Here is a 56,438-nt window from a genome sequence, read left to right as displayed (position 1 = left end):
AGGCCAGCCTCGGCTTCCTTCAAGATGCCGATGATTTGCTCTTCGGTGAATCGCTTTTTCATTGCCGTTCCTCTCTGGAACGGACTCTACACCGTCACCGTACTAAACGCCGGGAGCAGGTCAGCCGAAGTCGAATGGACCGAGGCAACTTCCCACGACCGAAGATATCCGCGTTCTTAGAATTCCGACTCGACAGACCGTTATTCCGGTTCGCCCGATTCGGGGCTGAGAACGCGATAGTCCTTCGCGACGACGCCGCGCTCGCTGCCTGGGTTTACGACGGCTGGCCGCACCCAGGTCACCCGGTCTTCCAGTCGTCGGATATGACCGCGCCGAAGGTGCATGCGCGGCGCCGCATGTGAACCTGTGCCTTTTCCGCCGCTTGCTGGCTTGGCCGCCGCGACCTGCAGAACCTTGTACGTAAAAAATGGCGGCCGTCGCGTGGCCAGCCGTCGCGCGTTCATTGCGGGCTTCGGGTGAATGTCGAAGGTTCCGACGTTTGCGCAATTCAACACCGCGCAGGCTTGAATCGCCATATGCACTTCGTCATTCGCGTCATAGGTCAAGCGGGCAAACGCGGCATCGACGTCGCCATGGCTTTGCGCCACAACGACGTCGAACATTTCCTGAAGAAGAACAAATGGCTCCGCGAAATGCTCCACCGCGTTGCGATGAAGTCGCCCCGTGCTCTCCTTCACGTCACGCATTATCTGGGTCATCCGAGTAGGCGTGTGTCCCTCGGGTATTCGAAATTCCCTCGGCACGAATGTTCCGCCAGCACCCGGATTCCATGTTTTCAGGTCGTCGGAGTAGTAGATGGGATAGACGAAAACACCACCTTCCGGATAGTGTTTCCGGAAGAGCGGTATTTCCGTGAGCCCCCGAACGGGGGTGTGATCCTCGGTCATCTCCCAACACAGCGCAATCCGGCGTGTAGACAGGCTTTCTTTCACACCTGCCACAGTCGCCGCTGGCATGGTGTCGTCCTTGCGCCATGGTGCCTCGAACACCGTCACCGGGTAGGGTAGACGCAACAGTTCGAGGTGCGTTTCCCGAACATGCTCAGTGTCGATCAGCTCGGCGCAGTTTGGCAGCAAAAACTTCGGTGCCGTCGATAACATCTGGATCACTGTTTCGAGGCGTGCGGCGGTGACGGTCAGACCGTTTATTCGGGCGCCCCGGGCGCTTTCCTTCAGATCCTCGATCGCATGAGTGCAGTAGTTAACCGGCGTGATGTCATCCAACATGATGAAGGGAGTAGTGAGTGAAAAAGCAACTTTGCTAGATACCTAAAATCTAGGCATCTTTGGGCGAATTGGCACACGCCCGGAAAGTTCCTTCTGGCGGCGTTAGTCCAACGCCGGTCGAATTAGCCGCGCCCTGACGTGGGCATGGACGAGATCAGTACGGCGCCGCACGAAGTCTTATGGCCGTCGAACGACGCAAAACTTCCCTCTACATTGAAGTCCGAATCACCTTCCACGATCACGCACTCGCCGTGTATCGGGCAAATGCAGCGATCGCCGATCCGTGCGACCGCGCGCCCCATGACCTCACTGTTCGCGGCGCCTGACTCAACGCGGCCGCCGTGACTGTGTACATCACCTACCCGAATAATGCCACGCATGGAAGTTTCCGCTCTTGATTCATCGTCGACACAAAATCACACTGACTTCCGGATGTCTAAACAGTGCGCGCCGTGCAGCTACATCGCCTCAAGAACGCTCTTTGAATCGCTTGACGAGCCCTACGCCGATCAGAATGAGCCCCACGAACGCCATAAGAATGGGCACGGAAAAATAAAACAGCACCTGACCTTCGCTTTTAATATGCCACTGGTCGAATGCGCCAATGGCGAGAAACACGATAAGGACAGGCAGAAGCCCAACGCCTACGACAACCAGCCCAGCTCCCCACCCGAAAAAATATCGATAGCGAGAGGGTCTATAAGCTCCCGGTTCCACAACAGATCCTCCCTACCAAACAAGCTATGCGCTTATCGATGAATCACGCCCGACGAGCGCTCTCTCGCATCATTGGCATGTTCAAAAACTATAACCTTGCCCGTACCGGCTGTAATCGATGTCGTGGCGCTTTCCCCACCACGGTAGGTAGGCATTGCCTTCGCCGGCCGCGCGGAACCATGGTTTCTTCGGATCGACGGGATTCAGCTTCGCCGGCGGCACCACGACAACCGCAGTAGGGTGTTCCGCGTCTGTGGTACCGACCACGAGTGTGTTGCCACCGAGATGATTTGCGCGACCGATTGCCAAGGCTACGTCCGTCAGCGCGGTGCCGGCACCCATCTCGCCGAGGAGTGCCGGGGTGTTGAACGTCTGCGTCTTGTAGTCAAATTCCGGCAGCACCTCGGTCAACGTCTGCGACAAGGCGCCAAGGCGAGCGGATGCTGCATCGCTTCCCTTGCCCGCGTCGTGGACCACATAGTGCAGGTCCGTCGTCACCACACCAGCATTGTGCGCGGCCTGCTCGATGGTCGATTTCCAGGCCTGGACCGCGCGGGTCGTGCCGGACTTCTTTTCGAAGTCGTTCAAATTGCCGACGGCGGCTCGTCCAATCCAGGCAAGCGGTTCTCGTCCCGTCTCAAAGTCCGGGCCCGTCAGAACGAGCAGCACCATGTTTTCGTTCATCTGGTTGTCCTTCGGCGGGAAGCTCGGCGCGTCCCAGTTCATCACCCATACGCTTTGATCGGGATGCGTTTGCAGGTAGTCGAGCGCGCGATTCAGCGAAGTAAAGCCTGCGTTCGGGCCGCCCGGCGTGATATGGACATCAGGCGGGGTGTCTTTACTCCAAAGCGTAGGTGCGTCCGCGTTTCCAATCTCGAACGCGGACGTAAAGTCTTTCACTAGGAATTTTCGTGATGCTTCCGGATCGAGGCGTTTCTCAGGAATTGCGAACTCGATATGCATGCCTGCGAGTTCTCGCCAATTCTTCCGGTCCTTAGAATGCACGTTGTAGAAGTAGGATGGATTCGTGACGTAAGTCTCGCCGAACAAAACGAGCAGCTGTTCAACATATTTCTCGTAGAAGCCATCGAACGTCTCACGGCCATCATTACCGTACGCGATACCAGCAACCGGTTGAACGGTGGTGAAGCTCTTCGGATCCTCTTTGACCATGTCGTCGTGCTCGTTGGGCTTGGCAATGCCCATCGTCCAAAGCAACTGCCATTCGGTTGGATAGTCGCGCCGCTGGAGCGGGTTTAGCCACGCCAGTCCGACGACTTGTGCACGGAACGGTCGATCAGGGACGGCAGCTGCCGCTGCAACACTTGTCGCAGTGGCCGTCGTTGTCGCCGCAGCCTTTTCTATGCCGGATTTCCGAAGCCCCGCCCAGAGCGCCAATACGGCGACCACAACCAGAAGCGGCAACACAATCAATCGTTTCATCCATTCCTCAACCGAGAGCGGCTGCGTCGCAGCTTGCTGAGCATAATACGTCCACGTGGCCGTTACTGCGACAGATACGAGCAGAACGGCGAGCGCGACGCCAACGCGTCGCGGCCAAGTCGAGAGAAGGGTATTCATAGGGCGTGCGTCGCACTGAGGATCATCCCGCCATCTCGCTCGTCAACGATCTTCTTCGGCATGTGTGCTTCGGGGTCCGATTTCACCCAGCGTGATAGGAATTGCCCGTTCATTCTTCCCCAAACGAAATACTCCGCATACTTCTGGTGCGGATTGCTCTTGTCGAGTCCCTTAACGAAGCGCCAGTCCGCCTCAATACGCAAATCCTTCCAGTCTTCCGGCGTCAGTTTGCACACGCCGATTGCGACGTCGTAGGCGAGAGCGTGCTCCGCGTGCATCGCGTTCGTCATGATCGTCGAATGGTTCGTCGGATTGTTCTTCTCCGTCGCACCAAGGTAGGCTGTCACTGTGGATGACGAATACTGCCTCGCCTTGCCGTCAGCATTGGAACCGGGTTGCTCCGAGGTGACGTTACCACTCGGGTCAATGAGCGAACCATTTCCTTGCTCACGTTGGCGGACGGTCTGTCGCACGACCGCGTGCAATTCATACCGCATATCTGCTTCGCTATCCTCGTTTCCGAGAGGCGTAGCGCCCTTGTAGTTGTCGATCGCGTCTCCAGGCTCTTTGTCAGCAGCAGCCTTGTTTTTATCTCGGGCGGCCGCCACTGGGTCATTGCCCTCATTAAAGACGCTGGTCGCGGCCGGGCCGTCATGGACTGGTGCGATCGGATTTCCAAATTTCATTGCAACAGGGGTGAACGGATGATCCAGCTTTGGCGCGTCAATTGGAATCGCCCACCAGTCTGGTGGCGTCGCATTGACCGCCGGTCGTGCGAGGTTGACGAGCGAGCCGATACCTCGCATCTGCCAGATCCCCCACATGTCGTGAAGAGTCGTACGGTTCTGCAACGACTTGACGATCGAAAATCGCGCCTCGGGCGATGGGGGATACCAGAAGCCTTTCGTCTTTCCCTTCTTGTAGCGCCAGTCATTCTTCGTGTAATCGTAATACTCGCCGGGTTTCTGGCCTACAAGGTAGCCCGAGGCGAAGACCCGCTGCGTGAAGCAATCAGCACCACCCGTGACTTCGATTTCGTAAGCGGTCAAACCCCGCCAGCCTATCCCCTGGACGGTTGTTGCCGAGATCACTTGATCATGGGGGCAGCAGTAGAGCGTGACGCGGCCATATGTGCGGTACGTGTTTCCGTAGCCCGTCGGCCCCATTGACGTCTTACCCCAAACCTGAAGGCCATGGGCCTCGCGATCCGCAGCGGCCGTGTACGGCTTGCCCTTCGACGACGTGCATGCGTTTGACATCTCTGGATCGATATCGCCCGGAGTAGGTTCGAGGGCTGCGCGCGCACGGATGATGTCGAAGAAGTTCGAGAGGGTATGGACCCGGGCCTCCCACGTCTCTCGCCCGCGTCGACCCTCTGAATCCTTTGCACGGCGTTGAGTCCAGGAATCGGGTACGTTGCTGTCAACCAAGCTGTACGGTGCGTTTGCCAATACATAGGCGTCGGCGACGCAACGTCCAGTTTTCCCCTCGCCATCCTTCACATCCGGCAATTGATCGCCCAGAAACGCTGCTGTGAGCCCGACCATGTTGCCTTGACTATGACAAACCACGGTGATTGGACAATCAGCTTGTTTCTTCCTGATCGACTCGATCAGTTTCGCGAGACGCAGCGCAGCCATCACGCCGTATTGACGGTTTGGTGTCGAGTACACCATGCGAGCGTCAACGGGATTCAGATCCTGGACCGATAGCCAGAGGAACAGTCGGTCGTTGACCCCGACGTTCCACAAGTCCGGGAGACTCGAGCAGCCATTTGCAAATGGCCCACCACCCCAGTAGTTTTGTTCATTCAGAAAGATGTTGCCGCCAAACTCCTGCAGTTCTTCCTTATTCGCCTTGTGTCCCCACCGGAAATGGATAACTGGCGACCACGACGGGTCCGGCTGCACGTAGGTTTGCGGCGTCATCTTCGGATTGATAAAGCCGTCCTTCGTGAGGAACTTGATGTACTTGGTCGGCGTGAGTTGTCCGCCTTCCGGTCCTTTGAACATCATCTGGTCGTCGAGCCGCCCTAGGCGCCGGTTCAATCCGCGGCAGAGACCCTCTTCGGCTGGACCGAACCACTCGCCCTCGGAGTTGACGCCGTGGACAAAAATCACGACGCCAGGTAGAGGCATGGGTTTGACCGCGATGAGTTCCTTCTTCTTGTTCGGCAGCACCGTACCCTTGGCGGTTGCTGCTGGAGTGCGTTGTGTTGTCGACATACCCCGTGCCCTGTCTCTCAGTTATGCGTCTTTCTTGAAGAACTTCACGACCACCTGTTCGAACTGGTTGTGGTCGATCGGAGCCATCGTGCCCGCGCTGTCTGTCTGGCCATTCACGATCTCGCCCGACGATTTGTGAACCTCGCCGACGTACCCTTCGATTGGGTTGCCGTCGGAGGCTCGCACCAGCTTCGGCACGCGTCCGAGCGGCGCATGATCGAACTTCGGCATGTCCGTGCTCATGCTGGCCGGTCCCTGCCATGAATGGCCGGCCGACTTCACGGTGAAGTTGCCCGGGCAACCGAGCTCTATGTCGCTGCCGTGCAGTTTCAGATAGGCACCGCCAGACGTCGTGAAGACCACCTGGTCGTTCGCCATACCGGTGATCTTCCCGTCAGCGGCCGTGAACTGGATGTTCTTCGCTGAATCGATCTGCGTGTCGTCGTTCTGGCTCTGCAGCGTGACCTTGCCCTGGTTCGCGATCGCCGACACCCCGTCGCTGTGAGCAAACATTGCGACACCGCGACCGCCATGGAGGTTGATCCTCTGGCCGCTGGTCAGTTGGACGTGCTGCTGCGCGACCTGATCGATGTTTTCGCCCGCATACGTGACGTGCGTCTTCGGAGTGATCGCGACTGAACCAGCCTGTGCGCCGAACGCCAGCAGCGCCTGCGCCCCAGCCGCGGCACCCGTACCGGTGTCCGACGCGCTGCTACTGGGCGTCCAGCCCTTGAACGCTTCGGCAACTGCCTGCTGACCAGCAGTATCGGTTGCTTGCCCGCCGTGCTGCCCGGCATAGTCGCCCAACGACTTGAACAGCTCGGTGCACTCCCCGAGCAGCCGCAGCAGCTCATCGCGATCGAGCTGACCGCCGCTCGCCTGCGAGCGTGCGTAGGTCGTTAGCAGAATCCCCTGCGCGGCCCGCAGCGCGGCCGCCGCGTCGGTGCGCAATTCAGCGCCCTCGCCACGATCCTGGCCGTGGCCGTCCTGACGCGGCTGGGTCAAATACCCGAGATTCAGCTGCGAATGCGCATGCTCGCTGGCCAGTTGGCTTGAAATTTGGCCAGGCGTATCGTCGAGACGCAGTTGGTTATACCGGCGTCCCTTGATTTCCTTGGTCTTGATGCCCGACACGTATCGATTGCCGGGAAGGGTGCCGACGTGGGTGAACGTCGCTGGAGGGTTCGCGCCGTTGCTGAGGACGTTGATGATGACCAGACGGTCAGGATCACCGCCGAGACAGCCGATCAAGACCTCCATACCGACGCGCGGCAGGAAGAGGGCGCCGAAACTCCCGCCCGCCAAGCTCGCCCCGACACGGATCGGCGCGCTGTCGCCGGCGTTGTCGTTCGTGCCAGCACCCTGGGCATGCGCGTGGTCGGCCGGATCGAGGCCGTGGATGCGCACCCGCACCCGTCCGTCTGCATCGCAGAATACTTCCTCGCCCTCCTGGCCGACGATGGTGCCGGTCAACAGGTGCGTCGGCGGCAGGTCGATACGCGGATCGTATGCCGGCGTAAGAGGCACACCGCGGCGGACACAGGTGAAGCGGTTCTCGTAGCGCGTATCGGGTTCTTCGGCGGCCGCCGGCGGCTGGAGCGGCGAAGGGTAGGCGAGATGCTGGCTCGCGGCGAAAAGCGCCTGTGCGCGCGCGGTCAGCCCCTTCGGAAGGTTGTTCCAGACGTCATGCTCGATCGCCGTGATCACGAACTGCCTCTTGTCCGTGGTTTGCATGTCCAATTCCGGGTCGCCGGTCAGTGTGATCCATGCACCAACGGCCAGGTCGCGTACGCTGCTAACGCCATCGTAGCGTTCGGCCTCGAATTGATGCGCGAGTATGCGCGCACGGGTGAGGCGCTCGTGATCGTTCCACGAGTCGCCCGCATGCGGAATGTCGATCGCAACGTCCGTCAGGAGCTGCGCCAGATCGTTGCCGGCGTCGCCTTGATCGAGACTGGCGGACACCACCGACTCGTCGATCCTTGCCTTTTTGTAGTCCCACGAGGGCCGCCCTGCCTTGCCGGGCGTGAGCCGCTGGTGCAGGGCAAACAGCGTAACCGTGTCTCGCTCTTCGGTGGCGGCGTCGCGCGGATGCAAGCGGACGGAGCCCGCCGGCGCTTCTGGCAGCGAAGCAGGGTCGTCGCAGCACACGAGCGTGTGAACAGGTGTCTCATCGTGACCGTTCCGCGTTGTGTTAGCTGCCCCAGCTCTGGCAAACACCGTTATCCCTTCGCGCCGCAGCAGCCGCCGCACGAACTTCGCGTCCGATTCGTTGATCTGGCGGGTGAGCTCGCGCGCCGGGTAGCGGTCGCGGTGAAGCCCGGAAAGGTCGAATTCGAAAGCAGCGGCCAGCGCAGGGCTACGTTGACGCCATTCATTGAACAGCGTCCCGAGGATGTCGACGACGCTCAGCTGGCGGAACACGCGGGAGTTGGTGCGCTTGTCCATCAGCGACAGCGCGTCACAGACCGTCAGCTGGTAGACGCACAATTCGCCGTCGCTTTGGCCGATCTGGACGTCCCGAACGATTGCGTTGACGAAGTGCAGCTGGCCACGGTCGGTAACGAGTCGCATCGAGATCGGCACGCCGAGAAATAGCTGCGGCGGCAGGTTATGCCGCGTCGACACGCAGGTTAGATGGCCCTGGATGCCGGTCATCAATCCCTCGCGCACGTGGGCATGCTGCAGCGCGAGCAGGTGTCCCAACGCACCTTGTGCCTTGCCAAAATTCAATGCTACCGGCCGGCGGTTCCAGTCGACCGCCCCAGATGCGAAGCTGCTGAGTGTTTCGCTGATACTCACTTCGGCCCTCAGATTTTTGTTTGAATCTTCCGAATTTCAACGTTTGCGCGACAGGTCAAACAATCGATCCACGCGGCACGAAGTGCCAGCATCCCGCTTCCGGGTCATACAGCGCCAATTGTTCAGCGCGGTCGGCCGGCACCACGATTGGCTCGATCGACCCGAGTGCCGCGACCGCCCGGTGTAGCGCGGCTTCCGCAGCCGCCGGCGTGCCCAACCAACGGCGCGAGATCTCCAGCGTATCGCGCCAGGCGAACAGGCCCGCGTATTCATGCAGCCGGTCGAGTACCGCCCAAGTTCCGCTCTCGATCGACATCGTTTCCGGGATGCGGCGCCTCACCCGCCATTGTCCGGATTGCTCCCGCGCTATCCGGATCAATCGGCCGTCGTCTGCCGCCACCAATCGTTGCCCATGTGCGAGCCACGCCACGTGCAGCACGAGCGGCCGCTGCCGAAGCCAACTCGAATAAAAAATCTCCGCTGGCAACCGGTTCGAACGCACAACGGCCTCGATCACGTTCGGATCGAGCCTCCGCAAGAACAGCATGTCCAACAATGCATCGAACGGAGAGAGGAAGCAGCGTACCGCCGGACCCCACTGGGTAGCGTCGGCCACAACCGACGCGGTATCCTCGCGCGTCGGCGTGGTCAGGGCGAATACAGGTTGCGCCTGCTCTCGCGCCAGCGACTCGGCGAAAGGATCGACCGCGGAAGTCATCGGGATATTGCTGAATTCGTCTATTAGATCATATGACGATTAGGTTAACCCATTCTAGGCGGCCGCCTCGAGACAGAACGTCAATGATTGTTACGCCGTAGAGTCGGGCCGCCGATACTTGTGCCGCGGCGCATTCCTGCATCGAGGTTTTGTCGAACCTATCCCAAGAGGCGGGGGGCAGGGAGGCATATCGAGATGCCGTAGGTGGATTCGGCAAGTTTGCGCGCAAATCAAATATTGCGATCCGATAGGGTGCTTTTATTGCAGTAAGCGAGCATCGACTGTGATTCTCAAGCTGCGCTGGGAGCGAATCGGATTCGCGGCCGACGGAGAATGGCCTCTCCCCGCGTTCATTGTCGCCTCGCAGGTGTGGGCGGCTCGCGAATGGTCTCAGGTATATTCAGGGGGTTCTTGTCCGCACGGTATCCGTTCAATGGAATCAAGACGCAAGACAGTGGGCGTAGTCGCGCCCGCAGGTGTGCCCGATCCGCAAGGCATCGAGCGTGGCATCGCGCTGGTCGAGAGCTGGGGCTTCAAGGTCACGACAGGCGCGCATCTCGGCAGCCGGTACCGCTATTTCGCCGGTACCGCCGAAGAGCGAGCGGACGATCTGCGGCGCATGCTGATGGACCCGTCGATCGACATCGTCTGGCTCGCGCGGGGAGGATTCGGTTGCGCACACCTGCTAGAGCACCTGCCCGATGAGATCGCAACGCCGAAGACGATCATCGGTTTTTCCGACGCGACGTCGCTGTTCTGTGCGCTCGCCGACCGGCCCGGCGTGCGATTGTTGCATGGTCCGACATTTCACAGCCTGGCGACCAAGGTCGACGACGCGACGCGTGCCGACATGCTCGCCGTGCTGACCGGTGGTAAACGCGCCCCGCTGAGCCTACGGCTTTTGTCCGGCACCCCTGGTGCGGTGCGGGGACGTCTGTGCGGCGGCAACGTGACAGTGCTTGCGAGCGTCGCGGGTACACGCTGGTCGCTTCGCTCACGCGACGCGATCGTACTACTGGAGGACGTGACGGAATTCGGCTACCGGCTCGACCGCAGCCTGACGCAACTGCGTCTGAGCGGCGCGTTCGACGGGGCCCGCGCGTTCGTGCTCGGGCAATTCACGCGCTGTCCGATCCCGGACGGCGCGGATTTCACGCTCGAGCAGATGCTTGTCGACGTGCTGGGCCGCTTCGGCCAGCCGATCTACTCGGGTCTGCCGATCGGACATGAACACCGCAACATCACTTGGCAATACGGCAACCAGGCTGCCATCGAGAACAGCGCGATCCGGTTCGTCGCGTAGCGTCGAATCTAGAAAGACAGGAACGCGTATTCAAAGGTGGCTCTCCCGGGCACAGGCACAAGGTCCGGTGTCCGGTCGAATACCGGTAGAGTCTCCGAATTGCGGCATATACCAGTACCGTCTACGGAACTCAGTGGTGCGCCGAAATGGTCGATCCACGGCTTAGGACGCAACACATTCCAAATATACATACCAGTGTCATACCCGGATTCAGATGTCCACCAGTCACGACGTTAGTATCTGTTATGTTAAATCATCCGGAGTGCTACCAAATAAGGTCGACCAACATGGACTTCTTCCTATTGCTGTCCTCGCAGCGCGATCGCATGCGGGCGGATGCGTTGCGTGCTCAGCATTGGTCCGCACGTGTCGAACTGTAGGGTGCACCCCACGCTCATCGACCCAGCCCGAGTGACAGTTTCTCGATCAGCTGTTGGAGGTTCACCGGCTTTGGCAGGTGGTCGTCAAATCCTGCTGCGATTGCGGCGTCTCGATCCTGTAACGAAGCGAGGCCCGTGAGGGCAAGCGCGTAGATACGGCGTCGATCGCCTTCACGCGAGCGAACGCTGCGCAACAGTGCATAGCCGTCTGTGCCAGGCATAGCCAAGTCACTTATCAGAATGTCGAACGAGCCGGCCGCGAGGCGGGCGAGGGCTTCCTCCGCGCTGTTGGCAGTCTGGACATGTGCGCCCAGACCGCGCAGCAAGTGCGCCAGTGCCTCCTGTGCCGGCGTGTCGTCGTCGGCCAGTAGAACCGATAAACCATTCATGCGCGCCGAGCTGCCTGACGCAGGTACAACGATGTCCTGTTCGACGGTGGACTCGTGCATCATCGGCAGGCGCACCGTCAATCGGGTGCCGCGCCCTACGCCTTCGCTGCTGGCCGTCACCGTACCTGCGTGGGCTAAGACTAGATGCTTGACGATTGACAGACCCAGGCCCAGGCCCCCGTAATTCCGCGTGCGTGTGGTGTCCGACTGCATGAAGCGATCAAACAGGTGTGGTAGCTGCTCGGCCTTCACCCCGATACCGTTGTCTGTGACCGAGAGTTCGGCCAACGTGCCGAGTTGCGTCAACGCGACCTCCACTCGGCCGCCATCCGGCGTGAACTTCAGCGCGTTGCCGATCAGGTTGGACGCTACCTGTTGGAGACGACGGGCGTCGCCGCTCACGATGGCGCGCCCTTGCAGACCGGCGCTGACCAGAGTGATCTGTTTTTTTTCCGCGGCAGGCCGATTGCTTTCCACGACCGTACGGACGGCCGCGGCAAAGTCGACCGGTTTGGTGTCGAGCGAAAAACGACCCGAGGAGATACGCGAGACATCCAAGAGGTCGTCGATCAATTCGGCCTGCAACTGGCAGTGACGCAGGATGGTCGTCACCGCGCGCCGGCTCATTTCCTCGTCCGTCGACACACCGCGCTCGCTTGCCGTCATCAGGACCGCTGCCCAACCCGAAATCACATTCAGTGGCGAGCGTAGTTCGTGCGACACGAGGGCGAGGAAGTCGTCTTTGGCCGTATTGGCTCGCTGGGCCTCGTCCCTGGCGGACTGTGCGGTCCCGAGCGCGCGCTTTAGCGCATCGATGTCCTGGAAAGCGAGCACGGCGCCGTCGATGCGATCGTCGGCGGTCCGGTATGCGCGCACATTGACGAGCCACCAGCGACCTTCGCTGTCTTGGTACTCGTGCTCCACGTCGGCCAATCCTTGAACGGCAGACTGTACGACTCGTTCGAGATCGGCTGCGGAGAATAGGCTATTTTGCGTTGCCATCGGCTGACCGACACTTTCATCGGACAACGCGAATAGTGTTTGGGCTTGGGGTGAAAAATGCCGCAGGCGCAACTGCCTGTCGAGTACCACCACGGGCAGCGGGATGCCTTCGACGAGGTTGCTCAAGTCGTCGTTGGCTCGATCCAATTGCTGGTTACGTGAATTCAGTTCGTCGTTCAGCGAAGCCAGCTCCTGGTTGGTCGACTCAAGTTCTTGCTTGGCCAACATCAATTCCTCGTTGGCGCTTTGCAGTTCCTCGTTGGTGCTGAGCATTTCTTCGTTGGCGGTACGCAACTCCTCATTGGCGGATTCAAATTCGGCAACGACAGCTTTCAGCTGCGCCTGCGTCGCTTCGAGCTCGTCCGACAGTGTGGTCACCGTGCGCTCCAGCTCTTGCACTCTGCGGCCGTTCGCGCCTGAACTCGCGCTATATTGCGCAGGCGCATCGTCCGGCAAGCGCTTCATCGTGACCAGGAAATGCGGCACCAGATCGTCGGCAGTGAGCGGCACGACTTCAAGCGCAAAGTACTGGTCGCCAAGGCCCACCCGTTCCCGTCGCACGGGCTGGTTCGTTCGCTTCGCTTCGATCAGCGCAGTGCGCACCGTCACGTTCAGCTCTGGCTGCAACAGGCGTGGCAGAGCGAGTGACGCTTCGCCGCTTGCAGGCGCGACGAAGCTCGACACGTCGCCCCGGAAGTGCACAACGTCGCCCTTGTCGTTGACGACGAAGCCGGGCGGCGAATAGCGCTCCAGCGCGGCGCGATTGGCCGCTTCCAACACCGGGTCTGGCTGCTGCGCGCGGCGTACCGAGGGCACGGTGGCCTGGCTGGCCCACGGTCGCAATGCATCGATCGGAAAAGCGCCTTGTTGGCGCTTGGCGGCCGGCACCTTGCGGTACAGGTGCGGAGCGCCGGCGTGTTCGAATCCGTCCGCGCCCGACACTGCTTCGGCGCGACCGAGCAGCATAAAGCCATTCGGTCGGCATGCGTAGTGCAGCACCTCCAGCACGTGTTGCTGCGCTTCCTTGCGCAGATAGATCAGCAGGTTTCGGCAGCTGATCAGGTCCATGCCGGAGAATGGCGCGTGCGTCAGCACGTTGTGCCGCGCGAACACGCACATGTCGCGTATCGATTTGCGCACGACGTAGCCGCCTGAGGTTGCGACAAAGGTGCTCTCGCGGAACGCCTCCGGGACGTCCTCGATCGACATCAGGCTGTAGCGGCCGGCTCGTGCGATCTCGATCGACGCTTCATTGATGTCGGTGCCAAATATCTGTACGCGACGGTGCGGTGCGTCGCGGTCGAGCTCCTCCCTCAACAGGATGGCGATCGTGTAGACCTCTTCGCCCGTCGAGCATGCCGGCACCCAGACGCGAATCGGATCGCGTTTCAGCTCCAGAAGCGCCGGAATGACGGATTGGCGCAGTACGTTGACGAACTCCGCGTCGCGGAAGAAGGCTGTCACGCCGATGAGAATGTCGTCCCGCAGCGCTTCGGCTTCACGCGCGTCGCTACGGAGCAGTTGCAGGTAGCCCTCCAGGTCCCGGTCTTTCTGCAATAGCACGCGGCGCTGAAACCGGCGGCGCAGGTTGACGTCCTTGACGTAGCTGAGATTGATACCCGTCCTTTGCTGGACGATGGAAATTGCGGTAGCGAGCGCGTCGTTGTCGGATGCCTGCGCGTCGTTTGTCTCATCGCTGCTGGATTGGTCACCGAAGCGACGCGTCAGACACGCGGCGATATCTTCCGGCGGGAGCACCTCGTCGACCAGACCGGTATCGATTGCGGCCGTGGGCATGCCCTGGTGACTGGCTGTCTGCGGCTGTTGCGCAATTGCAAAACCACCGGAGGCTTTCAAATCAACCAGCCCGGCCGCTCCGTCCTGCCCGGTGCCGGAAAGAATCACCACCGCGCCGTTCACGTCCGGATCTTGCGCGAGAGATGCCAGGCACGTATCGATCGGCAGATTCAGCCCCGCCTGCCGGCGTGTGAGCCGGAAATGGCCGTCCAGGGCTATCACGCCGGCGTTCTCGGGTAGTACATATACGCGGTCGTGTTCGATCTTCCGGAGGTGGATGAGTTTTTCGACCGGCATGCGCGCATCCGTCTGCAGGATATCGGCCAGTCGGCTTTCCTCGCCCGGATGCAGGTGTGTAATCACAAGTACGGCGAATCCGGGGGTGCTGGACAGCGTTCCGACGATCGTGCGCAGTGAGTCCAGGCTACCGGCTGAGCCACTTAGTACGACCACCCGCAGCTGCTCTGATGAAATCGACCCCACGGCCGCCCTCCTGTTTGTGCTGGTAAAGTGGGACGGAGTCTATCGCCGCGACCTTCACTTCAACAACGTAAGCGGCGCTTCGTGTATGACAAGGCAGCATAGCGCGATTCGCCTGCGACTACCGTCGAGGTACAGACCGACGCAGCAAAATCTCTAACGACCGCGCTTCGAAACTCGCGAACCGATGCACGTGCTCGCGATGCAACTACGAACATCCAGGTGGGCCGGCGCGATTCAAAGAAATAGGGCCAGCCAGATCAAAATAGTTCCCTTAGCGGGGCGTGGGAAAAAAGTTGAGTCAGTGCCGCTCATAGCCAGCGGCGCCAGCACATCCGACGTCGCCATCGATACCGTGTGGATGCATAGTAGCGGTCCGATAGCAGCGTCCGATTAGTGATCTGCCAGCTGCTCGAGCTCGTCGCCTTCAGCGAAAAAATCTTGCTGTCCGGGAAGCGGCGCCGGCGGCCGGCGCACTGCGCGCGGCCGCGGATGGCCGGACCGCTTCAGCGTCCGTGCGATCGCCTGCAGCTGCGTCCATACACGGTCCGCCTCGACGGCCGACATGGTGTCGGCCGCGACTTCGAGTGCACTGGCGAGCGACTCCAGCTGCGCGGGTGCCGAGGCCAGCATCGCACGCGCCTCCGTGCGCGCCTGGCCTTCCCGATAGACCGAGAGCCAGCGCGCAAGCGCTTCGCGTTCGTCGGGAGTTAGTGCCGCGAGCAGCTCGGGCGGTATCGGCTCGTTGGCGCGAAACGTGCCCAGCACGTATTCGCGCCGACGTCCCCTTGCACGCGGTTGCTTGGGAGGCTCGACGCGCAGCACCTTGATGAGGTTTCCCTGTTCCCGAATGAGCATCGACTCGTCTCTGATTTCACACGATCACGCCGAAGCATAGCGCAACCGCGTGTCGCGAACGACCGCGACACGCGGCACAAGCCTGTCCAGTCTTGCGGCCAGGGCCGCAAGAAATGGCGCTCGCCGCGCGGCGAGCCGGTGCTGTCTCAGCTTTGCGCATACCGCCAGTCCCCTAAGCTCGCCGTCCCAAACGCGACCGTAGCCCACCGTCGTTCGCATTCAAGGGTGCGCTTCGCCGGCCGCGGCACCCGTTCGGTGCTCGCCCTTCGGGCTGCGCTCCGCATGCGGCTTTGCGACCGCCCTTGAACACGCCCGCCGGCGGGCTCCTCTAGTCGCGGGACGACGAACTCAGGGGACTGGCGGCAGCGGGTCTGCCGAAGTCAAGCCGTCACCGGCCCGAACCCCTACGAGGGGAGCGCCGAATCTTGGGGCCCGGGCGGCCAGCAATGCAAACCACTCTCGAACGGAGGTCACGATGAAATCGACTCGGCTTATTAATTGAATAGTAGTCCTGAGATGTGCAGCGTAATTACCGACGAATTCCTGATTGACTCGCATCGAAGCTGAATCTTAAACGGAGAGAACCATGAAACTCGCAACAAAGTTTGGCAGTAACGCCCCGATCCTTCGCTCGAACACGCCGCTCGCCGATGAGCAGATTCGTCAGGTCGCGCCGTCGATTTTCGCCGCCGACAAGCACGACTCTCGGTCGGACCGCTACACCTACATTCCGACCATCGAGATCCTCACGAAGCTGCGCGCAGAAGGGTTCCAGCCCTTCATGGTTTGCCAGACCCGCGTGCGCCTCGACGCGAAGCGCGAGCATACGAAGCACATGCTCCGGCTGCGTCACGCGTCGCAGGTCGCGTCGCCGGAAACCCCGGAAATCATCCTCCTCAACAGCCACGATGGGTCGAGCAGCTACCAGATGCTGGCCGGTTACTTCCGATTCGTCTGCCAGAACGGTCTCGTATTCGGCGACACGACGCACGACATCCGGGTGCCGCACAAGGGCGACGTCGTCGACCACGTCGTCGACGGCGCGCACGAGGTGCTCGACGGGTTCGACCTGATCCGCGAATGCAAGAGCGAGATGGAAGCCGTGCAGCTTGATGAAGGCGAGCAACAGGCGTTCGCGCGGTCGGTGCTGGCGCTCCGGTACGACGTGACCGAAGCGCCCGCGCCGATCACCGAGGATCAGCTGCTTCGCGCGCGTCGTACCGAAGACAACCGCCCCGACCTCTGGACTACGTTCCAGCGCGTGCAGGAGAACGTGATCAAGGGCGGACTGCGCGGTCGCTCGGCCACTGGCCGCCGGATGTCAACACGCGGTGTGGCCGGCATCGATCAGGATCTCCGCCTGAATCGTGCCATGTGGGTGCTCGCCGAAGAGATGCGCAAGCTGAAGGCCTAACCCTAACGCGCCGGCGGCCGCCGCCGGCGTCCTCGCCTCACGTTGTCCCGTACACCATCATTCGATGGTTCAACATGTTCCCTCACATTGCAGATCGCCGTACCCAAAATTCCGAGTCCGTCCGCGCGCGGGGCAGCCGGGATTCCGCCACCGCGCCCGCGGTGCTGGCCGACGTGCTGACGCTTGTCGAGACCGCGCAGTTGGTGCAGACCGTGTTGCGCGAAGGCTTCCCCGCGACGTCGTTCGCGGTGGGCGTCGCGAAGAACGAACACGGCACGCAGCTGACCACCGACTGGACCGATGGTCCGCGAGACGTCCAGGTCGCGCGCCTTGTGATGCCGCTGCAGGCCACCCGTCTGGCCGACGGCGGCAGGCGTGAGCGGGTCGAACACTTCATGTTGACGTCCAGCGGCCGGCAGACGGTCCGCCTCGCCGCAGATCGGATCGCGCTGTCGCGACAGTTCAGCGATCGCGCGGTTGAGCGTGTGCTCGTGCGGCTCGCGTCGCGCTACGGCGATCGGTTGGCGCCGGACGTGCGCGCCTCGATGACAGTCGACGGATATCGCGCGGGCAGCCTGCAGCTGCTCGAGGTGATCGGCGTGCATCGGGCGGGCAGCGTTCGATCGGGATCTAACGTGCAGATGGACGTCGCCGCAATGCTTGCCGAGACGTCCGACGTGCATGGCTTTCCCCGTTCGGCCACGGCCGCGCGTCTATTCGTGCGCCGCGATGTCCACTGATCGGAGTGACCGAGGAGCGAAACATGACAGCGATCGAAACTGCCGCAATTGAAGCCGCCCGCGCGTATGGCCTTCACCTGCGCACCGTACCGGATTGGAACGACGAGGATGGGAGCGAGTGGGCTCGTGCGCGCAAGGCTGGGCGCGAGCAGCTTCTGACGGCCCTGGCCGCCCTGAGTGACGCAGATGTTTTGCGCGTCATTCTGGAGAACCCTGGTGTCGAGCCTGACGGCGAGACCCCGTTCGAGCTCGTGAAGGTTCACGAGGTGCAGGCGTGGCGGGAGCGTCCCGACAGTTCCCGATGAGCGGACGCCGATCATCGCGCACATGGTGATGATGGATGGTGCGCGATCTCACATTTTGCGCGCAGCCAGCCGTCGTGGTTCGGCTACCCCGAGCACGACCAGGACACCCGAATGAATCAGCTTTTCCTGAAGATGCCCAATCTGCATCGCGTCATCGACCGGGCGCACGCCGACCTGATCGCGCGCGGCGCGGCGATCGCCGCCGAATGTGGTCTAGTGCCTTGCGGGCCAGTGGGATGGACCAACGGTCGGCGCGATGCCGGTCGTATCGCTCTGGTCGTATACCGGCCAAGGCACGGCGGCGGAGAAAGGTATGGCGTGACACGATTCTTTGACGGCCAGTACGCGTCGGCCGACTGCGTGCTGCCGGAGCATGCCACGCGTGCCCTTTTGGCCGCTACGCGTGCGGAATTCGAGCGTATTGGTGCGGCCGACGCCGCGCGAGGGGCGCACATTCCGCTCGACGCGTGCGTTGAAGACCCGGATGGTGCATCGATCGAGCTGCTCGCGAGCGACGTCGACGTGCAGCGTCGAGATGCGCGCCTCGAGGCGCAGCAGCTGGCGCTGTTCTGACGCTGCAGTACCTCAACCCGCTCGGCCGTCGTGTGGGCAAATTTGCGCGGCGGCCGCTCTCGCGGCCGCGCTGATGGAATCGCGATCGCGCCGCGCGATCGGGGATCGCTGCGGCGCTCATGACCAGGACGCAGCACCGTCGGTCCGCTGCGTCTTGCAGGTCCATCCCCCTCCGCCGGCACGCCGCTGCCGTCGACCTTTCAACCCGGAGCCCACGTTCGCCCGCCGTGTCCTGGCGGACGGACCGTTGCGCCGTGCGCGACGAATGTCGCACGGCGCCCCGCTCCTGCAAGGGGCTTTCGCGGCATATCCTCGCGCGCTTCGCGCACTCCGGTATTCCACGGTCCCCTTGCCCGCCATTCCCCTGCGGGCGCTCGCCAGCTCCGGGTAGCACGGTTTGCGAGCCGCATCGCTCCGGCTGCCCCTATCTCAACTCTATGGAGCTGACCGTGAGCTATTTGTACAACGGCGACTGCCTGGTCGCCATGCCCAAACTCGCCCCCGAATCTGTCGACTGCATCGTGACGGACCCGCCTTACCTCGTGAATTTTTGCGATCGCAGCGGCCGCTCGATCGCGAACGACGTGAACGGCGACTGGCTGGCGCCGGCGTTCGCCGAAATGTTCCGCGTCCTGAAACGCGATGCCGTGTGCATTTCGTTCTACGGCTGGAACAAGGTCGACCTGTTTTTCGACGCCTGGAAAGCCGCCGGCTTTCGCGTGGCCGGCCACTTCGTCTTCACGAAGTCCTACGCGTCCAAGGCCGGCCTCGTGAAGTACCAGCACGAATCGGCTTACCTGCTCGCCAAGGGGCGGCCCGCGGCGCCGGCGGCGCCGATCGCCGACGTCATGCCGTTTCCGTACAGCGGCAATCGCCACCATCCGACCGAAAAGCCGGTCGCCGCGCTGCGCACACTCATTTCCGCCTTTACGCAGCCCGGCGACGTCGTACTGGATCCGTTCGCCGGCTCCGGCTCGACGTGCGTCGCCGCCCGCGAGCTCGGGCGCCGGTATATCGGCATCGAACTGGACGCGACGTACTTTGCGGCCGCCAAGGCGCGCCTGACGGCGCCCGTCGCCGGCGCCGCTTTGGCCGCCGCCTAAGACCCGAACAGAGGACATTCACCATGCGACTGATCGTTTCAGCCTATTCCGGTCTCGAGCAGCTCGACCATCCCCGCACGAATGAGAACGGCGACCCTGTCGACGTGTTTTGCGTCCGCCTCGACGCCGCGGTGCGGTTCCCGCACCGCGCCAGCGACCTGGACATGGCGCGTATCTATCGGTACCGGAATTCGTTCGAATCATTGGGGCAATCGACGCCGATTGCGATCACCTGTTCGCCGTGCTGTACCGAAATTGGTATTTCGCCTTCTGCCTGGCCGAGAACTGCGGCGCTGTGCAGCTTTCTTGACCACACGAGCGCCGGCCGCGCGCCGCGGCCGGCACACCTGGAGAACAGCATGCCTCGATATTTGATTGATGCAATTTTGGCCGCGATCGCAGCCAACGCCTTCGGCCCGGAGATCTCGTACGTATGGGATTCCGACTCGGAAATCGAAGTCCTGCCGGCGTCGTTGCGTTACGCGATGCTGGAAGCGTTCCAGGCCGGCCAGTGCGCGCGGCGATGAATTTACCTGCCTGCCCCGGCTTTGCCCGGGGCAGGCCTTTCCAGAGACTCCCATGAACAAAGGCGAATTCGAAATGTTGCTGTTTGCGATCGCGCGTATCCATCTGAACATCGACACGCTTGAAACGTGTTACAGCGACCGGCTGGATTTCCACGATTGTGCCGTCTGGTGTATCCGTGCTGCATTGACCGCGGCGTACGACGCTGGCGTTATTGAAGGGCGCCGAAACGCTTCGAAGTGAGGCGCGGCCGCCAGCGCGCGCCTGGCGCCGGCGGCGTTCGCCGCTAGACCATGTTCCATCGCCGGCGTGGGCCCGCGGGCCCGGCCGGCGCCTGGAACGCGGAAGGCCGATTCCGTACCACGAGATGTTCCACTGATCCGGGGCGGCCCACCCCGTCCGCATCGAGCGGCCGGCGCGGGCGGGGACTGCTTGCCCCAGCTGGCCGCGGTGGATCTTCACCGTTCCCAATATCCAGCCGGCGCGCGGCACCTTGCGCGCCCGGCTACGCCAGGCACGCAAGCCGCACGCACCCGCGCGCCAGAGAAACGGGCTGTCCGCTCCTGGGGCTCGGCCGCCACCGGCGTCCGGCCCCGGCGCTGGCCGCCCCGTCAGCCGCGCGGCGAGCCGCGCGGAGTTCGCGCTCGGGCCGCGCGTGCGGCCCGGCGCCGGCGATGTCCGGGCCTCGGCAGCCGTCCCCGCGTTCCAGCCTCCCCCGTCGGCGCATCAGCTGCCATCGGGCCGCCTCATCCCGACGCATAGTGCGGCCCGCCGTCACCGCAAGGGTGCGCGTTGCCGCGCGCGGCGCCCGGTCGCCGGGCCTGACGGCCGCGGCGCTGCGGCCTTGCTCGCGCCCTTGCAGTGCCTGCGCGTCCGCACTCCCCATGCGTCGAGGCGGCTCCGAATGGCAGCTTTTTCCACCCCGACGTAAAGGAGGCTTTTATGAACGCAGTGACCACCGAGATCCCGGCCCTCGCCCACGATGCGGGCGTTCCCCCCGCACCCCCCGAGGCTCACCGAACGGCAGACGAGCTGCGCGACATTCCGCTTAAACGGCTCGTCGCGTCCCCCTACAACGTGCGGCGCGTGCCGCCGACCGGCATCAAGGAACTCGCCCTCAATATCTGGAAAGTCGGTCTGCTCCAGAACCTGATCGTCCATCCAATGACGGTCGGCGCGCGGAAGGCGCAGACGTTCGGCGCGGCCGCTGGCGAACGTCGCCGCCTCGCGCTCATCTACCTGCTCGAACACGACTACATCCCCGCCGACCACCCGGTGCGCTGCCGGGTCGTGCCGGTCGGGGACGCCGTGCTGTTGTCGGCAACCGAGAACGAAATGCGCGAGCCGATGCACCCGGCCGACGCCTGCGACGCTTTCCGGATTCTGGTCGAATCCGGTCGGTCGATCGAGGAAATCGCGGACCTGTACGGCGTGCATCCGAAAACCGTCCAGCGCCGCCTCAAGCTCGCGCGAGTGTCTCCGAAGCTGGTCGACCTGTTCCGCACGGGCGAGATAAAGATCGACCAGATGCAGGCGCTTGCGCTGTCGGACAGTCACGCCGAGCAAGAGGCCGCGTGGTTCGAAGCCGAGCCGTACAACCGCGACGCGCACGCGATCCGCCGCCGCTTCGTGCGCGACGAACAGTCGTTCGTGAGCAACCGCGTCGCGAAATTCGTCGGCGTCGAGGCGTTCGAAGCGGCTGGCGGTGCCGTGCGACGCGACCTGTTCTCCGCAGCCGAGGATGCGTGGTATCGCGATCATGCGCTGATGCTGTGCCTCGCGACCGAGCAACTGGAAGCACTCGGCGCGTCGGTGCTGGCCGAAGGCTGGGCGTGGGTGAAAGCTATGCCGGAGCGCGACCATGCCACGCGGTCGCAGTTTCGCTCGGTGCTGCCGCGTCGAACGGAACCCAACGATGAGGTGGCGAAAGAACTGGCGGCGATCGATCAGCGGCTGGCCGAGATCGCGGCACAGTGGGAAGCCGACGACACGGACGACGAAGCCGCCGAGCGGCTGGAACTGGAAGAAGGCGCGTTGAGCATGCGTCGTGACGAAATCGAAGAGTCGTTGCTCGTCTACCATCCCGACGACATGGCGCATGCTGGCGCGCTTCTCTCGCTCGATGCGAACGGCGAGCCCGTGATCGAGCGCGGACTCGTTGCGCGTGAGCCGGTTGCCGCCGCGACGACCGAAAGTGACGAGAATGGTGACGACGATGACGACGACTCGTCAGATGGTCAGCCGGCGCGCGTCGCCGCGCCGGCCGTGAAGCCCGCGAAGGGGCCGCACTCCGAAAGGCTGACGCTGCGCCTGAACGCGCATCGCACGGCGGCCGTTGCCGCCGCCCTCGCGCAGCAGCCGCACGTCGCGCTCGCCGCGCTCGTGCACCGGCTGCTGGCGGGCGAGTACGGTCACAGTACCGAAGGGAGCGCACTGGACGTGACGTTCCGCGACCACTCCCACACCCTGACGAAGCATGCGCCGGAACTGGACGACGACCTTGCGTTCACGATGCGGCGAGAGCAACGCCGGGTTTGGGGAGGTGTGATCCCGAACGACAGCGACGCGCTGCTGCGCTGGCTGATCGAGCAGACCGATGAGCGCCTGCTGCAGATCCTCGCGCAGTACGTCGCGGCGAGCGTGGACAGCGTGTGCCCGGATGAGCGGCCGCACGCGATCAACGCGCTAATCCCGGCGCTCGGGCTAAATCTCGCGGATGCGTGGCAACCGACGAAGGCGGGCTACTTCGACCACGTTTCGAAAGATCGGATCGTGGACGTCGTGAGCGCGGCCGTGTCGCCTTCCGATGCGATGCGCGTGGCGAAGCTCAAGAAGGGGGACGCGGCGACGGAGGCCGAACGGTTGATCGCGGGGCGCGGTTGGTTGCCCGAGCATTTCGCGAAGGCCGAAGTCGTGCGGATGAAGCTGTGGGACATTCCGGCGAAGGCGTCGGATGCCGAGGCGAGCGCCGATGAAGCGGAGGCGGACGAGCCTGCACTGGTTGCGTCGGCCGACGAGGTGCGCGACGCCGCTGCCGTAGCGGAGGGCGAAGGCATGCCGGCGCGTGATTGACCTGATCGATGCCAGCGGGTGCGCCGCGCCCGCTGGTGCGGCGTGCCGGTCAGTGTCCTTCGGCGGGCCGTACACAGCATGATGATCTACTCCCGAAAGTTCTCTCTTTCCGATTCTCTGCCGCTCCCGTAAAGGATCACCTTTCCGATGCCGTGCATGCGCTCGTCGCTGTGGCGCATGCACTGGGGGCATTTCCCTGACTTGCTGCTCGGGCGTCTCCCTCCGCTTCGCTCCGGGCCGGGCTTTCGCGCTGCGCGTCGAGCCTCGCTGCGCGAGTCTCGCCCCTACGGGCTTCGATCCCTGACGTCTGCGCGCCGTGCCGGCGCTGCGCGCTTCGCTTGCTCGTGGAGTACGCGCCCGCTACGCGCGGGCGGACAGCAGGTCTAGCGGCCGGCTACGCCGGCCGAGGGGGCGCGGGGCCGGCTGCCCCGCGCCGTGTGCGCGATCCGGTCGGGGAAACCGCGTGGTTGCGCTCCATCCTTTTGCGCCGGGTTAAGCGCGTGGATCTGCCATTGGGAGCCGCCCCTTTTCGACGCATAGCGCGGGCGGGCACGGGCGCAAGGGTAAAGGCTGCGCTTCGCTCCGCCCACGTCCTCACCCGTTCGGTGCTCGGCTACGCCTGCGCTCCGCATGCGGCCTCCGGGCGCGCCCTTGCACCCGCGCCCGCCCGCGCTAAACCCGCGTCGAGGCGGCTCCCAATGGCAGATCCACAACCCGACACAAAAGGACGAAATCGTGAGCACAACCACCCCCGACCGAATCACGCACACACGCGCGGGCGTTCCCCCCGCACCCCCCGAGGCTCACCGCCAGGCAGGCATTCGACACACGAAAAATCGCCTGCGCGCGACCGCCGCGCACTGGCTCGGCTGCCCGGTCGATGCCCCCATTCGCGTTTTGTACCGCTGGACCCGCCCTGATGACGACGCGCGCGCTGTGCGACTCGAAACGAGGACCGACGGTTGCGCTCGGCGCATCACCCTGTTTCGCCTTTCGTCCGGCGCGTGGTCGCCGGTTTGGCAATGACCCGGAGATTCACGATGAGCTACGAGACTGACGAACTGATGATCGAAGGTATCACGGAAGGTTTTTTCGCGATTGCGCGCTCCGAAAGTGCTGCGCCCTCCATCGCGGTACATCATGGCGACGACGGCGAACTGGCATTTTCGCTGCCCACGATCGACTGGACAGCGTGGCAAATCAATGTCGCGATCAAGGTCTACGAAAAGGCGTACGCACGGGGCGAGCGCTACGGCGCTGCGAGCACTCAACGCGTCATCCGTGAAGCACTCGGCGTTTTTCGCTAATTGAAATCATGTCCTGTAATGCTTCGACTAACAACGTCTCCCGCTACAGGAGAACACACGATGAACACCGCAACGATTCTGAGCATCGAGCAGCTTGAGCGAGCGATCAACATTTGGCGCTCGCGTCGGCCGAGCAGAGACGGCGACCCGATCCTGTGTCGCGAAGCACGCATTCTGGCCGACCCGTACGCATTGATGATCTTCAACGGCGCGACGCAAATCGACGCGTCGAATCTCACCGACGACCAGCGCGCTGCGTATAGCGGTGCGTTTTCGCAATAACGCGTCATTCCGGGAGGAAGAAAAAATGCAGGCGCAGTGGGCGATCACCTACAAATCGGAAACCGGATTCGACGTGGAAATCATCAAGGCAGACAGTTCGGGCGAGGCTTGGACCCGTGCGGAATCGCTGTTTGGCTCGCAGCTTGTAGAGGTCGAGCGCGTCGCATGAAAACCGCGCCCGCTTCGACTCGCACTGATCGCGTCGCCGGTCGTCCGGCCGGTAGCCAGAATGCACCTTGAACTTGTGTATCCTATGGGATACTATATAGGCTATGAGAATCGAGCAGACAGACGACTTCGCGAAATGGCTGCGCGGCCAGTACGGGGACGTGAAGTCGGTTGGTGCCGGGGTGAGCGAAATGCGCGTGCACGTCGGCCCCGGCTATCGCGTCTACTTTGTCCAACGAGGCTCAACGCTCGTCGTCCTGCTATGCGGTGGCGACAAGTCAACGCAGCAGCGCGACATTGAGCGCGCTATCGCGCTTTCGGCGCAATTGGGAGATTGACATGGGTATCAAGACAACGCCGTTTGACGCGGCCGAATACCTCGACACGCCCGAGGCGCAGGCCGAATATCTGCGGGTTTCGTTCGAGACTGGCGATTCTGCCGACATTCAGGAAGCCATCGGCACTGTGGCGCGCGCGCGCGGCATGACGCAGATTGCGCGCGACGCGGGCGTTGGCCGCGAAAGCCTCTACAAGGCGCTGGACGAGCACGGCAACCCGGAATTCGCGACGATCCTGCGTGTGGTGCGCGCGCTCGGCCTCACTTTGACCGTAACGACGCCTGTACACGAGCACGCCTGAGCCGGGATTTTTGCGCGGCGTCGCGGGCTGGCGGGCGCTCGCCGCTACGCCGCGACCACCCGCCAGCCCGCGACCAATGCGTTAGCCAGTTTGCGCGCTGCGCAAACGAATCGGGGCAATCCCGCTCCGCGCACACTTCGCGCGTCGCCGGATTGCCCCAACGATCACACCGACGCGCCGTCGGCGACAGCGGCTGGCGGCACGCCCTGGGCGGGTTTCGCTGGCACCGGGGTCTCGCCCGGTTTCGCGAGTGCGACTTTTACCGCCTCGAGCCGCTCTTTCCACTGTTCCGCCGGGATCTCGTCCAGCCCTTCCGCGCGCAGCAGCTCGAGCACCGCCTTATGATTCCGTTCGCGATCCTTGCGGATCATCTCGCGCTGTTGGTCCTGCAGCTTTTTCAGCTTCGCCGCCGCCCTCGCGATCTCGTCTTCGATCGATCGCGGCTTGCGCGGTGTCTTCCCTGCATCTGCCGCCATGGCCTCTATCACTCCATCTTGCCCCTCCCCCTTGCCGCGAAGTGTAACGGAATTCGGCCGCGCAACGTAAAGCATTGGCGCCTGATACCGCGCTGTCGCACCGCTGCGCCGCGCCTCATCCGTCGCGGCGCAATTGCCCGCTGCGCAACTCGCGCGTAGCGGCCGGCACCGTCGCGGCCGCCAGCCCGACCAACCCGCTCGCCGAGCCCCCGGCCCCGCGACTTTCATGCTGTCGCCGCGCCGGGCGTCGCCCGCGCCATTCCGCGGCCGCCGCCCGGCGCGGACCATCCACCCAGACGCAATGCACGCATTGCGTAGCTCGAGCACGGCGGCCGCCACCGTCGCGGCCGCCGACATGACCAAGCCAGCGCGTCGAGCACCCGTCCCGCGCTTTTTTTCGCACAGTCGCCGCGCGGGGCGTCGCCCGCGCCGTTGCGCAGCCGTCGCCCCGCGCGGACCACCCATCCAGTGCGTAATCCTGAATTGCGCACACCGTGATCGGCGGCCGCCAAGTCGCGCCCGCCGATTACTGCCACACCGTCTGTGCTCACAGCGTTTTCTCTCTGGTCGTTGCCCCGAACCCCGTCTATCCGCGACCGAAATCCGCGCACGCCGGCAGGTTTCCCACATATCCACCGGTCCCCGCGCTTCTCCCGTTTCCCACAACCAACACCGTTGTGGAAAACGGCGCGCGGCCGACGCTCTTGCGATGTTGATGCATCGCGACGTCGGTCCGGACCCGTGGATATGTGGAAAACCTGCGTGGCATAACCACCCTCGTCGCTCCGAATTTCTCCCTGTCCGCGTCCCGCCTCCGCTCGACCTCCCTTTTCCGTTTTTTCCCTGTGAGGAACGGATCGACGCTCGCCTCATTTTTCTCTCTTTCGTGTCGGTACTTCAATCTCCCGCTTTCTCCAAAATTTTCGCTGTGCCCCACCCAGGCGAACGCCTCAACGGAACGAAATCCTCGCTCTTGCTGGCTGCGATGCCGATCGCGACGCCTGATGAAAAACCGGCGATACCCGGACCCGTCCGGGCATCACCATCCAGATACCGTCCGTCCGGGGGCGACCCGTGGGGCAGGCCCCACCCCCCGACCAGACGGTCACACACCACGCAACTTCGTTGCGGGTGTGTAGAGCCTTGCGCAGCAAGGCTCTACACTGGCAGACACCGAAACGCATACGCGCCGACACCGAAGCGTATCTCAAATCGCGCTATGCCTTTCTGCATAAAGCTGGACCATGGCAGCCAAACGTCGCATGCCCGCGAACATCTTGCCAGAGCCGCATCGAAAAGGTGTCTAAACGGCGTGCATTTCAGAAACATCGGAGTCCGAATTGGCAGACACCGAAGCGCTATCGATCGAATAAGTCGATGAATATAAAAGGGGAATCGCTATCAATCGCACACCGCATCCTGATGCATGCACGGCAGACACCGAAAACCATTTACATCCACTATAATGACGTAACTATTTGATTAGCCGACCTCTTTAGAAGGTCGGTCGGGGAAAAATGGGGCGATGTGTATGCTGAGGCGCACATGCCACGTTCTAGTCATGCCAGCAAGGGCAAATCCGAGCGTATCACCCTTCGTTTCGATAGACCCACCAACGAGTTCTATCGCAGAAAGGCAAACGAGGCGGGAATTCCAGTAGCGGAGTTTTGTCGTCAAATCCTTGTTCGCGGGATCGTGAACGATAACGTCGAACAGATCGAAAAGCGCCTGAACGCTCTGCTCGCCGCTATCCCGAATTCTGCCCAAGCGACGAATGGGCAAGCCGTACATTCCGGCGTGAATTCTTCCGGTCTGCTCCCAGCCGATCTTGTTCGAGCGATCTATCTCTGTCGCGAAGTGCTGACGACTATCGTCAGCGATAGGAACATCCAGTTCCTTCACCAGGCACAGGATCGCGCCGAGGCCGCTACCAAGAAACTGCTGGGAGAGAGCAATGGCTGATCAACGCTCGCCCAGCGGTATAGCGACCTTTTCACGAGGAACCGCCCTCTGGTGGCAACAGGCAAAGCTCCTCACCAGTGCGATCGTGGCGGTTGTCATCGCCGCCATTCTCGTCGGAGCGCTGGCCGGCGGCGCATACCTGTATCTCGTCACTTCGGCCGAAACGCGCTATTTGACGGTCAAGCATATCGAGGCTGAAATCCTCACCGTCGTGCCCATGGCCAATCCGAATGTCTCGTTCCATCTCGGCAACGACGACACGGAACTGCCGCCAACAGCGGCGCTGTCGTTTACCGAAGACGCCGCCGAAGAGTTTTTCGTCTATGCGCGCAATGCCGCCCTGTACGCTGTTCTTACTGCTATTGCTGTGACGTTCCTTTCCGTCCTGTTTTGGATGGAGTACGGGCGCGGAAAACTGACCGACAAGCAGGTGCGCGGCGCGAAGCTCGTCAAGGCTAAAGAACTCGTCAAGGAACTGCAGGCGCGAGACGACGCCAGCCCCTATCGCATCGCCGGCGTGCCGATGCGAAAGAAGGCTGAAGTGCTCGGCACACTCTTTTCTGGTGCCCAAGGCAGTGGCAAGTCCCAGCAGTTTTTCGCGCTGATGGATCAGGTGCGCGCCCGCAAAAAACGCGCGATCGTCTATGACCCATCAGGTGAGTTCACCGCTGCGTATTACCGCGAAGGGAAGGACGTCATCCTGAATCCGCTCGACGCGCGGAGCCCGAACTGGAATGCCTGGCGCGAAATCCAAAGCGAGATCCATTACGACGGGCTGGCTGAGGGGCTCATCCCGATTCCGCCGAATGTCGCGGACCCATTCTTCGCGATTGCGGGGCGCATGGTTTTCAAGGGAGCGATTCGTGCGCTTGGCGGCGACAACAAACGAACCAACGCAGCGCTGTACAAGGCCATCGCCCATAGCAATCTCGAGGAATTGCACGCGATCCTAGCGAACGAGTCCGCGGCGACCTACGTCGATCCAGTCACTGAGCGTACGGGCATGAGCCTCAAGATGACCGTGCAGAACCAGCTCGATTGCTTTCGTTACCTGCACGACGATGGCGAGCCATTTTCGATCCGAGAATGGATCCAGAATGAGGATGAAGACGATGATTCCTGGCTGTTCATTACGGTCAACGAGGAGCAGAAAACCGCCCTGCTTCCGCTGATCAGCCTCTGGTGTGATATCGCGATCCGCTCCCTGCTGACACTCAAGCCGATTCATCGCGAACGTCTCTGGTACTTCTACGACGAGCTCCCCACTCTGCAAAAGCTCGAGATCATGAAGCTCGCCGTTACCAACATTCGGAAGTACGGCGGTTGCTTCGTGCTCGGCATCCAGGACTTTTCCCAACTCTTCCAGATCTACGGCGAGCACCTGGCGCGCACGATTATCTCCGGATGCCAGACCAAGCTCCTGCTTCGCGTGACAGATGGTGATGCGGCCAAGGCGTTGGCCAACGCGATCGGTCAGGCCGACTTGGACGAAAAGGAAGAAAGCCTGAATCTCGGCATCGACGAGCGGCGCGACGGCATGAGCGTTTTTGCGCGACGCAATCTCCGCGATCTCGTCCTCTCATCCGAAATCCTGCACCTGCCCGACATGCAGGGCTATCTGGTCACACCGAGCGACTATCCGGTTGCCCGGGTCAAGTACGAGTACGTCCCCCATCCCCAAACGGTGACGCCGTTCATCCCGCGCCAAACGTACGATCTCTGGCTTCCGGCAAGCGCTGCGGCTGACCGTCCGGCAGCGTCGGAGCGACAATCGACTGCGCTTCCTTCCCAGCCCAGCCCGACGGCGAGGCCTGGCACTGCCCCCTCCCCGTCCCACCCTCCGTCACCCAATCCTGCTGATCCTCCGACTGCGGCCGCCGAGCATTCGCCGACCAACCCAGCTTCGGCCGGCCCGGCTGTTGGCGCGCCCGCGCCCATGACCGCCGGTTCCGTAGCACAGTCTTCCAATGTGATCTCACTGTCGACCGGCGAAATCGTCGACGGTGACACCGGCGAGGTTCGCGGTACGTCGGCTCCCCGCGGACCAGCTGCCGGCGAACGGCCCACCGGCCGCGCCGGTCTCGGTGACTTGTTGGGGTGACGCGCGATGATGAGCATGCACAATGTCGGCAGCGCCGGCCAGGCGCTCCACTATTTTTCGAAAGATAACTACTACACCACCGACCAGGGACTCGAACATTCCGCCTGGTTCGGCAAGGGGGCGGCCACTCTCGGTCTGAACGGGCAAGTCGATCGCAACGTGTTTTTCAACCTGCTGTCTGGGCAGGTCGGCGATCAGCAGCTCGGTCGAGTCGTCCTGGACGAGAATGGCGAGCCCGAGGTTGTGCATCGGCCCGGCATCGATTTGACCTTTTCGGCGCCGAAGAGCGTCAGTATTGCCGCCGAGGCTTTCGAAGATCGCGAGGTCCGCCTCGCCCATGAGGCGGCAGTCAAAGAGGCGCTCGAGTACATCGAGGCGTATGTAGCACAGGCGCGAAAAACGGTCGATGGCGAGACGCTTGTCGAGCCGACCGGCAACATAGTAGCCGCCCTCTTTCGGCACAACACGAGCCGAGATCTCGACCCCGATACGCATACTCACGCCCTCGTCATGAACGCGACCCAACGCACGGACGGCGAATGGCGGTCGCTCACCAATGACGCGTTGTACGTACAGCAGAAGGTGATCGGGGCAATCTACACGTCCTCGCTCGCGCGAGGGCTGCAGAAGCGCGGCTATGCCATCACGGCACCCGACAAGAACGGGAATTTCGAGCTGGTCGGTGTCTCTCGGGAGCAGATCGAACACTTCAGCCAGCGCTCGGCAGCGCGCGATCGATGGCTGCGCGCCAACGGAATCGATCCTGCAAACGCGACGGCCGCCGAAAAGGAGCGTGCCGTGCTCGCGACCCGCGAACGCAAGGTTGGCGTCGACCATGATGCCTTGTCGGTTCAATGGCGCGAGCGCGCACAGGCAGTCGACCTCGACTACAGCGTCATCCAGCAGAAGGCACGCGAGGCGCGGGAAGCGGGAACGGACGCACGGGTCGTCAAGATGTCCGGTATCGAGGCATTGCGGTTCGCAGCGTCCCACCTCGGTGAGCGCGAAATTGTGCTGAACCAATATGACCTCGTCCAGACCGCGCTAGAGCACGCGGTCGGCCGAACGTCTCCGAATCAGATTCTCGATGCCTACAAAAAGCTGGTCGACCAGGGCAAGATCGTCGACCTTCCGGACGGCAACATCACCACCGAGAAGATGCTCAACACGGAGCGCTGGACGGTCGAAAACGCGCTTGCACAGCGAGACGCGACGCCGGCGATCGCGCCTCCCGAACTGGTCCGGTCCCGAATCGAACAGGCCATCGCCACCGCGCGCGCGGAGCGGAACGATCCTACCTTTGACTATACTCCCGGCCAGCGAGGCGCGATCGAGCATGCGCTGACGAGCAGAGACCGGATCGTCGCGGTGCAGGGCCTCGCCGGCGTAGGCAAAACCACGATGGTCAAGGGAACAGTCCAGGTCGCACACGAGCAGGGGTGGCTTGTTCGAGGGATGGCCGCAACCGGCCAGGCCGCCAAGCAGCTCGAGAACGATTCGGGTATCCATGCCGATACGGTTACGATGTTCGAGATCCATGAGCAGCGGCGCCAGGAGGATCTGAAGCTGCTGCGCGAGTATGTACCGGATCTATCGCGGGAGCGCGAGCTCTGGCTAGTCGACGAATCGTCATTCCTCGCCCAACGGCAAATGGCCCGCCTATTCAAGATGGCGGAACGAGCGGATGCGAAGGTCATTCTCCTGGGCGACCGGCTCCAGCTGCAGGCCATCGAGGCAGGCAAGCCGTTTGAGATCCTGCAGGACGAAGGCGTGGCCACTGCACAGATGACCCAGATCCAGCGCCAGAAGAATCCCGAGTTGCAGCAGGCTGTCGCGATCACCGTGGGCACCGCCGACCTTGCGGCAGATGAGCCCCTCACCGACCTGAACCTCGCTCGCAACGCTCGCGCCTTTGACTTCCTCGAGCAAGCTGGGCGCGTGACAGAACACGACAATCCGCAAGACCTGATCGACCTGATGGCGCGCCAGTACGTCGACCGGGGACCGCGAAGAAATCAGACCATCATCATCACGCCGTTTAACGAAGATCGCGTCGAGATCAACAATGCGGTTCGGGCTGAACTGCAGGCGCGCGGCGAGCTGGATGCCAACGACTCGGCGCACGCCATCCTCCGGTCCGACGGAGACATGACCCGGGCCAAGCAGAAGGAGGCGCAGTATTACACTAGGGATATGACCGTGCGGTTTGGTCGGGACTATCAGAAAATACTCGCGTCCCGCGGCGAATACATGCGCGTTGAGGGCACTCGACCTGACGAGGGTATCGTCGTTCTCCGGAAGTCCGACGGCTCTCTAATGGAGTGGGAGCCGAAGAAGTACAACCGGGTGGAGGTGTATCTCTCGGAAACGAGGAATCTCGCGGCGCGTGACGTCATCCGCTTCACCCGCGGCGACGAACTCGTCAAGAATGGTCACGAGGCGACCGTCGTTTCTGTCCACGAGAACCAGGCGGTTCTACGGCTCGCAGATGGCAAGGAAATTTCCTGGGATCTCGACGCGCAGCGTCATTGGGATCACGCCTATGCTGCCACGGTGCACGCGGGCCAGGGCGCGACTCGCGAGCAAGCCATACTGCATATCCCTTCACACAAAATGGAGCGTGATCCGGAAGATGCTCGGCGCCAGTCAGACGTCGCGATGACGGTGCGTAGGATCTTCGGCGACCGGAGCTTCTATGTCGGCCTCACCCGGGCGGTCGAGGATCTCCAGATTTTCACGACCGACGCAACTCTTGCTCGAGCGGCCGTCTCACGCCACCAGGACAAGTCAAGCGCCATCGAGACGCTGCGTGAGCATGAGTTGGCCGAGCAGGCGAATACCCAGCCGCAGCGTCGACGGCGTCAACAAGCTGCGCAACAGGTGCAGATCGAGCCGGACTGAGGTTGCGGCGCGCCCGCGACGCACTCTGTTCCTTTCCCTAGCCGCTCCGGTTATAGGGACGTTGCTCGGCTGCCGGCGCGCTGCGCATTCAGATCAAATCAAATCGAAAGAATACCGATAGAGTCTCGAATATACCTTTCGATTTGTTGACATCTGTTCGGCGCGGGAACCTCCGTAATACAAAGCGGTAAAGAATTTCAAATCGATGTCGATATCATCGTGTAGGATCAGCAGCGGTACTATTCCCCCGTGCACCTGCTGTCTCGCGATGTTGTAGAAATTTCAACTAAGACCACATCGTATGTTTGCGAAAAAAAATGAATTTACGACTAGAGGGCCGAAGGCGGTGATTCCACGAGTCACCCTCGTTTCAATTTTTGTAACAGTTTTCATGATATCTGCAGGAAATGTTATGTCAAAGGCAAATAGCAGCAGACCGCAGGAATCCGCGGAATTCTGGATGGAGAAACTACGTCTGGAGCCTCATCCGGAAGGAGGTTATTATAGATATGCGTTTGGTTCTGACGTTTTCCGAAAAACGTCGAGCGGTGTAGAAAGGAAAAACTATAGCGGAATCTATTTCATGGTGACCCATGATAGCCCGTCGCACTTCCATCAGATGATATCCGATGAAATATGGTACTACCACTCTGGCGATCCGTTGACCATGCATGTCATCGATGAAATGGGAACGTATCGGACGGTTCGCCTCGGCCCTAACTTGGAACATGGAGAGGTACTTTCTGTAGTCATGCGTGGGGGATGGATCTTCGGGGCGTCGGTCGACTCAGGTGATTACACTTTGGTCAGTTGCGCCGTAGTGCCAGGCTTTGATGACGCTGATTATAGAATTCTTACTCAGTCTGAGTTGCTAGGAAAGTATCCGCAGTATCGAGATATCATTTTGAAAATGGCATATCAGAATCTGCCCAAGTGACGTGACTGTTCGAGTTGCGAGGGTAGGATCGAGGTTCTTTCGTTTGTTTGGCGGATCGATTTTGAACAGGCTCAGATATGGTAACGGCAAATAGTATCCCGAGATGCCAAGTGGAGGCGATTCTTCCGAAGGATGGCGAAAAGCGATTTTCGGTCGCTAGGGTACGCGTGAATGATACGGGTGTTTCGATGAAACTGCCCGTCGGTGAGTTGTTAGAGGCGGATTGGATCGGTAAATTTTCTGCCAATGACGTTGCATTGCTCGCAACGGTAAATGCCAACGACGTCAATATCAAGAACATCACCGAACGGGTGCCTCACTTCCCCTACGGGATTATTTATCTTACTGCCCTCTTCAGTGTTATGTTGGTAACTACCAATTTAATCGGGGATAGTATCACCACTATCAATCTGCCATTCCTGCATGGGTACAGTGTTCTCTTTCCCACCGCGCTTGTTGTATTTCCGTTGACCTACTGCTTTGGCGCTTGCATAACGGAGACGTATGGATTTGTCGCAAGCAGACATGTGATATGGGGTGCATTTCTAGTCAACATTCCGGTTATCCTGATTATTCTATCGCTCGAGAAGGCGGGGTGGCTAGGAGGCAGCGTTCTGGGAGTTTCCCATCAAATGATGAGGGCCTTGGGCGCGTCGGCAGTTGGTTACTTCGCAGGCGAATTGTCTAATTCGCTAGTTGTATCTAGGTTGAAGATCGCACTAAAAGGCCGCGCCCTGATTCTTCGGTTTCTCGCGGCGAATGCCGTCGGGGCGGTCGTCGATAGCGTTTTATTTGGAACGCTTTTGTTTTACGGTGTTGTGCCGTCGATGGTGCTTCTCAAGATAGTGCTTGCGCAAATTACGATAAAGATGTTGTACGAAATGGCGTTCTCTGTCTTGTTTTCCAGGATCGTTCTCTGGATAAAGTCGCGTGACGGTGTTGATCATTACGACTATAAGGTCAATTTTATTCGGAGCTAGCGGCCCATTATGATTTCCACAACTTTTCCGACGATTGCTTGCTTATTTATCACTATGGGACGGTGCTTTGACGTTGATTCGATGTCGTATCCGATGAGTTTCTCGCTATCCGTCAATTTGACGAAGGTGTAAGTCTGTTCGTCTACTTCGACAAGCGCCAGATCGCCCGAATCAAGCGAGGCGTAATCTCCTACAACAAGGGTGGCATTGCGTGGCAGCGGCTCAGTGCGGCTTTTGGGGGCGAGTGCAATCGCAAATCGGCTCGAATTTGCATTCGATACCCTGATCCACAGCTGATCGTGGCGCGACGTCGCGGATACCTTTAGAGCGTCGCGCAGACTCCGTTGCTCATAGACAGGCACGAACCCTCTACTGTCTTCGCCGAAGAGGGACGACATCGGAACGGCGAAGAACCTGGCGATTGCCGAGATCGTGCTCAGTCTCGGATCGATCGTTTCACCCGATAACAGGCGGCTGAGCGTCCCCCGGTCAAGATCGATTGCGCGCGAGAGCTCCGAGTCGTTGACCCCGGCTTCCTGCTGCAAGTGTTTGACTGTTGCCACAAAAGTGGCAGCTAGGCTTGCAAGTTCTTCCTTTTTCTTCACGCGCTTTGCCCGACCCTAATTTTTGTTCAACGAAGGAGTTGAAAATTTTCAACATCCTGTTACAGTTGGTAACGTCGTTTGCTGGTCGACTGATCGGCGCTGGTCAAGGTGGGAGGACAAGACCGTAGGCCTCCCGCTGCGCCTTGCAAAATATGTTGTTTTGCAATGCAACTCATGTTCTAATGCAGTGCAATATAGGTAATGTTGGTAGAAATTGAATCGAACCATCCGAATCGGTAGCTATCGCTTTACTATCCTCCAGTTGAGCACATTGGAGGGTAGGTTGAGCAAGATTACTGAGGCGGAATTTCGGGATGCCGCGAAGAACAACGCTATCAAGCACGCATCGGTTTTGCGCACGGATAGGGGCTATCTCTTCGTCGTCGAACTGTCTTGGAAAGAGGGCTTGCACACGTTGTATACGTTCCGCAATGAACCGAGGACATGGGCAAGCCTGGATAGCATGATGAAGTACTTTGAAAAGCACGAGCTGAATGTTAACGCCATCACCCTGCAGTGGAATCCGAAGGGATGAGCGGTACAAACCAGCTAGACCCAGATAGAGGCAGTCGGCGCCAGGTTTACCAACACGAACTCGACCGGGCCGCTGAGCCGCTCGCGCGAAAGCGTAGTGAGTTCTGAACGCTGCCCACGTATGACTAGCTGTTCTGTGCGCGATCTTGGTCAATTGACCGCCGTGGGTTTTGAAGTGGACAAGAAAACATGTGCGGCGCTGCGAATATCGTCATGCCGCAGATTCGGAAAGTCTCCGAACATTTATGTCTATGTTGTGCAGTTGTAGTTAATTAAGACGGACATACAGGGTGCGCCAACACCCCATATGTCCTGACCACAAGCAAATAGCTAGGAAAGCTGAGAGAGACCACTCGTGGCTACAGATATTGTACGTCAATCCTTCGGGCTTGACGCGTTCGATGCGTCCCTTTTTAAGGCGACGGCGATACGCCTTGTGCCCCGCTCTGCAATATCACGCGCGCACAGGGCATTCGTTCGCTGTTCCGCGTCAAACCTCCGCCGCAGCCGCATGTCTTACGCTACGGGTTCGGTGTCACGCATCTATTCGGATATACGCCCTTTTTGCTCCATGTTGCTCTTTCGGTACGAGCAGCTTTCGCTCGTATCCCGCCTGTCGCGTTCTTCTCTCAGTGCCTCGACTGCAGGCGGTCTCGTAGTGAACCGGGTTCACCCGGTTCGCTACGTTTTTTATTCTGTTCGGCGGCACTCGTCGTGCGCGATGCGCACCTTCTGTGTGGCAGTTGCTGCCACGATCGCCCAGCTCGCAGCTCCGCCTGCGGCCGCGGACGTTTGCAAGGGCAATATCTTCAATGAGGCTGCAGCCCTCTATCACCTGGATCCCGATCTCCTGCGGGCGATAACCTGGGTCGAATCCCGTGGCATGCCCGGCGCCGTTGGGCCGCGCTTGCCGGACGGCCACAGGGCATGGGGGGCAGCGCAAATCAACGATGTTCATCTTCCCGAGCTCGTCAGCTACGGTGTCACGCAGCGCGACCTCCTGAATCCCTGTGTGAACCTCAAGCTTAGCGCATGGGTGCTCGCCAACTGCATTCAGGCCAAGGGCGCGACTTGGGCCGCCGTCGGTTGCTACAACACCGGGCCAGGTTCAACGAACACCGCCGCTCAGGCGCGCTATGTCCGGCTGGTGCAGCGCGCATATGCGGGCTATCGCGCCCAGTCGGCGCTCGGCAAGGTCGCCGAAGGAGGCGCGCGATGATGCGCCTCGCCCCTCTTCTTGGCCTGATTGTCGGAACCCTTACGCAAGCCTGCTTTGCGTCTTCCCGTCTTCCGGACTACGACGTCACGCAGATCGGCGAACCCGGCTCCGGCCGCTACGTGTTCTGTTCCGGCGACTCGTGCCCTGAACCGACGATCAAGCACCTCGCGGCGCCGGCGCCTGTCGTTCAAGAGAATCTATCGCTCCCTGTATCGGCCGCAGAAATCCGGCCCATTCAAGCGCTTTCCACGCCGATCGCCAAGCGCCACCGATCCCTGCACGCGCGAATCCGACATGTCCACCGAGTCGCGAAGGTGGCGAATCGAACGCTTTGCACCGCGGGCGCCACGGTCGGGACGGAGTCGAAGCACCTGGCGGGCCGTTAGTCCGCGCAGCTCACCGATTCACCACTCGACCAAGGAGGAAACACAATAGTAAGTAATCCGTAATGAAAGTTCGATTGTCCGTTTAACTACTTTCCCCCTGAATTGTGCTCGCGCTGCATGTAGCGGCGCGAGCACCCCCCCCCCGGCACGCGCTGCTGGCTAGCTACCACATGAGGACTAGATGAATACCGCTCAATTCAACCAGCTCGAGATGCTCGAATATCGAGCCGCGAGCGCCCTCGTTGCTTTCGAGGATCGCGCGAAGGCGCTTCTGCAGAAATCTGAAGTGCGTGAAACCCTGAACTTCATCGCTGCCGTGATGCTCGCGGTCACGCTGATGATGGTCGCGCGCTATGCGTTCGGAACGGACGGCGCGGAGTTCCAGCAAGGGGCAACCACCCTTGAGGGGTGGGCCAAAGGCAATCCCGGCAAATCCTGCGCAATCGCTGGTTTGCTGTTCGGGAGCGTACGTGCGATGTTCGTGAAGGATTACGGTGCTTTCGTTGTCCCGTCGGGAATCGGCATCCTGACCGGCGTGATCGTTAGCATCATCGACGCCAGCTACACCGCGACGATCTGACCGGGGGCGGCGATGTCGGATGATCTCAGTCACTACGTACCCAGTCGCCTCGACGACCCGGAGAAGTTTCTGTTCTTTCGCAAGGATGTAGCAGCGATCGGGCTCACTGGCACGATCGGCGGTGTGCTGCTTAACCACACCCTGCTCGGTCTGGTCGTGGGCGTCGCGGCCGCGGCGCTTTGGCAGAAGTTCAGCTCGGGCCAGCATCCCGGTATGTCGGCTCACGTCATGTACTGGGTATTGGGTCAGCCGGCGCCGAAGAAGTTTCCGCCGTCTGATCTTCGCGAACTGAATGGGTGATTCGATGACACCCGGTAAAGCCGCCCAATCGCGCGAACAGCTGCAGGCCGAGAACCGCTTTCTGAAGAAAGTGCTGCTCGGAAACGGCACCACCAGTGTGGTCATAGCCCTCACCTGCGCATGGCTGGTCATCACGCAGCGCGTCATCATCATGCCGCCAGCAGTTCGCGGCACCTACGTCATCGGGGCCCGGTATGCGAACGACCAGTACCTCGCCGATCAGGCCGCGTACGTGCTCTCCCTTTCCAAAAGTGTCACGCCGACCACCGTCGACAACAACGTACGGATTCTCCTGTCCATGGTCGACGACGATCGGCGCGCCGCGCTCAAGACCGAATGGGAGGCCGACGCGCTGCAGATCAAGCACGACGGCGTGACGAACGTCTTCGAGCCGATGGGGGTAGGTGAGGTGGACTTCCGCAACAAGGCCGTGAAGGTCACCGGCACCTTGACCACCTACATCTCCGGCAAACGCACGAGCTCGGAACAAAAGACCTACGAGGTCTATTTCGGAATCACCGTCTTCGGCCGCTTGGTCCTCCTCGACATCCGAGAAGCCACGCGCGGCAAACAAGGCGTCGAGCCGCTGGTCACAACGGAGACTCCTGCATCATGAAATTTGCCTTCAATCGACAGTCGCCGAAATTGTGCACGGCCTTCAGGCCGCGCCTCATGTTTGCCGCCGTGATGTTCCTTATTACCGCTAGTGCGCATGCGATCCAGGTCGTCAAGGGAGCGGATCGGCAAGCGCAGCAGGTGTCGATCTCCGCGGCCGAATACAACGTTCTGTCAATGTCCGGCGGGCGCAGCTTTTCGAAGATCGTGCCAGCTGTACCAGGCTCTATCTCGTGGACGCAAGACGGCGGAAAGCTCTGGCTCATGCCCGCGAATCCCACCGCGCTGAATGAGTCAATCACGGTGTTCGTGATCGATGACGCCGGCACCACCTACCGTTTGTTGCTCGTACCTGGTCCGCGACCGGCTGAAGATGTCCGTATCGAACCGCCTGCAGCGCGCTCGACCCAAGCGCTCCACGCATCGGCCTTTCAACGACGGGTGAAACTCATGATGCTGGCGATGGCCGGTGGTCGGGGGGCACCACAACTGTCGTACACGTCGGTCGATACTGTCGTGCCGCTCTGGAAGGAGGCTGTATTGACGCTGGTCCGTCAGTACGGCGACGGCGATTTCATTGGCGAGACCTACACGCTCTCGAATACCTCGCACAGCGACATGGCCATCGACGAGCGCGAACTGTACGCCCCGGGCGTGCTCGCCATCGCAATCGAAAACGCCAACCTGCCGGCCGGCGCCAGCACGATCGTCTATGTCGTTCGTGAGCGGGGCGACCATGAGTGATGTCAATCAGGCAACCAAGCGCCGCCAGCGGATCCTGACCGTGGCCGGTTTCGCCGTCCTCGCTGGCCTCTTCGCCGTTGGTATGTTCTTCACGCAAAGCGGGCCGGCCAATCGTCAGTTCACCACGAAGGTGCCGTTCACGAGCCTCGGCGATCAGAACGATCGCAATGCCTGGCGGGCTCACTCCGAGGCGCAACTCGCTGAGCTTACCCGCAGGATGTCGAGTATAGATTCGCGCGCCGACGATGCGATGTCGCAGATGAAAGCCTTGTCGAAAGCGCAGGACGAGCTCGCCAAGCGGATCGACGCGATGAAGAGCACGCCGGCAAGCGCCCCCGCGCCCGCGTCCGGAGCAACGGCAGACCGCGCGGCGCTGGACAAGCCGATTCCCCTCAACGGGGCCCCGGCAAAGACAGGTGCAATCCTGAATCCGCCATTCGGAAAATCCGGCAAGCCGGGTGTCGATATGGCCGCAGCCACTACGAAGCTCGACATCATTCAATTCAATACACCGACCGGAAACGGAGCCGACTGCGTCGATCCACGCTACTCCTCGTTGCCTTTGGATCAGGTAACACGCGCGCAGCAGGACTGCCTGAAAGCCAATGGCAGGAAGAAAGTCAGCTTTATCCCGGGCTCCTCATTTGTTCGCGTATTCATGATGAACGGTGTCGACGCGCCAACGGGAGGTGAAGCCCAGCACGACCCGCTTCCGGTGTTCCTCCAGGTATTGGACCCAGCCAATCTGCCGAACAGCCGCAAGCTCGACATCACTGAGTGCCGGATTCTGACGCAGGCATATGGCGATGTGTCCAGCGAGCGCACTCACATGCGCGGCGAAACGCTCGACTGCATCCTGAAGAACGGCCGAACCGTGGAAATGCCGATCAAGGGCAACGTGATGGGCGAGGACGGCAAGGAGGGTGTGCGAGGTCGGCTCGTCTCGAAGGCGGGATCGGCATTGGCCATGTCGGTGTTCGCCGGTATCTCGTCCGGTATTGGGCAAGCGTTCAATCAGTCCGCCAACACCCTCAGTAATACCGCCCTTGGGTCGACCTCCATTATCAATCCGAGCCAGGTCGGCCGTGCTGCTATCGGCAGTGGCGTCTCTGGCGGTGCCGACGCTCTTAAGCAGTACTACATCCGCACGGCTGAGAAGCTTTTCCCCGTGATCGAAACGGACGGTGGTCGCATTGTCGAGTTCGCCGTGACAAAGGGAGCCGAATACGACGGCGCCCTCTCCGATATCAGCAACATCAACGATGGCTTGGCCAACGATGGCCGTGCTAACGATGGGGGCTACACCGATGATTGATGAAACGAAGAGCGTGACCATCGCAGCGTTCGAGGCCGCAATGCAGCGGCGTGCGGACGAAGCGGACCAGGAAGCGTCGTTCACGCAGGACGGAGACGGCAACTACCACCAACCGGAAATGCGCCGGGCGCTGGCCGGTTGGCTCGGAGCGGCTTCGCTCATCGCCGAGCACGTGCGCGGATTCGCGGATATCGGGGCCGATCGATTTCGAGGCGATCCCGCGTTTCAATCGGGCTTCCTGGAATTTCTTAAGCAAGCTGCGGATCTGCTCGACCTCTCCTGCAACGAGTTAGGTTCGTTAGTCGTTACCGGCGTCACCGACGCGAATCCGCTGACAAGTGCGGCAGCGTTCGACGATGCGGCTCTCGACGGGTTCACCAGCGAGTTGAAGGCAAAGATGGCGGTAGGTAGAGCCCAGGGGCGTGCCGGCTGGTGGAGCGCGCAACGGGATGACCTGTCGACGATGTTGCGCTCGCACGTCGACAAGGGCGACCCCATCGATATCGGCCTGCTCGCCATGATGCACTGGTACAAGGGCGAGGCCGTCGCGCCCGCCCCTGCGTCGCCCGACGAGATCGTTGCCGCCGGCGAGCTCACGAAGATTTCCAGCAGTCCGGTCATCGGCGGCCAACTCGACATCAGGACGTCGGCCGGTGCCATTGGCATTACCGGCTTTCCGAACGAACTTGCGCGCGACTGCAAGCCCTTGCTGTGGGAACGGGTGGAGATTGTGATCCGCTCCGCAAATGCAGCGCGACCCGCTGCAGCCGTCTGCCACGATACTGCCGCTGTTGCCTCGGAGCATAAAGCGTGAGCCGACTCTCCAAAGCGCAGCGCGATCAGCTCCGGCGCAAATTCGACGGACGCTGCGCGTACTGCGGAATGCCGTTGCCAGATCGGTGGCACGGCGACCATCTAGACCCTGTTGTGCGCGCGGTCGAGACCAAGCGAACCGCGGATGGCCGATGGAAGCTTGTGAGTGGCCCGTCCAGGCATCCGGAGCGTGATGTCGAGTCGAATTACATGCCGTCCTGTCCTCCTTGCAACATCAGCAAGGGGCAGATGTCGCTCGAGCAGTGGCGCCAATCGCTCGTGAAGCATGTCGCCTCCCTCAACGCGTATCACCCGATCTATCGCCTGGCGAAGTGCTACGGGTTGATCGAGGAAACCGGGGCGCCTGTCGTCTTCTATTTCGAGCGCGTCGCTGCGCGCGCGGCCGTCTCTGGAGAACTTCAATGAACTCTCCCCGAGATCATCAACTTGTCCCGTGTCCGTACTGCGACGTAGACCCGGTCATGCGTGTCTCCGAGGCGATGTTCGGTGGGAGTTGCGTCGATCACGCCTGCCCCGGTCATCAGATGGTGCTGCTCTTCAACGACGCCGCTGCCGCTGCAGCCGCCTGGAACCGACGCGCTGGCTCAGTGCATCCGGACGATGTCGCCGTCGACCTCTTCGCTGCGCGGATGAAACGCAAGCTCGCCAAGAAGCGTGGAGAAGGCCGCCGCGGATGGAGCGACCCGGCGACCGTCTCGGCGATGACGCTGGCGCGGGAGCTTATCGAGCTCGTCGCGAAGGGCGATCCCGTGGATGTTGGCAACGTCGCGATGATGCTCGACCAGCGAGGCGCAGACGCGCGGTTCTTGCCGGCCGCGCTGTGGGACTTCGTGCAACGCCGCAAGCCCGTGGAGGATTGACTATGCCGCGCGCCAAATATATGCCGACTGCCAACGATGTACTTGCTGCCATGCGCCCACGTGTCGCCTATGCAGCCTACGCGTTGGCAAGCGAGTTTCACCTGAGCGCAGCACGGATCCGCCCGCTGCTCGAGGCGATGGTCGCGCAGGGCACGCTCTCGATTGCGCATGTTCCGAATTCGCGGGGCTACAACGTCTGCATTGCTGGAGATAAGCGGACTCTGGATTTCCCTGTTGAAGAGTATGTCGGAGTGCCGGCCGCACCGCGCACGCATGTTGTTTTGACCGGCGACTTGACCGTATACGCGGCTGAGATCAAGCGCCGGGCGGACCTTTGCATGATGGTGCGGCGATGACTGAGATCAGCAAGATCGAGTGGTGCGACCGCACGTGGTCGCCGTGGGAAGGCTGCCAGAAAGTTGGCCCTGGTTGCGACCATTGCTACGCCGAGGGGATGAACCGCTGGCTGCGCCGCGGCGAGAACTGGGGACCAGGCGCGCCGCGGCGCACCTATGGTCCCACTCATTGGCAAAAACCGCTTCGCTGGAATGCGCAGGCGCTGGCGGCTTGCCAGCAGCTCAAGGTATTTCCGAGCGTGTGCGACCCATTCGACAATGCGGCCCCAGTTGGGGCGCGCGTTGCGTTCGGCCGACTCATTCTCGCAACTCCCTCGCTCGTCTGGCTGCTGTTGACGAAGCGGATCGGCAACGCGCGGGCGATGCTGGACGAGATGTTTCTTGGTGGCGCTCCGGCCAACGTCTGGCTCGGCGCTACCGTCGTGAACCAGCTTGAGGCAGACCGGGATATCCCGAAACTCCTCACCACACCGGCATCGTTGCGATTTTTGTCGTTGGAGCCGCTGCTCGGCCCCGTCGACCTCGAGTCCGTCGCGTGGCCCGGGATCGAGGGCCACCGCGTCGACGTGTTGCGCGGCGGGTACTGGAATCAAGCGCCGTACATCGCCGGCGCGCCGTCGGCAGCATTGAATGCCCCGAAGGGCGGCTTCACGAACCACTCCGACTTTCCGAGCACGATCGACTGGGTGATCACCGGCGGCGAAAGCGGTCGCGGCGCGAGGATCTCTCATCCCGTATGGACCCGTCAGCTTCGCGATCAATGTGATCGCGCGGGCGTTCCGTTCTTCTTCAAGCAGTGGGGGCAATGGATGCCGGGCGTCGAGGCGACCAATGCCCAGCTCGACGCAGCCCGGTCCGGAGCGTGGGTCAAACGAACCGGCCATGTTCACGATGGCACCGATCCGACTGCCTTCGACGAAGGCGACGCCCACATGCTGAGCGTCGGTAAGAAGCTCGCCGGTCGCGTGATCCATGGGGTCAAGCATCACGCTTTCCCGAATCCATCTCGCCAAATGACCGTCCCTCCAGCGTCGGCGCCTACGTTCGCCGCCGGCACGTCGTCCTCAACATGTTCAACAATCAAATGAAACAGGCCAAACTCACATTCGCTCTTCTGATGACGACGTGCATCGCGTGGAGCTGCACTACCCAGGGTACCTCAACGGTTCCGGCGCGCGTCGCCGGGCCAAGCTCTGAAGTCGGTGTCCCGGCGTCCGTCGGTCCGGCTGCCACGTCGCAGATCAACCCGGCCGACCCGAACCTTGATCCCGGCGTAGCTGCGCTCAAGGCGGCGCTCCATGCACGCTACCCGGCTACCCCGTTTCGCGAGGTCGCCGCCACGCCGTCGACCGGCATCTATGAGGTCGTGATGGGTAACAAGGTTGCCTATACGGACGTCACCGGGCGGTACTTCCTGTTTGGCCACCTCTTCGACATGGTGACGCAACAGGATCTGACCGTGCCGCTCGAGCAAGCACTGCAGAAGGTACGGTTTCCAGCCGATCGGCTTCAGGACGCGTTCGTCGAGGTTCATGGCACCGGCCGCCGCAAGCTCGCGATCTTCGACGATCCCGATTGTCCCTACTGCTTGGTCTTGGAGGATGACCTCTCCAAGCTCAAGGACGTCACGATTTACCGCTTCATGTACCCGCTCGAATCGATTCATCCGCGTGCTCGCGCGCATTCCATAGCGATCTGGTGCGCCGACGACAGGCTTGCCACCTGGCATGCGTGGATGCCCCTCGCATTGTCGCGCTGGATGCGCGACCAAGGATCGACTCCGGCTGGGGGCGGTGCTGCCAAGACACCTGCCCCGCCACGCGTCGAGCCGAAGCTCGTGTCGTGCGCAAATCCCATCGACGCGAACGAAGCCCTGGCCGCAAGCATGGGAATTTCCGGCACGCCAGCGCTCGTGAGCGAGGACGGGAGGGTGCTGCCGGGCGCCGCCAGCGCCGAAGCAATCGATCAATGGCTTGGAGCGAAGTGACTATGAAAAACAAGATCATGCTCGCCACGTCTGCGGCTCTTCTCGGCCTGACCGGCTGCAGCTTCAGCGGCTACGACGCAAGCTCGCAATTCGCCTGTAAGGCGCCTGAAGGCGTGCTCTGCAGCAGCATGTCCGGCATCTATGCCAACGCGATGGCGCATAACCTGCCCGACCAGCGCGTGCATACGAGCGCCGGCGCGACGACGAATATCGCGCTCGGCAGCTATGCCGGAGATCCTGCCTCGGCGTCGAGTGCATCGGGTGCTGCGGTCGGCAGCAATTCTCGCGTCGGCGCCGCCGGAATTCTCCCCAAAGCGCTCGACAGCGGCGCTCCGGTTCACACGGCTTCTCGCGAGATGCGGATCTGGTTCGCGCCGTGGCAGGACGCGGACTCCGACTTGCACGATCAGGAATACGTCTATCTGATCGTCGATCCTGGCCACTGGTCTATCGCGCACAACCAGCAGCGCATCCAGGCCGCGTTCCGGCCGGTGATGCCGCCGGCACCTGCGCCGGATGCTGGCAGTAGCGGCAGCAAGGCAGCTACCTCAAGCCCGAACACCGACTCGACGTCAGGGTCGATCTCGAGTGCCGATCGGGTCATGCAGGGAATTCTCACGCCTGCCGGCGCAGTCGACCGTGCAGCGGCTGCGATGCCCGCAGCGACTGACCACTGATCCAGGAGCCATCGATGAGCACCTTGCAGGCCTGGATCGATGACGCGAGATCGCTCGCGCGAACAGCGATCAGCGAAGCAATTCTCGGCACCGAGGAAGATCTCGGACCGCCTGCCCCCGTTGCCGCGGACCAGCGACGCATCGAGACAGTCGGACTTCATAACCTGCTGCCGTATGACCAGTACGACCCCGCCACCGAGCTCTACTACAACACGGATTCGGTTGGCTTCGTGCTTGCAGTTGCACCGCAGACTGGCGCTGACGCGGAGTTGACCCGCAGTCTCCACGGCCTATACGACTCGGTTCCTGCTGGCTATGGGCTCCAATGGATGTTGCTGGGCGACCCCATCATCGAGGAGTCATTGAACGCCTACGTCGACCTTCGGCGCGAGTACGCCGAGGCGGGACGTGCACCCTCGTTCTATCTGGAGCAGGCCGAGCGCCGCGCCACATTCATCCGCGGCAAACTCGGCCAGCCGCTGTTTCTGGGCCAGAACTACTCGATCACCGACAAGCGGCTGTTGCTCTCGATCGTGCGCAAGGGCTCGCTCGACGATCTGAAGCTGATCGAAGAAATCCAGAATATTCGCGACGTCGTCGGCGCGACGTTGAGTTCCGCAAGCCTGGCAAGCCGTACCGCCGAGCCCAACGATCTGCTTCGCTTTCTCTGGCCGATCCTCAACCCCAATGCGTTCTTTGGCGATGGGCCCGAAACGATCGATCAGACGTACAGCGACGACAGGCCCATTCGTGACCAGCTGACGGCTTTCGGTCACCACATGCGTGTGAAGGCGAAGCATTTGCTCTATGGCGTGCCGCCTGAGGAGGCGGACGAGCCCGACGCGCGCATCGCCGTGCGTAGCTTTGGCGTGCACCAGTATCCGAAGAGCAAAGAACTGTGGGAGATGAACAACATCGTAGGCTCGCTCTTCAACGATGTCCATCAATACCCCTGCCCGTACCTGATCACGCTCGGCGTCCTGATTCTCGATCAGACCGCCGTCGAGACACGGGCCGCTCTGCGTGGTGCTCGCGCGACACAGAACGCCGAGTCGAAGATCGCGAAGCTACAGCCGGAACTCGCCCTGCAGAACCAGGACTGGAAGGCCGTCTCGATGCAGCTCACGCAAGGCGGCTCGATGTGTGAGCTCTATCACACGCTGACGCTCTTCGCCCCGCGCAAGAAGATGGAGCAGTGTGTGGCGGCCGCCAAGGGGATCTGGCGCTCGGAGCGCTTCAAGCTGTTCCCGATGCTAACCCAGCAGCTCACAACATTCTTGTCGGCGCTGCCCATGATGCTGACAAGCGACATGCGGGACGACCTCAAGAAGTTTCGGTTGATTACGACCAAGACCACCGTGAATGCGACCGACATGGCGCCGGTGCTTGGCGAGTGGTCGGGTACCAGTGGACGAGCCAACCTGCTGTTTTTTGGGCGCCGCGGTACACCCGCGCTCGTAGACATCTATTCGAGCGGAACGAACTACAACGGCTTTGTGGATGGTACTTCCGGCGCCGGTAAATCGGTGCTCCTGAACGAAATTATCGGAGCGTTTCGCTCGGTCGGCGGAATCGTCCGGATCTGCGATGTGGGCTACTCGTATGAAAAGCAGATCGACATGGGCGACGGCCAGTACATCGACTTCAAGCCTGGGTCGCGAATCGTCATCAATGCGTTTTCCACTGCGGGCGTCGATACCGAAAATGGCCTCGATAGCGAGGTGAAATTCATCAGGCCGATCATCGCGCGCATGGTATCGCCGACTGCTCCTATCACTCCGTTCGAGGGCGCATTGCTCGATGTCGCAGTGCGCATCGTATGGAAGGACTACGGCCAGGAAGGTAGTCCCACGTTAGTGCGGGACGCCCTGCTGAGCCTGAAGGACCAGAACGGGCAACCCGAGCGCATCGCGTACGAGCTTGCCGTGCGTCTCGAACCGTTCTGCAAAGGGGGCGTTTACGGCGATTACGTCAACGGGCGTACCAGCGTACGGCTCGACAACGAAGTGGTGGGACTTGAGCTCGAGCACCTCAACAGCGATCCCCAACTGCGCACGGTGATCATGCTCGGCCTGACCAATCAGGTCACCAACGAAATGTACCGCTTTGACCGGTCGCGGCCGAAGCTGTTCCTGCAGGACGAGGGCTGGCAGATCGTCGGTGACGATCAAGAATCGGCCGACTTCATGGAGGAAGGCTATCGGCGTGCGCGCAAATACGAAGGCAGCTTCTTTTTCGCGACGCAGGGGATCACCGATGCTGGGATGAACAAGGCTACGCAGGCCGCCTTCGACAACTCCGCATGGAAGTTCCACCTCAAGCAAAGCGACGACACGCTCAAGAAGATTGAGAAGGGCGATGTGATGGATCTCTCACCGGGATTGAAGCGCATGTTGAAGTCGCTGCGCCCGGTACCCGGTCGCTATAGCGAGTTCGTCCTTGTCGACCCGAACGGGGGCAATCACCTGCTGCGCCATATCCCCGACGAATTCACTCTGGCCATGGCAACCACCAAGGGGCCGGACTACGAATTCATGGAGCGGTTGCGTACCAGCGGTACGTCGACCGAAGACGCCATCCGCGCGCTGATTCAAGCCAAACGGAAATGAACATGCGACACGACCTCGTACTCACTGGTCTTATCTCCATCGGCGCCTCGTTGGTGCTGGGATCCCCGCTTGTCTACTTTTGGACGCAACGAGAAAAAGTTGCGCCTGTCGTCGTGGTCGACGTGCAGAAGCTCATTAGCGATGAGCAAGAAACGCTGCTGAAGACCTTCAATAACGGCGATCTCGTCCATATGACGGACGACGCGAAGAACAAGGCGACCCAACACGCCGGCGATTACGCGAAACGTCTGTCGGTCGCGCTAGACCAGCTCGGCGCGCAGTGCGGCTGCGTGGTGATCAACAAAGCCGCCGTGCTCGCAGGTGATGCGCCCGATCTCACGGACCTGATTGCCAAGAGGATCGCGAAATGACTCTTCTCCGATCGACGGCGCTGCGCCGGTTCTCTGCGCGCACGCTTGTAACAGAAACGGCGCGCGAACGATTTGCACCGACCGACATTGGCGATTATCTGGCCGCCTCGACCAGTACCTGTGCGGCGGCGCTTGCAAACGTAACGACGCATATCGTCTTGCGTCGATCGGCGTGCGCGAATGTTGCAAGAACCGACCTTCGCGGAGATGAGCAGTGATCGCGGTCGTCGCCTACTCCAGCGGCCTGGCTCGCTATCGACGGTTTGTTCGCACCGTGGGCGCCCTGACGGTGGTGGCGGCTGTCGCATGGGGCCTCACGCCTTGGTATGGGCTGACGTTCAACATGTCGACGAGTCTGCCGGGGACGCTCTACTTCATCCGCAAGGGCACATTTCGGCCACGCCTCGGCGACACCATCGCATTTCGGTGGCACGGTGGGGCGACCTACCCCGCGGGACTGACTTTCATCAAACACGTGGCGGGCCAGCCTGGTGATGTCGTGCACGTCCTTGGTCGCAACGTCTGGGTGAATCAGACCTATATCGGCTACGCCAAGCCGCTCTCGCTTGCAGGGATGGCGCTGTTTCCAACCGAAGACGGCGTGATTCCCCCCGGACACTACTTTGTAGCCACGCCGAACCCGAACAGCCTCGATTCGCGGTACTCGATCGCCGGCACCGTTCCTCAAACCGCAATCGTCGGGGAGGCCTATGAAATTTTTTAACCGCTGCCGTGCCCTCATCCCGCCGGCCGACCCTTCGAATGGAGGCTCAGATTCCAATGCTGGAACTTGTCTGCTTGTTGATTTCCCTCGTGTTGATTTGCGTCGGATTCGTCACCGGGAATATGCATTTCGTGCTGGCCGTCGTGACCGTAGTCTGGCTTGGTGTGATGCTCGTGGGCGCCTGGCATATCTGCACGGCAGTAGCACCCCTCGTTTCTCAGTTCTTCAAGTATTGGAAACGGCGATAACGTCGACCTGCTCCCTCGTTGCTCGGCTCCAGTTCCGATGGCTTGTGCGACGCCCGGCCGTCACGTGGATCGCGGCATTGACGCTCGCGGCATCCCCAATCTCCGCGGTCGCGGACGACTTAGGCGTGGTTGGCCCGACGTATCCGATCGCAGAGCATGACGCAATTGCGATGCTGAAGCGTCGCCTGCTCGAACTGCAAGCCAATGGTGGGCTGGCGACCGTCGAGCGCCGCGCACGTCAGCGCGCGTTGCATGACGTCACGTCCCTGCCCCCGGTACCGGGCATTTCAACCGTCAGCGAGTACTCGAGTCGCCTGATCGATCCGACGGTCACCTACTCAAAACCCGTCACCAATGACGAGGGCGCCGTGATTGTCGCCGCCGGCACGCGTATCAATCCGCTCGACATTGTCACGTTGCACGAGCGCCTGGTGTTCTTCGACGGCCGTGATCCGGCTCAGGTTAAGGCGGTTCAGGCGCTCGCGGCCCGCTCCGGCGATTCCATCAAACCGATCCTGACTGCTGGTTCGTGGTTTGACCTGACGAAGTCGTGGAAACGGCAAGTGTATTTCGATCAGCAGGGTCGACTTAGCCAGCGTTTCGGGATCACCCGCGTGCCGGCCGTCATCAGCCAGCGCGGCAACCAACTGCTTCTTGAGGAAGAACCGGCGGAGCAACTGCGTTGACCCGGCGACCAAACCACCTGTCACCTCCCAATTTATCGGAATCGCGATGAACAACTATGACCGTCTGGACTTCACTGCCGACCCGGCCGTTATCGACGTCGTCGAGAAGAACTCGCCCCACGACGGCGCTGCTGCTCTTCAGCACTTCAATGCGACAGTCGAGCCGAAGCGGTATGTCGTAGACGTCACCAATGATCAGGTCGTCGTTTCAGGCAAGGGTGTGCTCGCGACTTACTACTGGCGCGCGAGCCCGTACGACAGCAGGGTCGCTCGTCTATCCGTTCAACCTGACCGCCAGATCGTAGGAGACAGCAGTGGGGAAACCTTTCGTGTTGTGGCGGGTGCTGTAGACGATATCCACCGTCCTGCTGCGGTCCTCGCCGAGCAACTGAGCGAGGTCGAAGCCGTTGAGCTGATCGGTCGTATCGAGGAGGGGGTGAAGGCCGCCCTCGGTATCGGCGTCGAATCGACCCATACGGTCCAATTGGATGAGCCTCTTCCCGTCTCTGGCGTTGTTGAGTCCGCACGTCGTTCGATTGGAGCGAAGCTGCTCGACATCCTAGCCACGGTAACGTCACGTGTGGTCTGGGTCGCCGCTTGGGGCGTTGCCGGTGCGGCGACCGGCGGTGTTGCAGTGATCCTCCTGCCGATCGTCTATCGCCTTGGCCATCACGTCGGCGCAAACCTGATCGACTTCGTCTTCCACGTGTATCCGGCGATGCGGGAGCTGCTTTCATGAGCATGCGCCCTCTCCTTCGCCGCTGGATTCTCGCGATCGCGCTGGTTGCCAGCTGCTTCTCGTTCTCGGCGCCGGCCGATGCGGGTCAGTGTGTCGGCCGATTCGCCAATCCGATCACGGATATCTGCTGGGAATGCGCTTTCCCGATGGCCATCGGTAGCGTCACGTTCCTCAATATGGGCCAGGACGACACCCCGAACCCGGGAGGATTCCTCTGCTTCTGTAACGGCACGTTCGGCGTCAAGTTCAGCTTCTGGGAGCCGATCCGGCGCGTCGACGTCACGCGCTCGCCCTACTGCTTCGTGTCGCTCGGCGGGATCTCGCTGAACCCGGGCATCCACGCCCCGGAGGGGGAGGTGCGCGAGCAGAAGGACGACACCAAGCAGAGCTTCTATCAGGTGCACTGGTACACCGATCCGGTCATGTACTACACGGAGATCCTGCTCGACGATCCATGCATGGAGACGGGAAGTTTCGACGTCGCGTACATGACCGAAGTCGATCCGACCTGGAGCGACGACGATCTCACCATGCTCCTTGAGCCGGAGACCTACCTGTTCGGCAGTCCGATCGCCCAGGCCGCGTGCGCAGGTGACTGCGTACTCTCGAGCCTAGGTTTCGGCAGCAACCTGCTCTTCTGGTGCGCAGGCTGCAACGGCTCGATCTATCCATTCAACGGTCACGTGCAGGCGCATGTGTCCGCGATCCAGGCGTCGTCCCTGCTGGTCGAGCGCATGACCGCAAAGCTGCATCGCGAGGGCTTGATGTGGGGCACGACAGGTGACGGCGCGATGTGCGGCTACTACCTGCAGCCCGTGATGGACAAGACCCAATACAAGTACACGATGCTCTACCCCGTTGCGCAAACCGACCAGATCAACGGTCAGTGCTGTCAGCCGTATGGCCGCACGTCGGCGCTCTGGGGCGCCGGAAAAATGATCCCGTACACGGGGGAGGACTTCGCGTACGAGATTTTCCGCAAGCGCAACTGCTGCATGGGTGCGAACCTCGGAGACCTGCCCCAATGAGTCCGCTCACTTTCTCCATCGTAGCCGCCGGCACGATCGCCCTTGCGGCCGTTCACGTGTCGGCACAAACCGTGTCGAATGACGCGCTCGCGCGTGAGCAGCAACAGATCAATACCACGCGCCGAGCGACCTTCGATGAGGCAGCCAGCGGCACCGCGCGTTACCGCGGCGTGATGCCATCGTCGGATGCGATTGATGCCGAGATGAGCCGTATCCAGGGCAGTCGCGATCGGCAGATGGCCCAGGCGGCAGAAAAGGCAGCTCACGATGGCAACGCGTTCCCGAACCTACCGACGCCGGCGCCAGCCGCCGCCGGTGCAGATCCGGTCGCCGTCGCCAAACGGTACGAAAGCCGTACGCAGCGTCGTGTGACCGACTCCTTCGTCGCGTTCGCGAGCTTCTCGATGCCCGCTGCCTCGCTGGTACGCCTGGTGAAGACCATGAATCAGGCCGGCGGAACTGTGGTGTTCCGGGGCTTCAAGAACGACTCGCTGAAGGCGACGGCCGCTGAAATGCAGCGGCTGGGGATTGCGTCCGGCGGCATCGTCGTCAACCCGAAGGCGTTCACGCAGTATCGCATCGCCCGTGTGCCCGCCTATGTCGTCACACGCGGTGGAGACGCCAACAGTCAGGTCGACAGCAGCGGATGTGCGCTGCCGGCGTTGTACGTCTCCTTGTCGGGAGACGTGACGCCCGCGTATGCCCTGCGCCAGATCGTCGACCACAGCCCTACCTACGGGGGGATCGCCGAGCGATATCTCCGTGCACTGGGGGATGTCGAATGAACGGAATGCGGGCAACCCTGCGCCGAAGCGCACCACTGGCCATCGCGACCGCTCTGGCTGCGGTCGCCGTGTGCGCTGCTGCGGACGCCCCATCTACCGGGACTGCGTTTACGGAAGGCCAGTCGTTCGGTAAGTCAGGAATGAACGCGGCTCACGGAAGCATCAGCGGCGGTGGCTCGAACGTGCCGAACTACACGAACCAGGACGGCGAGCTGACGCCGCTGTATGGCGGTGGGCAGGGCAGTCTCGGGCCGGCCGGGTCAGGGAAGGAAGCGGATTGCTCGACGCAGCCAGCGAACCCGAGTGCCTACTGGCGTCAGGAATGCGATGCCGTGAATTACCTCGCGAAGAAGCCGCCCAATCGCATGCCGATCACCGCGAGCGATCCGATCGTGACCGGAAGCAAGGGCACGATCAATAACCCCGGGTCTACGACGAGTTCGCAGGACTGCCACAACGTGACGTCGACGGTGCCGGCGACCTACCGGACGGAAACCTGCGAGCAGGCCGTGGGTACGCAAACCTATACCTGCAACCGCATCAATGACCCCGTCTGCACCGAACCCTATCAAGGCTGCGCCGCTGGCGGGGTCGTCGAGGGAAGCTTCACCGGCGGGTTTGCCGCGCGCCTGGCATCGAACTCTGCGCTCTGGAACTTCGGTGCAGACACGGGCTATCACGACAACTCAGGCTACAACGGACTGACCGTGTCCGGTTCGATGAGCTTCAGCGTCCAGAACCTTGGTCAAATCGGTACCGCAGTCATCAGCCAGATCACGGCAAACAATACGCTGCGCAGCGTCGACATTAACGGCGTCACGGTCTACACCGATGCGCCGGACGGCGGCCGTATTCTCCAATGCGGGGAGGCGACGCTGCCGGCGTCGGCTGGCGGTATTGATGGACGGCAGACCACTGGCTATCTTGCCGCATCCTCGCCTGGTGTGACCTTCACACACAATTTGATTTACAACGGCATTCGGAGCGTGTGCTCGGATAAAACTGCCTTCACGGCAGACGGCGGCCTCACGGAGTATCGACCGTTCTTCACCTTCGGTAGCGAGTACGAGGGAAACCCGTCGACCATTGCGCCCAACACCGACATCCGCTCGTATCTGCACGAGGGCATCAATACCGTCGAAATTCAAGCGGCGATAGGTGGATACGGTTTTGAGGGCGGTGGCCAGGCTAGAGTCCAGCTGACGTTGAACCAGATCTGCACCGCAACTTGCACGTCGAACTGGATCGACCAGTGCAGCTCGTTTGAACAGCGGGCCGCCCAATGAAGATCCGGGCTCTAACGTTCGTCGCGCGCGCGGTCTGCCTTGTCGGCAGTGTAATGACGGTCACCCTGCTCGTCGTGCCGGTAGCATATGCCGCGCCTACCTGCCAGCGCACCGGCTCAACCTGCATCGAGCCGGCCGGCACACGTGTCATCAACGGGATTCCGCTCTACCAGGATTGCTGGAATTACCAGGACACCTACGAATGCCAAGCCGCTTCCACTGTTAACGACTGCACGCCGTTGCAGCAGCAAGGCTGCGGCTTGGTGAACCAGCAGTGTGTGTCATACAACGACGCGGTGCCGGGAAGCTGTGACACGATGCAATACACCTACCAGTGTCTCGATACGCCGGCGCATACGACGACCGTCACCCAATGCACGAACACGATGTGCGCACCGGGCGCCGGATGTTTCTCGTCGAGTAGTGGTGCCGACGGCGCGCTCGGCAAGGTCGTGGCGGGGCTGGAAACCGGGCGCGAAGCCGGCGCTTACGGCGTCGGTGGCGGTAACGTGAACATTTTCAAAGGCTACGACAGCAACTGCTCGATCAAGGTGTTGGGCGGCCTCGAGATCAAGAGCTGCTGCACCAGCAACGGTGGCGGCGCCGCTTACTCGAACAATGCGATCGGAAGCGCCGCGGTCAGTGCCGGACTGTCGGTTGCCGGAACGGCGGCCAAACAGGGCATCGCGCTAGGGTCGAAGTATGTCTTTGACCAGCTGTACGAAACGGTCGATAGCTCGATCGTGAACTCTGGTCTGCTGCAGATGGGCGCGTGGGCTGACAGGGCGCTGTCGTCCTCCGGGACCTTTGGTGCCTACGGCTTCAGTTTCTCGTTCTCGCTGACCAACGGCGTTCAACTGGCCGATTTCAATCCGTACGTGTTCGCGGCCGAGATCGCTGCGCAGCTGATCCAGATGTGGCTCGCATGTTCTCCAGACGAGCAGGTGCTCAGCCTGAAACGCGGGCAAAACCTCTGTGTTCAGTACAACCAGGGTTGCTCTAAACGCGTGCTCGGTGTGTGCGTTGAGGAAAAGAAGAGCTACTGCTGTTTCAACTCGTTGATCGCGAAGCTCGTCAACCAGCAAGGCAAGGCGCAACTCGGCATCCCGTTCGCCGGCTGCGGCGGCTTCACGGCCGACCAACTGCAGCGTATCGATTTTTCGAAGATCGACTTTACCGAGTTCGTCAATTCGATCCAGTCCAAGGCCGTCGACGAGGACGCGATTCTGCAGCGCGTGCGGCAATCGGTCGGAAGCGGCAAAGGGGTATCCCAATGAAGCGCCTCGTCGCCGCAGCATTTGCTACTGCGATTTTTGCGCTGCCGGCCGCCGCTTTCGCCGGCAGCTACGACGACTTCAGTGCAGTACTCATCGACGCGATCGATCACGGATCGGCGTTTGGCGCGCTGCGTGGGCCCGTTGCAAGTTCACTGATCACCAAGCTGCACGCCAACGGCCCGGTCTACGTCACGGCTCGCCCGATCGGCGACTTGCCGCGGCCCGGCTGCAAGCGACTGGATGTGTTGTTCGACATCCGCGGCGTCCAGACGGAGGCAGGCGAAACCATCGGGCGCCTGGACGTGAAGATGAACTACTGCCGCGATGGAGTCCCGCCGATCGGCTTGACGCCGGCGACGCCGTCGAAACCCGCAGGAGATACACCGTGACGCAGCACCGGCCACTGTTTGCAGATTTCAGAACCCTCACGACGCAGGAGCGTTGAAATGTCCATCGAAAGCATGTTTCCCCCTTCGCGTTCCCGCTCCCATTGGGCCCAGGCGCTGCGGGCCAGCCTTCCCTGCTACGTGCGGCGCCTCTTCGTGACTTTCATCATCGTGCCGGCGGCCGTCCCAGTCGCCGGGCTCGCAGCGCTCAATCTCGGGTCGTTCACGGGTATGGCAACGACCGTGCTCGAACAGGCTGCTGGAAGCGGCACGAATCCGGACACGATCCGACTGCGGACATGC

56 protein-coding genes (1 of these 56 only partly in view) are annotated in these 56,438 nt (G+C 61.5%); 46 read left to right on the top strand and 10 right to left on the bottom strand.

Annotated features, from left to right (window positions below; translation table 11 throughout):
- Positions 1–200: 200 nt before the first annotated feature.
- From QZM72_RS31615 to QZM72_RS31590, 6 genes are all read right to left on the bottom strand, one after another.
- Positions 201–1,247: a hypothetical protein gene (locus QZM72_RS31615; protein WP_301740067.1), complete on the bottom strand. Its 1,047-nt coding sequence runs from the start codon at positions 1,245–1,247 to the stop codon at positions 201–203.
- A 122-nt stretch (positions 1,248–1,369) separates the two neighbouring features.
- Positions 1,370–1,627 (bottom strand): PAAR domain-containing protein, encoded by a 258-nt coding sequence (locus QZM72_RS31610; protein WP_109343265.1) that lies wholly within the window; start codon positions 1,625–1,627, stop codon positions 1,370–1,372.
- A gap of 418 nt (positions 1,628–2,045) precedes the next feature.
- Positions 2,046–3,545 carry a virulence factor gene (locus QZM72_RS31605; RefSeq protein ID WP_301740066.1) on the bottom strand — a complete coding sequence of 500 codons (1,500 nt, stop codon included), beginning with the start codon at positions 3,543–3,545 and terminating at the stop codon, positions 2,046–2,048.
- On the bottom strand, positions 3,542–5,770 hold the full coding sequence (locus QZM72_RS31600; protein ID WP_283323556.1) for a hypothetical protein: 2,229 nt from the start codon (positions 5,768–5,770) through the stop codon (positions 3,542–3,544). The genes QZM72_RS31605 and QZM72_RS31600 overlap by 4 nt, the downstream gene beginning before the upstream one ends.
- Positions 5,771–5,791: 21 nt before the next feature.
- Complete coding sequence (locus tag QZM72_RS31595) at positions 5,792–8,572, bottom strand: type VI secretion system Vgr family protein (RefSeq protein WP_301740065.1); 2,781 nt, start codon at positions 8,570–8,572, stop codon at positions 5,792–5,794.
- Between the two features lie 55 nt (positions 8,573–8,627).
- A complete protein-coding gene (locus QZM72_RS31590; protein ID WP_301740064.1) occupies positions 8,628–9,290 on the bottom strand; it encodes a hypothetical protein in 663 nt (220 codons plus the stop codon).
- A 433-nt stretch (positions 9,291–9,723) separates the two neighbouring features.
- Between QZM72_RS31590 and QZM72_RS31585 the strand changes: the two genes are divergently transcribed.
- On the top strand, positions 9,724–10,593 hold the full coding sequence (locus QZM72_RS31585) for an LD-carboxypeptidase (RefSeq protein WP_301740063.1): 870 nt from the start codon (positions 9,724–9,726) through the stop codon (positions 10,591–10,593).
- A gap of 394 nt (positions 10,594–10,987) precedes the next feature.
- On the opposite strand, the gene QZM72_RS31580 is transcribed toward QZM72_RS31585, so the two are convergent.
- Together QZM72_RS31580 and QZM72_RS31575 are read right to left on the bottom strand one after the other, a co-directional pair.
- Positions 10,988–14,644: a CheR family methyltransferase gene (locus QZM72_RS31580; protein WP_301740062.1), complete on the bottom strand. Its 3,657-nt coding sequence runs from the start codon at positions 14,642–14,644 to the stop codon at positions 10,988–10,990.
- A gap of 390 nt (positions 14,645–15,034) precedes the next feature.
- Positions 15,035–15,499 (bottom strand): hypothetical protein, encoded by a 465-nt coding sequence (locus tag QZM72_RS31575; protein ID WP_301740060.1) that lies wholly within the window; start codon positions 15,497–15,499, stop codon positions 15,035–15,037.
- Positions 15,500–16,085: 586 nt separating this feature from the next.
- Between QZM72_RS31575 and QZM72_RS31570 the strand changes: the two genes are divergently transcribed.
- The 13 genes from QZM72_RS31570 to QZM72_RS31510 all read left to right on the top strand — a co-directional run bounded on the left by QZM72_RS31570 (position 16,086) and on the right by QZM72_RS31510 (position 25,627).
- A complete protein-coding gene (locus QZM72_RS31570) occupies positions 16,086–16,913 on the top strand; it encodes a DUF932 domain-containing protein (RefSeq protein ID WP_301740059.1) in 828 nt (275 codons plus the stop codon).
- 74 nt (positions 16,914–16,987) lie between these two features.
- Positions 16,988–17,653: an LPD29 domain-containing protein gene (locus QZM72_RS31565; protein WP_301740058.1), complete on the top strand. Its 666-nt coding sequence runs from the start codon at positions 16,988–16,990 to the stop codon at positions 17,651–17,653.
- A gap of 23 nt (positions 17,654–17,676) precedes the next feature.
- Positions 17,677–17,958, top strand: a complete 282-nt coding sequence (locus QZM72_RS31560) for a hypothetical protein (protein ID WP_301740057.1) — start codon at positions 17,677–17,679, stop codon at positions 17,956–17,958.
- Positions 17,959–18,069: 111 nt separating this feature from the next.
- Positions 18,070–18,531, top strand: coding sequence for a hypothetical protein (locus QZM72_RS31555; RefSeq protein ID WP_301740056.1), 462 nt, complete (start codon positions 18,070–18,072; stop codon positions 18,529–18,531).
- 449 nt (positions 18,532–18,980) lie between these two features.
- Complete coding sequence (locus tag QZM72_RS31550; protein ID WP_301740072.1) at positions 18,981–19,634, top strand: DNA methyltransferase; 654 nt, start codon at positions 18,981–18,983, stop codon at positions 19,632–19,634.
- A 23-nt stretch (positions 19,635–19,657) separates the two neighbouring features.
- Positions 19,658–20,161 carry a hypothetical protein gene (locus QZM72_RS31545; RefSeq protein ID WP_301740055.1) on the top strand — a complete coding sequence of 168 codons (504 nt, stop codon included), beginning with the start codon at positions 19,658–19,660 and terminating at the stop codon, positions 20,159–20,161.
- A 52-nt stretch (positions 20,162–20,213) separates the two neighbouring features.
- Complete coding sequence (locus QZM72_RS31540) at positions 20,214–20,402, top strand: hypothetical protein (protein WP_301740054.1); 189 nt, start codon at positions 20,214–20,216, stop codon at positions 20,400–20,402.
- Positions 20,403–21,101: 699 nt separating this feature from the next.
- Positions 21,102–23,231, top strand: coding sequence for a ParB/RepB/Spo0J family partition protein (locus QZM72_RS31535; protein WP_301740071.1), 2,130 nt, complete (start codon positions 21,102–21,104; stop codon positions 23,229–23,231).
- Positions 23,232–24,271: 1,040 nt separating this feature from the next.
- Entirely contained in the window at positions 24,272–24,538 is a 267-nt protein-coding gene (locus QZM72_RS31530) for a hypothetical protein (protein ID WP_301740053.1), read from the top strand.
- 60 nt (positions 24,539–24,598) lie between these two features.
- Positions 24,599–24,820 (top strand): DUF3717 domain-containing protein, encoded by a 222-nt coding sequence (locus QZM72_RS31525; RefSeq protein WP_301740052.1) that lies wholly within the window; start codon positions 24,599–24,601, stop codon positions 24,818–24,820.
- Positions 24,821–24,845: 25 nt separating this feature from the next.
- On the top strand, positions 24,846–24,989 hold the full coding sequence (locus QZM72_RS31520) for a hypothetical protein (protein WP_301740051.1): 144 nt from the start codon (positions 24,846–24,848) through the stop codon (positions 24,987–24,989).
- Positions 24,990–25,092: 103 nt separating this feature from the next.
- The gene (locus QZM72_RS31515) at positions 25,093–25,326 is read left to right on the top strand and encodes a type II toxin-antitoxin system RelE/ParE family toxin (RefSeq protein ID WP_301740050.1); all 234 of its coding nucleotides are present in this window, start codon (positions 25,093–25,095) and stop codon (positions 25,324–25,326) included.
- 1 nt (position 25,327) lies between these two features.
- A complete protein-coding gene (locus tag QZM72_RS31510) occupies positions 25,328–25,627 on the top strand; it encodes an addiction module antidote protein (RefSeq protein ID WP_011695198.1) in 300 nt (99 codons plus the stop codon).
- Between the two features lie 164 nt (positions 25,628–25,791).
- Here QZM72_RS31510 and QZM72_RS31505 read toward each other — a convergent pair whose 3' ends face one another.
- Positions 25,792–26,103, bottom strand: a complete 312-nt coding sequence (locus tag QZM72_RS31505; protein ID WP_301740049.1) for a hypothetical protein — start codon at positions 26,101–26,103, stop codon at positions 25,792–25,794.
- 1,545 nt (positions 26,104–27,648) lie between these two features.
- Between QZM72_RS31505 and QZM72_RS31500 the strand changes: the two genes are divergently transcribed.
- The 5 genes from QZM72_RS31500 (at position 27,649) to QZM72_RS31480 (ending at position 34,984) form a co-directional block, all read left to right on the top strand.
- A complete protein-coding gene (locus QZM72_RS31500) occupies positions 27,649–28,065 on the top strand; it encodes a hypothetical protein (RefSeq protein WP_301740048.1) in 417 nt (138 codons plus the stop codon).
- Positions 28,058–30,166 carry a type IV secretion system DNA-binding domain-containing protein gene (locus tag QZM72_RS31495; RefSeq protein ID WP_301740047.1) on the top strand — a complete coding sequence of 703 codons (2,109 nt, stop codon included), beginning with the start codon at positions 28,058–28,060 and terminating at the stop codon, positions 30,164–30,166. Before QZM72_RS31500 ends, QZM72_RS31495 begins: the two co-directional genes overlap by 8 nt.
- 6 nt (positions 30,167–30,172) lie before the next feature.
- A complete protein-coding gene (mobF, locus tag QZM72_RS31490) occupies positions 30,173–33,067 on the top strand; it encodes a MobF family relaxase (protein WP_301740046.1) in 2,895 nt (964 codons plus the stop codon).
- Between the two features lie 460 nt (positions 33,068–33,527).
- The gene (locus tag QZM72_RS31485; RefSeq protein WP_301740045.1) at positions 33,528–34,004 is read left to right on the top strand and encodes a cupin domain-containing protein; all 477 of its coding nucleotides are present in this window, start codon (positions 33,528–33,530) and stop codon (positions 34,002–34,004) included.
- Between the two features lie 110 nt (positions 34,005–34,114).
- Positions 34,115–34,984 (top strand): VUT family protein, encoded by an 870-nt coding sequence (locus QZM72_RS31480; RefSeq protein ID WP_301740044.1) that lies wholly within the window; start codon positions 34,115–34,117, stop codon positions 34,982–34,984.
- Here the strand turns inward: QZM72_RS31480 and QZM72_RS31475 are convergent.
- The gene (locus QZM72_RS31475; RefSeq protein ID WP_301740043.1) at positions 34,981–35,589 is read right to left on the bottom strand and encodes a helix-turn-helix transcriptional regulator; all 609 of its coding nucleotides are present in this window, start codon (positions 35,587–35,589) and stop codon (positions 34,981–34,983) included. The two genes, QZM72_RS31480 and QZM72_RS31475, sit on opposite strands and share 4 nt — an antisense overlap.
- Before the next feature lie 283 nt (positions 35,590–35,872).
- Here QZM72_RS31475 and QZM72_RS31470 point away from each other — a divergent pair, with 283 nt between their 5' ends.
- The 27 genes from QZM72_RS31470 to QZM72_RS31340 form a co-directional block, all read left to right on the top strand.
- Complete coding sequence (locus tag QZM72_RS31470) at positions 35,873–36,124, top strand: hypothetical protein (protein WP_301740042.1); 252 nt, start codon at positions 35,873–35,875, stop codon at positions 36,122–36,124.
- A 657-nt stretch (positions 36,125–36,781) separates the two neighbouring features.
- Positions 36,782–37,342: a lytic transglycosylase domain-containing protein gene (locus tag QZM72_RS31465; RefSeq protein WP_301740041.1), complete on the top strand. Its 561-nt coding sequence runs from the start codon at positions 36,782–36,784 to the stop codon at positions 37,340–37,342.
- Complete coding sequence (locus QZM72_RS31460; RefSeq protein WP_301740040.1) at positions 37,339–37,728, top strand: hypothetical protein; 390 nt, start codon at positions 37,339–37,341, stop codon at positions 37,726–37,728. The genes QZM72_RS31465 and QZM72_RS31460 overlap by 4 nt, the downstream gene beginning before the upstream one ends.
- A 181-nt stretch (positions 37,729–37,909) precedes the next feature.
- Positions 37,910–38,308 (top strand): hypothetical protein, encoded by a 399-nt coding sequence (locus tag QZM72_RS31455; protein ID WP_301740039.1) that lies wholly within the window; start codon positions 37,910–37,912, stop codon positions 38,306–38,308.
- A gap of 12 nt (positions 38,309–38,320) precedes the next feature.
- Positions 38,321–38,608: a type IV conjugative transfer system protein TraL gene (traL, locus tag QZM72_RS31450; RefSeq protein ID WP_301740038.1), complete on the top strand. Its 288-nt coding sequence runs from the start codon at positions 38,321–38,323 to the stop codon at positions 38,606–38,608.
- The gene (locus QZM72_RS31445) at positions 38,601–39,224 is read left to right on the top strand and encodes a type IV conjugative transfer system protein TraE (RefSeq protein ID WP_301740037.1); all 624 of its coding nucleotides are present in this window, start codon (positions 38,601–38,603) and stop codon (positions 39,222–39,224) included. Before traL ends, QZM72_RS31445 begins: the two co-directional genes overlap by 8 nt.
- A complete protein-coding gene (locus tag QZM72_RS31440; protein WP_301740036.1) occupies positions 39,221–39,967 on the top strand; it encodes a type-F conjugative transfer system secretin TraK in 747 nt (248 codons plus the stop codon). The genes QZM72_RS31445 and QZM72_RS31440 overlap by 4 nt, the downstream gene beginning before the upstream one ends.
- Complete coding sequence (locus QZM72_RS31435) at positions 39,936–41,282, top strand: TrbI/VirB10 family protein (RefSeq protein ID WP_301740035.1); 1,347 nt, start codon at positions 39,936–39,938, stop codon at positions 41,280–41,282. Before QZM72_RS31440 ends, QZM72_RS31435 begins: the two co-directional genes overlap by 32 nt.
- The gene (locus tag QZM72_RS31430) at positions 41,275–42,096 is read left to right on the top strand and encodes a hypothetical protein (protein WP_301740034.1); all 822 of its coding nucleotides are present in this window, start codon (positions 41,275–41,277) and stop codon (positions 42,094–42,096) included. The genes QZM72_RS31435 and QZM72_RS31430 overlap by 8 nt, the downstream gene beginning before the upstream one ends.
- The gene (locus QZM72_RS31425; RefSeq protein ID WP_301740033.1) at positions 42,093–42,521 is read left to right on the top strand and encodes an HNH endonuclease; all 429 of its coding nucleotides are present in this window, start codon (positions 42,093–42,095) and stop codon (positions 42,519–42,521) included. Before QZM72_RS31430 ends, QZM72_RS31425 begins: the two co-directional genes overlap by 4 nt.
- On the top strand, positions 42,518–42,976 hold the full coding sequence (locus QZM72_RS31420) for a hypothetical protein (RefSeq protein WP_301740032.1): 459 nt from the start codon (positions 42,518–42,520) through the stop codon (positions 42,974–42,976). The genes QZM72_RS31425 and QZM72_RS31420 overlap by 4 nt, the downstream gene beginning before the upstream one ends.
- A 2-nt stretch (positions 42,977–42,978) precedes the next feature.
- Positions 42,979–43,332: a hypothetical protein gene (locus tag QZM72_RS31415; protein WP_301740031.1), complete on the top strand. Its 354-nt coding sequence runs from the start codon at positions 42,979–42,981 to the stop codon at positions 43,330–43,332.
- The gene (locus QZM72_RS31410; RefSeq protein WP_301740030.1) at positions 43,329–44,420 is read left to right on the top strand and encodes a phage Gp37/Gp68 family protein; all 1,092 of its coding nucleotides are present in this window, start codon (positions 43,329–43,331) and stop codon (positions 44,418–44,420) included. Before QZM72_RS31415 ends, QZM72_RS31410 begins: the two co-directional genes overlap by 4 nt.
- Positions 44,402–45,319: a DsbC family protein gene (locus tag QZM72_RS31405; protein ID WP_301740029.1), complete on the top strand. Its 918-nt coding sequence runs from the start codon at positions 44,402–44,404 to the stop codon at positions 45,317–45,319. Before QZM72_RS31410 ends, QZM72_RS31405 begins: the two co-directional genes overlap by 19 nt.
- A gap of 2 nt (positions 45,320–45,321) precedes the next feature.
- Positions 45,322–45,996: a type IV conjugative transfer system lipoprotein TraV gene (gene traV / locus QZM72_RS31400; protein WP_301740028.1), complete on the top strand. Its 675-nt coding sequence runs from the start codon at positions 45,322–45,324 to the stop codon at positions 45,994–45,996.
- Between the two features lie 14 nt (positions 45,997–46,010).
- On the top strand, positions 46,011–48,605 hold the full coding sequence (gene traC / locus QZM72_RS31395) for a type IV secretion system protein TraC (protein ID WP_301740027.1): 2,595 nt from the start codon (positions 46,011–46,013) through the stop codon (positions 48,603–48,605).
- 2 nt (positions 48,606–48,607) lie between these two features.
- Positions 48,608–48,976, top strand: a complete 369-nt coding sequence (locus QZM72_RS31390; protein ID WP_301740026.1) for a TrbI F-type domain-containing protein — start codon at positions 48,608–48,610, stop codon at positions 48,974–48,976.
- Positions 48,973–49,194, top strand: coding sequence for a hypothetical protein (locus tag QZM72_RS31385; RefSeq protein ID WP_301740025.1), 222 nt, complete (start codon positions 48,973–48,975; stop codon positions 49,192–49,194). The genes QZM72_RS31390 and QZM72_RS31385 overlap by 4 nt, the downstream gene beginning before the upstream one ends.
- Positions 49,191–49,700: a S26 family signal peptidase gene (locus QZM72_RS31380; protein ID WP_301740024.1), complete on the top strand. Its 510-nt coding sequence runs from the start codon at positions 49,191–49,193 to the stop codon at positions 49,698–49,700. The genes QZM72_RS31385 and QZM72_RS31380 overlap by 4 nt, the downstream gene beginning before the upstream one ends.
- A 316-nt stretch (positions 49,701–50,016) precedes the next feature.
- Positions 50,017–50,634, top strand: coding sequence for a type-F conjugative transfer system protein TraW (traW, locus tag QZM72_RS31375; protein WP_301740070.1), 618 nt, complete (start codon positions 50,017–50,019; stop codon positions 50,632–50,634).
- Positions 50,635–50,680: 46 nt separating this feature from the next.
- Complete coding sequence (locus QZM72_RS31370; protein WP_301740023.1) at positions 50,681–51,373, top strand: hypothetical protein; 693 nt, start codon at positions 50,681–50,683, stop codon at positions 51,371–51,373.
- Positions 51,370–52,401 (top strand): conjugal transfer pilus assembly protein TraU, encoded by a 1,032-nt coding sequence (gene traU, locus QZM72_RS31365; protein WP_301740022.1) that lies wholly within the window; start codon positions 51,370–51,372, stop codon positions 52,399–52,401. The genes QZM72_RS31370 and traU overlap by 4 nt, the downstream gene beginning before the upstream one ends.
- Positions 52,398–53,186, top strand: a complete 789-nt coding sequence (gene trbC / locus QZM72_RS31360) for a type-F conjugative transfer system pilin assembly protein TrbC (protein WP_301740021.1) — start codon at positions 52,398–52,400, stop codon at positions 53,184–53,186. The genes traU and trbC overlap by 4 nt, the downstream gene beginning before the upstream one ends.
- A 5-nt stretch (positions 53,187–53,191) precedes the next feature.
- Entirely contained in the window at positions 53,192–54,472 is a 1,281-nt protein-coding gene (locus QZM72_RS31355) for a hypothetical protein (RefSeq protein ID WP_301740020.1), read from the top strand.
- A gap of 53 nt (positions 54,473–54,525) precedes the next feature.
- Positions 54,526–55,749, top strand: a complete 1,224-nt coding sequence (locus QZM72_RS31350; RefSeq protein WP_301740019.1) for a conjugal transfer protein TraN — start codon at positions 54,526–54,528, stop codon at positions 55,747–55,749.
- Complete coding sequence (locus tag QZM72_RS31345; protein WP_301740018.1) at positions 55,746–56,138, top strand: hypothetical protein; 393 nt, start codon at positions 55,746–55,748, stop codon at positions 56,136–56,138. Before QZM72_RS31350 ends, QZM72_RS31345 begins: the two co-directional genes overlap by 4 nt.
- A gap of 57 nt (positions 56,139–56,195) precedes the next feature.
- On the top strand, positions 56,196–56,438 hold the 5' portion of the coding sequence (locus QZM72_RS31340; protein ID WP_301740017.1) for a hypothetical protein. It continues 255 nt past the right edge of the window; the window shows 243 of its 498 coding nt (coding positions 1–243); the start codon lies at positions 56,196–56,198; the stop codon falls past the right edge of the window.

It is taken from the genome of Burkholderia sp. AU45388, from assembly GCF_030481585.1.
Taxonomy (GTDB): domain Bacteria; phylum Pseudomonadota; class Gammaproteobacteria; order Burkholderiales; family Burkholderiaceae; genus Burkholderia; species Burkholderia sola.
The sequence above is the reverse complement of the archived record's forward strand: the minus strand, read 5'-3'. Positions and strand labels throughout refer to the sequence as shown.

Bases quoted from the DNA above. Each gene is read 5' to 3' on its own strand.
- QZM72_RS31615 (WP_301740067.1), bottom strand. From the start codon at position 1,247: ATGTTGGATGACATCACGCCGGTTAACTACTGCACTCATGCGATCGAG.
- QZM72_RS31610 (WP_109343265.1), bottom strand. From the start codon at position 1,627: ATGCGTGGCATTATTCGGGTAGGTGATGTACACAGTCACGGCGGCCGC.
- QZM72_RS31605 (WP_301740066.1), bottom strand. From the start codon at position 3,545: ATGAATACCCTTCTCTCGACTTGGCCGCGACGCGTTGGCGTCGCGCTC.
- QZM72_RS31600 (WP_283323556.1), bottom strand. From the start codon at position 5,770: ATGTCGACAACACAACGCACTCCAGCAGCAACCGCCAAGGGTACGGTG.
- QZM72_RS31590 (WP_301740064.1), bottom strand. From the start codon at position 9,290: ATGACTTCCGCGGTCGATCCTTTCGCCGAGTCGCTGGCGCGAGAGCAG.
- QZM72_RS31585 (WP_301740063.1), top strand. From the start codon at position 9,724: ATGGAATCAAGACGCAAGACAGTGGGCGTAGTCGCGCCCGCAGGTGTG.
- QZM72_RS31575 (WP_301740060.1), bottom strand. From the start codon at position 15,499: ATGCTCATTCGGGAACAGGGAAACCTCATCAAGGTGCTGCGCGTCGAG.
- QZM72_RS31570 (WP_301740059.1), top strand. From the start codon at position 16,086: ATGAAACTCGCAACAAAGTTTGGCAGTAACGCCCCGATCCTTCGCTCG.
- QZM72_RS31565 (WP_301740058.1), top strand. From the start codon at position 16,988: ATGTTCCCTCACATTGCAGATCGCCGTACCCAAAATTCCGAGTCCGTC.
- QZM72_RS31560 (WP_301740057.1), top strand. From the start codon at position 17,677: ATGACAGCGATCGAAACTGCCGCAATTGAAGCCGCCCGCGCGTATGGC.
- QZM72_RS31555 (WP_301740056.1), top strand. From the start codon at position 18,070: ATGAATCAGCTTTTCCTGAAGATGCCCAATCTGCATCGCGTCATCGAC.
- QZM72_RS31545 (WP_301740055.1), top strand. From the start codon at position 19,658: ATGCGACTGATCGTTTCAGCCTATTCCGGTCTCGAGCAGCTCGACCAT.
- QZM72_RS31540 (WP_301740054.1), top strand. From the start codon at position 20,214: ATGAACAAAGGCGAATTCGAAATGTTGCTGTTTGCGATCGCGCGTATC.
- QZM72_RS31535 (WP_301740071.1), top strand. From the start codon at position 21,102: ATGAACGCAGTGACCACCGAGATCCCGGCCCTCGCCCACGATGCGGGC.
- QZM72_RS31530 (WP_301740053.1), top strand. From the start codon at position 24,272: ATGAGCTACGAGACTGACGAACTGATGATCGAAGGTATCACGGAAGGT.
- QZM72_RS31525 (WP_301740052.1), top strand. From the start codon at position 24,599: ATGAACACCGCAACGATTCTGAGCATCGAGCAGCTTGAGCGAGCGATC.
- QZM72_RS31520 (WP_301740051.1), top strand. From the start codon at position 24,846: ATGCAGGCGCAGTGGGCGATCACCTACAAATCGGAAACCGGATTCGAC.
- QZM72_RS31515 (WP_301740050.1), top strand. From the start codon at position 25,093: ATGAGAATCGAGCAGACAGACGACTTCGCGAAATGGCTGCGCGGCCAG.
- QZM72_RS31510 (WP_011695198.1), top strand. From the start codon at position 25,328: ATGGGTATCAAGACAACGCCGTTTGACGCGGCCGAATACCTCGACACG.
- QZM72_RS31505 (WP_301740049.1), bottom strand. From the start codon at position 26,103: ATGGCGGCAGATGCAGGGAAGACACCGCGCAAGCCGCGATCGATCGAA.
- QZM72_RS31500 (WP_301740048.1), top strand. From the start codon at position 27,649: ATGCCACGTTCTAGTCATGCCAGCAAGGGCAAATCCGAGCGTATCACC.
- QZM72_RS31495 (WP_301740047.1), top strand. From the start codon at position 28,058: ATGGCTGATCAACGCTCGCCCAGCGGTATAGCGACCTTTTCACGAGGA.
- mobF (WP_301740046.1), top strand. From the start codon at position 30,173: ATGATGAGCATGCACAATGTCGGCAGCGCCGGCCAGGCGCTCCACTAT.
- QZM72_RS31485 (WP_301740045.1), top strand. From the start codon at position 33,528: ATGGAGAAACTACGTCTGGAGCCTCATCCGGAAGGAGGTTATTATAGA.
- QZM72_RS31460 (WP_301740040.1), top strand. From the start codon at position 37,339: ATGATGCGCCTCGCCCCTCTTCTTGGCCTGATTGTCGGAACCCTTACG.
- QZM72_RS31455 (WP_301740039.1), top strand. From the start codon at position 37,910: ATGAATACCGCTCAATTCAACCAGCTCGAGATGCTCGAATATCGAGCC.
- traL (WP_301740038.1), top strand. From the start codon at position 38,321: ATGTCGGATGATCTCAGTCACTACGTACCCAGTCGCCTCGACGACCCG.
- QZM72_RS31445 (WP_301740037.1), top strand. From the start codon at position 38,601: ATGGGTGATTCGATGACACCCGGTAAAGCCGCCCAATCGCGCGAACAG.
- QZM72_RS31440 (WP_301740036.1), top strand. From the start codon at position 39,221: ATGAAATTTGCCTTCAATCGACAGTCGCCGAAATTGTGCACGGCCTTC.
- QZM72_RS31435 (WP_301740035.1), top strand. From the start codon at position 39,936: ATGTCGTTCGTGAGCGGGGCGACCATGAGTGATGTCAATCAGGCAACC.
- QZM72_RS31430 (WP_301740034.1), top strand. From the start codon at position 41,275: ATGATTGATGAAACGAAGAGCGTGACCATCGCAGCGTTCGAGGCCGCA.
- QZM72_RS31420 (WP_301740032.1), top strand. From the start codon at position 42,518: ATGAACTCTCCCCGAGATCATCAACTTGTCCCGTGTCCGTACTGCGAC.
- QZM72_RS31415 (WP_301740031.1), top strand. From the start codon at position 42,979: ATGCCGCGCGCCAAATATATGCCGACTGCCAACGATGTACTTGCTGCC.
- QZM72_RS31410 (WP_301740030.1), top strand. From the start codon at position 43,329: ATGACTGAGATCAGCAAGATCGAGTGGTGCGACCGCACGTGGTCGCCG.
- QZM72_RS31405 (WP_301740029.1), top strand. From the start codon at position 44,402: ATGTTCAACAATCAAATGAAACAGGCCAAACTCACATTCGCTCTTCTG.
- traV (WP_301740028.1), top strand. From the start codon at position 45,322: ATGAAAAACAAGATCATGCTCGCCACGTCTGCGGCTCTTCTCGGCCTG.
- traC (WP_301740027.1), top strand. From the start codon at position 46,011: ATGAGCACCTTGCAGGCCTGGATCGATGACGCGAGATCGCTCGCGCGA.
- QZM72_RS31390 (WP_301740026.1), top strand. From the start codon at position 48,608: ATGCGACACGACCTCGTACTCACTGGTCTTATCTCCATCGGCGCCTCG.
- QZM72_RS31385 (WP_301740025.1), top strand. From the start codon at position 48,973: ATGACTCTTCTCCGATCGACGGCGCTGCGCCGGTTCTCTGCGCGCACG.
- QZM72_RS31370 (WP_301740023.1), top strand. From the start codon at position 50,681: ATGAACAACTATGACCGTCTGGACTTCACTGCCGACCCGGCCGTTATC.
- traU (WP_301740022.1), top strand. From the start codon at position 51,370: ATGAGCATGCGCCCTCTCCTTCGCCGCTGGATTCTCGCGATCGCGCTG.
- trbC (WP_301740021.1), top strand. From the start codon at position 52,398: ATGAGTCCGCTCACTTTCTCCATCGTAGCCGCCGGCACGATCGCCCTT.
- QZM72_RS31355 (WP_301740020.1), top strand. From the start codon at position 53,192: ATGCGGGCAACCCTGCGCCGAAGCGCACCACTGGCCATCGCGACCGCT.
- QZM72_RS31350 (WP_301740019.1), top strand. From the start codon at position 54,526: ATGACGGTCACCCTGCTCGTCGTGCCGGTAGCATATGCCGCGCCTACC.
- QZM72_RS31345 (WP_301740018.1), top strand. From the start codon at position 55,746: ATGAAGCGCCTCGTCGCCGCAGCATTTGCTACTGCGATTTTTGCGCTG.